Origin of the sequence: Desemzia sp. FAM 23990, from assembly GCF_045528485.1 — a bacterium.
In the GTDB taxonomy this organism is placed as follows: domain Bacteria; phylum Bacillota; class Bacilli; order Lactobacillales; family Carnobacteriaceae; genus Desemzia.
The window spans coordinates 1-57671 of the sequence record NZ_JBGQQW010000006.1 but is presented as its reverse complement, the minus strand read 5'-3'; the positions used below and the strand labels follow the sequence as shown (position 1 = coordinate 57671).

Annotated in this window: 54 protein-coding genes; 34 read left to right on the top strand and 20 right to left on the bottom strand. The window is 38.1% G+C overall.

Annotated elements, in window-relative coordinates:
- Window positions 1-50 precede the first annotated feature (50 nt).
- The 4 genes from nrdE to ACEN4I_RS03665 all read right to left on the bottom strand — a co-directional run bounded on the left by nrdE (window position 51) and on the right by ACEN4I_RS03665 (window position 3771).
- A complete protein-coding gene (gene nrdE / locus ACEN4I_RS03680; protein WP_407102167.1) occupies window positions 51-2228 on the bottom strand; it encodes a class 1b ribonucleoside-diphosphate reductase subunit alpha in 2178 nt (725 codons plus the stop codon).
- Entirely contained in the window at window positions 2215-2586 is a 372-nt protein-coding gene (locus ACEN4I_RS03675; RefSeq protein ID WP_407096886.1) for a ribonucleotide reductase stimulatory protein, read from the bottom strand. Before ACEN4I_RS03675 ends, nrdE begins: the two co-directional genes overlap by 14 nt.
- On the bottom strand, window positions 2583-2816 hold the full coding sequence (nrdH, locus tag ACEN4I_RS03670; protein ID WP_407096885.1) for a glutaredoxin-like protein NrdH: 234 nt from the start codon (window positions 2814-2816) through the stop codon (window positions 2583-2585). The genes ACEN4I_RS03675 and nrdH overlap by 4 nt, the downstream gene beginning before the upstream one ends.
- A gap of 211 nt (window positions 2817-3027) precedes the next feature.
- Complete coding sequence (locus ACEN4I_RS03665; protein WP_407096884.1) at window positions 3028-3771, bottom strand: gamma-glutamyl-gamma-aminobutyrate hydrolase family protein; 744 nt, start codon at window positions 3769-3771, stop codon at window positions 3028-3030.
- A 285-nt stretch (window positions 3772-4056) separates the two neighbouring features.
- Between ACEN4I_RS03665 and sufC the strand changes: the two genes are divergently transcribed.
- From sufC to ACEN4I_RS03595, 14 genes are all read left to right on the top strand, one after another.
- Window positions 4057-4830, top strand: a complete 774-nt coding sequence (sufC, locus tag ACEN4I_RS03660; protein ID WP_407096883.1) for a Fe-S cluster assembly ATPase SufC — start codon at window positions 4057-4059, stop codon at window positions 4828-4830.
- 11 nt (window positions 4831-4841) lie between these two features.
- Window positions 4842-6119 carry a Fe-S cluster assembly protein SufD gene (gene sufD, locus ACEN4I_RS03655; RefSeq protein ID WP_407102166.1) on the top strand — a complete coding sequence of 426 codons (1278 nt, stop codon included), beginning with the start codon at window positions 4842-4844 and terminating at the stop codon, window positions 6117-6119.
- Window positions 6119-7357, top strand: coding sequence for a cysteine desulfurase (locus ACEN4I_RS03650; RefSeq protein WP_407102165.1), 1239 nt, complete (start codon window positions 6119-6121; stop codon window positions 7355-7357). Before sufD ends, ACEN4I_RS03650 begins: the two co-directional genes overlap by 1 nt.
- Window positions 7344-7790 (top strand): Fe-S cluster assembly sulfur transfer protein SufU, encoded by a 447-nt coding sequence (gene sufU, locus ACEN4I_RS03645; RefSeq protein ID WP_407102164.1) that lies wholly within the window; start codon window positions 7344-7346, stop codon window positions 7788-7790. The genes ACEN4I_RS03650 and sufU overlap by 14 nt, the downstream gene beginning before the upstream one ends.
- Window positions 7791-7805: 15 nt before the next feature.
- Window positions 7806-9200 carry a Fe-S cluster assembly protein SufB gene (gene sufB / locus ACEN4I_RS03640; RefSeq protein ID WP_407096879.1) on the top strand — a complete coding sequence of 465 codons (1395 nt, stop codon included), beginning with the start codon at window positions 7806-7808 and terminating at the stop codon, window positions 9198-9200.
- A 316-nt stretch (window positions 9201-9516) separates the two neighbouring features.
- The gene (gene mazE / locus ACEN4I_RS03635) at window positions 9517-9741 is read left to right on the top strand and encodes a type II toxin-antitoxin system PemI/MazE family antitoxin (protein WP_407096878.1); all 225 of its coding nucleotides are present in this window, start codon (window positions 9517-9519) and stop codon (window positions 9739-9741) included.
- Window positions 9722-10117, top strand: coding sequence for a type II toxin-antitoxin system PemK/MazF family toxin (locus ACEN4I_RS03630; protein ID WP_407096877.1), 396 nt, complete (start codon window positions 9722-9724; stop codon window positions 10115-10117). The genes mazE and ACEN4I_RS03630 overlap by 20 nt, the downstream gene beginning before the upstream one ends.
- 674 nt (window positions 10118-10791) lie before the next feature.
- Window positions 10792-11625: an ABC transporter permease gene (locus ACEN4I_RS03625; RefSeq protein ID WP_407102163.1), complete on the top strand. Its 834-nt coding sequence runs from the start codon at window positions 10792-10794 to the stop codon at window positions 11623-11625.
- Window positions 11618-12397 carry an ABC transporter permease gene (locus tag ACEN4I_RS03620; RefSeq protein ID WP_407102162.1) on the top strand — a complete coding sequence of 260 codons (780 nt, stop codon included), beginning with the start codon at window positions 11618-11620 and terminating at the stop codon, window positions 12395-12397. Before ACEN4I_RS03625 ends, ACEN4I_RS03620 begins: the two co-directional genes overlap by 8 nt.
- A gap of 78 nt (window positions 12398-12475) precedes the next feature.
- Entirely contained in the window at window positions 12476-13516 is a 1041-nt protein-coding gene (locus ACEN4I_RS03615) for an ABC transporter ATP-binding protein (RefSeq protein ID WP_407102161.1), read from the top strand.
- A 28-nt stretch (window positions 13517-13544) separates the two neighbouring features.
- Window positions 13545-14591, top strand: a complete 1047-nt coding sequence (locus tag ACEN4I_RS03610; RefSeq protein WP_407102160.1) for an ABC transporter substrate-binding protein — start codon at window positions 13545-13547, stop codon at window positions 14589-14591.
- An 84-nt stretch (window positions 14592-14675) separates the two neighbouring features.
- Window positions 14676-16382, top strand: coding sequence for an adenine deaminase C-terminal domain-containing protein (locus ACEN4I_RS03605; protein WP_407102158.1), 1707 nt, complete (start codon window positions 14676-14678; stop codon window positions 16380-16382).
- A complete protein-coding gene (locus ACEN4I_RS03600; protein ID WP_407102156.1) occupies window positions 16379-17698 on the top strand; it encodes an amidohydrolase in 1320 nt (439 codons plus the stop codon). Before ACEN4I_RS03605 ends, ACEN4I_RS03600 begins: the two co-directional genes overlap by 4 nt.
- A gap of 92 nt (window positions 17699-17790) precedes the next feature.
- On the top strand, window positions 17791-17919 hold the full coding sequence (locus tag ACEN4I_RS03595) for a hypothetical protein (protein WP_407125865.1): 129 nt from the start codon (window positions 17791-17793) through the stop codon (window positions 17917-17919).
- A 177-nt stretch (window positions 17920-18096) separates the two neighbouring features.
- Here ACEN4I_RS03595 and ACEN4I_RS03590 read toward each other — a convergent pair whose 3' ends face one another.
- Both ACEN4I_RS03590 and tnpA read right to left on the bottom strand, forming a co-directional pair.
- Entirely contained in the window at window positions 18097-18312 is a 216-nt protein-coding gene (locus ACEN4I_RS03590; protein WP_407125866.1) for a hypothetical protein, read from the bottom strand.
- A 255-nt stretch (window positions 18313-18567) separates the two neighbouring features.
- Window positions 18568-19005: an IS200/IS605 family transposase gene (gene tnpA / locus ACEN4I_RS03585; RefSeq protein ID WP_407102154.1), complete on the bottom strand. Its 438-nt coding sequence runs from the start codon at window positions 19003-19005 to the stop codon at window positions 18568-18570.
- 101 nt (window positions 19006-19106) lie between these two features.
- Between tnpA and ACEN4I_RS03580 the strand changes: the two genes are divergently transcribed.
- On the top strand, window positions 19107-20270 hold the full coding sequence (locus ACEN4I_RS03580) for an RNA-guided endonuclease TnpB family protein (RefSeq protein WP_407102153.1): 1164 nt from the start codon (window positions 19107-19109) through the stop codon (window positions 20268-20270).
- Between the two features lie 341 nt (window positions 20271-20611).
- Here ACEN4I_RS03580 and ACEN4I_RS03575 read toward each other — a convergent pair whose 3' ends face one another.
- Window positions 20612-21184 (bottom strand): GNAT family N-acetyltransferase, encoded by a 573-nt coding sequence (locus ACEN4I_RS03575; RefSeq protein ID WP_407102152.1) that lies wholly within the window; start codon window positions 21182-21184, stop codon window positions 20612-20614.
- A 530-nt stretch (window positions 21185-21714) separates the two neighbouring features.
- On the opposite strand from ACEN4I_RS03575, the gene ACEN4I_RS03570 reads away from it, so the two are divergent.
- Window positions 21715-22077 (top strand): hypothetical protein, encoded by a 363-nt coding sequence (locus ACEN4I_RS03570; protein ID WP_407102151.1) that lies wholly within the window; start codon window positions 21715-21717, stop codon window positions 22075-22077.
- 72 nt (window positions 22078-22149) lie between these two features.
- On the top strand, window positions 22150-22956 hold the full coding sequence (locus tag ACEN4I_RS03565; protein ID WP_407102150.1) for an alpha/beta fold hydrolase: 807 nt from the start codon (window positions 22150-22152) through the stop codon (window positions 22954-22956).
- Between the two features lie 58 nt (window positions 22957-23014).
- Here the strand turns inward: ACEN4I_RS03565 and ACEN4I_RS03560 are convergent, their stop codons facing one another.
- Together ACEN4I_RS03560 and brnQ are read right to left on the bottom strand one after the other, a co-directional pair.
- The gene (locus ACEN4I_RS03560; protein WP_407102149.1) at window positions 23015-24487 is read right to left on the bottom strand and encodes a WD40/YVTN/BNR-like repeat-containing protein; all 1473 of its coding nucleotides are present in this window, start codon (window positions 24485-24487) and stop codon (window positions 23015-23017) included.
- A 347-nt stretch (window positions 24488-24834) separates the two neighbouring features.
- Complete coding sequence (gene brnQ, locus ACEN4I_RS03555) at window positions 24835-26145, bottom strand: branched-chain amino acid transport system II carrier protein (RefSeq protein ID WP_407102148.1); 1311 nt, start codon at window positions 26143-26145, stop codon at window positions 24835-24837.
- A 258-nt stretch (window positions 26146-26403) separates the two neighbouring features.
- Between brnQ and ACEN4I_RS03550 the strand changes: the two genes are divergently transcribed.
- The 5 genes from ACEN4I_RS03550 to ACEN4I_RS03530 all read left to right on the top strand — a co-directional run bounded on the left by ACEN4I_RS03550 (window position 26404) and on the right by ACEN4I_RS03530 (window position 33626).
- Window positions 26404-28185 (top strand): DUF2207 domain-containing protein, encoded by a 1782-nt coding sequence (locus tag ACEN4I_RS03550; protein ID WP_407102147.1) that lies wholly within the window; start codon window positions 26404-26406, stop codon window positions 28183-28185.
- Window positions 28186-28534: 349 nt separating this feature from the next.
- Window positions 28535-29572, top strand: coding sequence for a GtrA family protein (locus ACEN4I_RS03545; RefSeq protein ID WP_407096864.1), 1038 nt, complete (start codon window positions 28535-28537; stop codon window positions 29570-29572).
- A 4-nt stretch (window positions 29573-29576) separates the two neighbouring features.
- Window positions 29577-31826, top strand: coding sequence for a glycosyltransferase (locus ACEN4I_RS03540; protein WP_407102146.1), 2250 nt, complete (start codon window positions 29577-29579; stop codon window positions 31824-31826).
- Window positions 31810-33417, top strand: coding sequence for a lantibiotic ABC transporter permease (locus ACEN4I_RS03535; protein WP_407127521.1), 1608 nt, complete (start codon window positions 31810-31812; stop codon window positions 33415-33417). Before ACEN4I_RS03540 ends, ACEN4I_RS03535 begins: the two co-directional genes overlap by 17 nt.
- 59 nt (window positions 33418-33476) lie before the next feature.
- Window positions 33477-33626, top strand: coding sequence for a hypothetical protein (locus ACEN4I_RS03530; RefSeq protein WP_407096860.1), 150 nt, complete (start codon window positions 33477-33479; stop codon window positions 33624-33626).
- Between the two features lie 54 nt (window positions 33627-33680).
- On the opposite strand, the gene ACEN4I_RS03525 is transcribed toward ACEN4I_RS03530, so the two are convergent.
- Window positions 33681-33881, bottom strand: a complete 201-nt coding sequence (locus tag ACEN4I_RS03525) for a hypothetical protein (RefSeq protein ID WP_407096859.1) — start codon at window positions 33879-33881, stop codon at window positions 33681-33683.
- 235 nt (window positions 33882-34116) lie between these two features.
- On the opposite strand from ACEN4I_RS03525, the gene ACEN4I_RS03520 reads away from it, so the two are divergent.
- The 4 genes from ACEN4I_RS03520 to ACEN4I_RS03505 all read left to right on the top strand — a co-directional run bounded on the left by ACEN4I_RS03520 (window position 34117) and on the right by ACEN4I_RS03505 (window position 38580).
- Window positions 34117-35034: a metallophosphoesterase gene (locus ACEN4I_RS03520; RefSeq protein ID WP_407096858.1), complete on the top strand. Its 918-nt coding sequence runs from the start codon at window positions 34117-34119 to the stop codon at window positions 35032-35034.
- Window positions 35035-35160: 126 nt separating this feature from the next.
- Window positions 35161-35667 carry a DUF1456 family protein gene (locus ACEN4I_RS03515; RefSeq protein WP_407096857.1) on the top strand — a complete coding sequence of 169 codons (507 nt, stop codon included), beginning with the start codon at window positions 35161-35163 and terminating at the stop codon, window positions 35665-35667.
- Between the two features lie 222 nt (window positions 35668-35889).
- Entirely contained in the window at window positions 35890-37611 is a 1722-nt protein-coding gene (locus tag ACEN4I_RS03510; protein WP_407102144.1) for a Na/Pi cotransporter family protein, read from the top strand.
- A 195-nt stretch (window positions 37612-37806) separates the two neighbouring features.
- On the top strand, window positions 37807-38580 hold the full coding sequence (locus tag ACEN4I_RS03505) for a 5'-methylthioadenosine/S-adenosylhomocysteine nucleosidase (RefSeq protein WP_407096855.1): 774 nt from the start codon (window positions 37807-37809) through the stop codon (window positions 38578-38580).
- 120 nt (window positions 38581-38700) lie between these two features.
- On the opposite strand, the gene ACEN4I_RS03500 is transcribed toward ACEN4I_RS03505, so the two are convergent.
- Genes ACEN4I_RS03500 through ACEN4I_RS03490 form a run of 3 tightly spaced genes read right to left on the bottom strand, consistent with a single transcriptional unit; the run spans window position 38701 to window position 42896 of the window.
- Window positions 38701-40947, bottom strand: coding sequence for a transglutaminase family protein (locus ACEN4I_RS03500; RefSeq protein ID WP_407102143.1), 2247 nt, complete (start codon window positions 40945-40947; stop codon window positions 38701-38703).
- Window positions 40948-41985, bottom strand: coding sequence for a DUF58 domain-containing protein (locus ACEN4I_RS03495; RefSeq protein ID WP_407127519.1), 1038 nt, complete (start codon window positions 41983-41985; stop codon window positions 40948-40950).
- Complete coding sequence (locus tag ACEN4I_RS03490) at window positions 41985-42896, bottom strand: AAA family ATPase (protein ID WP_407096904.1); 912 nt, start codon at window positions 42894-42896, stop codon at window positions 41985-41987. Before ACEN4I_RS03490 ends, ACEN4I_RS03495 begins: the two co-directional genes overlap by 1 nt.
- Before the next feature lie 347 nt (window positions 42897-43243).
- Between ACEN4I_RS03490 and ACEN4I_RS03485 the strand changes: the two genes are divergently transcribed.
- A complete protein-coding gene (locus tag ACEN4I_RS03485) occupies window positions 43244-45088 on the top strand; it encodes a flagellar assembly protein A (protein ID WP_407102141.1) in 1845 nt (614 codons plus the stop codon).
- 96 nt (window positions 45089-45184) lie between these two features.
- Here the strand turns inward: ACEN4I_RS03485 and ACEN4I_RS03480 are convergent, their stop codons facing one another.
- From ACEN4I_RS03480 to ACEN4I_RS03465, 4 genes are read right to left on the bottom strand one after another with little or no spacing between them, the layout of a single operon-like run.
- Window positions 45185-45835: an amino acid ABC transporter permease gene (locus tag ACEN4I_RS03480; RefSeq protein ID WP_407096851.1), complete on the bottom strand. Its 651-nt coding sequence runs from the start codon at window positions 45833-45835 to the stop codon at window positions 45185-45187.
- Between the two features lie 12 nt (window positions 45836-45847).
- On the bottom strand, window positions 45848-46495 hold the full coding sequence (locus ACEN4I_RS03475; RefSeq protein ID WP_407102140.1) for an amino acid ABC transporter permease: 648 nt from the start codon (window positions 46493-46495) through the stop codon (window positions 45848-45850).
- 57 nt (window positions 46496-46552) lie between these two features.
- A complete protein-coding gene (locus ACEN4I_RS03470) occupies window positions 46553-47374 on the bottom strand; it encodes a transporter substrate-binding domain-containing protein (RefSeq protein ID WP_407102139.1) in 822 nt (273 codons plus the stop codon).
- Between the two features lie 15 nt (window positions 47375-47389).
- Entirely contained in the window at window positions 47390-48127 is a 738-nt protein-coding gene (locus ACEN4I_RS03465) for an amino acid ABC transporter ATP-binding protein (RefSeq protein WP_407102206.1), read from the bottom strand.
- 357 nt (window positions 48128-48484) lie between these two features.
- Here ACEN4I_RS03465 and ACEN4I_RS03460 point away from each other — a divergent pair, with 357 nt between their 5' ends.
- The 5 genes from ACEN4I_RS03460 (at window position 48485) to ACEN4I_RS03440 (ending at window position 53277) form a co-directional block, all read left to right on the top strand.
- Window positions 48485-49228: a hypothetical protein gene (locus ACEN4I_RS03460; protein WP_407096848.1), complete on the top strand. Its 744-nt coding sequence runs from the start codon at window positions 48485-48487 to the stop codon at window positions 49226-49228.
- 403 nt (window positions 49229-49631) lie between these two features.
- The gene (locus ACEN4I_RS03455; protein ID WP_407096847.1) at window positions 49632-51011 is read left to right on the top strand and encodes a bifunctional metallophosphatase/5'-nucleotidase; all 1380 of its coding nucleotides are present in this window, start codon (window positions 49632-49634) and stop codon (window positions 51009-51011) included.
- Between the two features lie 41 nt (window positions 51012-51052).
- On the top strand, window positions 51053-51871 hold the full coding sequence (locus ACEN4I_RS03450) for a YutD family protein (protein ID WP_407102136.1): 819 nt from the start codon (window positions 51053-51055) through the stop codon (window positions 51869-51871).
- Between the two features lie 12 nt (window positions 51872-51883).
- A complete protein-coding gene (locus tag ACEN4I_RS03445) occupies window positions 51884-52648 on the top strand; it encodes a TIGR01457 family HAD-type hydrolase (RefSeq protein ID WP_407096845.1) in 765 nt (254 codons plus the stop codon).
- On the top strand, window positions 52648-53277 hold the full coding sequence (locus tag ACEN4I_RS03440; protein ID WP_407102135.1) for a TIGR01906 family membrane protein: 630 nt from the start codon (window positions 52648-52650) through the stop codon (window positions 53275-53277). The genes ACEN4I_RS03445 and ACEN4I_RS03440 overlap by 1 nt, the downstream gene beginning before the upstream one ends.
- A 125-nt stretch (window positions 53278-53402) precedes the next feature.
- Here the strand turns inward: ACEN4I_RS03440 and ACEN4I_RS03435 are convergent, their stop codons facing one another.
- The 3 genes from ACEN4I_RS03435 to ACEN4I_RS03425 all read right to left on the bottom strand — a co-directional run bounded on the left by ACEN4I_RS03435 (window position 53403) and on the right by ACEN4I_RS03425 (window position 55607).
- Complete coding sequence (locus ACEN4I_RS03435; protein WP_407096843.1) at window positions 53403-53909, bottom strand: phosphatidylglycerophosphatase A; 507 nt, start codon at window positions 53907-53909, stop codon at window positions 53403-53405.
- 131 nt (window positions 53910-54040) lie between these two features.
- Window positions 54041-55036 carry an NAD(P)/FAD-dependent oxidoreductase gene (locus ACEN4I_RS03430; RefSeq protein WP_407125880.1) on the bottom strand — a complete coding sequence of 332 codons (996 nt, stop codon included), beginning with the start codon at window positions 55034-55036 and terminating at the stop codon, window positions 54041-54043.
- A gap of 79 nt (window positions 55037-55115) precedes the next feature.
- The gene (locus tag ACEN4I_RS03425) at window positions 55116-55607 is read right to left on the bottom strand and encodes a divergent PAP2 family protein (RefSeq protein ID WP_407096842.1); all 492 of its coding nucleotides are present in this window, start codon (window positions 55605-55607) and stop codon (window positions 55116-55118) included.
- 260 nt (window positions 55608-55867) lie between these two features.
- On the opposite strand from ACEN4I_RS03425, the gene ACEN4I_RS03420 reads away from it, so the two are divergent.
- Together ACEN4I_RS03420 and ACEN4I_RS03415 are read left to right on the top strand one after the other, a co-directional pair.
- Window positions 55868-56458, top strand: coding sequence for a peptidylprolyl isomerase (locus tag ACEN4I_RS03420; RefSeq protein ID WP_407102134.1), 591 nt, complete (start codon window positions 55868-55870; stop codon window positions 56456-56458).
- Between the two features lie 118 nt (window positions 56459-56576).
- Complete coding sequence (locus ACEN4I_RS03415) at window positions 56577-57443, top strand: ROK family protein (RefSeq protein WP_407102133.1); 867 nt, start codon at window positions 56577-56579, stop codon at window positions 57441-57443.
- The last annotated feature ends 228 nt before the right edge of the window (window positions 57444-57671 follow it).

Below are 57671 nucleotides of genomic sequence, written 5' to 3'. Positions count from 1 at the left end.
ATAATTTTCTATTTTTGCGTCATTGCTCCCAAGGCCTCTCCGCATCCTGTTTAAATAGTACAGCTTTCGCATTGGTTGGAGCCTATTTCTTCTGAGTTTTCTGTGAAGGTTCTGACATAGTAAATGGATTTGATGCCTTTTTTCCATGCATAGTGTCTTAAAATGTTTAAGTCACGCGTGGTTTGCTTGTTAGTACGTCCCATTTTCCATTCGTATAATCCAGCAGGAATTTCAGATCGCATAAAGAGTGTTAAACTCATTCCTTGGTCAATGTGTTTTTGAGCTGCTGCATAGACATCAATGACTTTACGCATATCAATATCGTAAGCAGAAGTGTAGTAAGACAACGTTTCATTTGATAGATAAGGAGCAGGGTAATAAGTTTTACCTGTTTTCTTCTCTTGACGTTCTTCAATCAAACGAGTGATTGGGTGCAGGCTGGAAGACGTTTCGTTTACATAACTGATCGAACCAGTCGGCGCTACAGCTAAACGGTTTTGGTGGTACAATCCGCCAGTCATAATAGAATCTTTTAAAACTTCCCAATCTGCGGCTGTTGGTACTTGCAAATCGTCAAATAAGTGTTGTACTTTTTCGCTTTCGAAGTTGAAATCTGCTGCAGTGTATTTGTCGAAATATTCTCCACTAGCGTATTTAGACTTCTCGAAGTTGTGGAAAGTTTCCTTACGTTCCATAGCGATTTGATTGCTGGCTTTCAATGTATAATAGTTCAACAACATGAAGTAAGCATCTGTAAATTCAACCGATTCCGATGAACCGTAAGTGATTTGGTTCAATGCTAAATAAGTGTGTAGGCCCATCGCACCTAAACCGATTGTATGGTAGCGGTCATTTCCATTTTTGATCGAAGGAACAGCTGAAATGCTGGATTGATCCGTAACAGTTGTCAACGCACGCACCATTGCATTCACTGATTTGCCAAAATCTGGAGATTTCATCAAGTTTACGATATTGGTCGAACCTAGGTTACAACTAATGTCAGTTCCTAAAGTTTCATAGGATTGATCATTATTGATCAGTGAAGGTTCTTGTATTTGCAAGATTTCACTACATAAGTTACTCATCGTGATCGTTCCATAAACCGGATTTTCACGGTTTGCTGTATCAATGTTGATGATATAAGGATAACCAGACTCTTGTTGCAATTTAGAGATTTCATTTTCCAAGTCACGTGCACGGATTTTTGATTTCCGTACTTCTTCATTATTTACCAAATTATCGTACTCAGCAGTAATGTCTACATAGGCAAAAGGTCTGCCATAAATGCGTTCCACATCATACGGGCTGAACAAGTACATCTGCTCATCATGGGCACACAATTCGTAGAATTTATCCGGTACAGTCAAACCAAGAGAGAGTGTTTTAACACGGACCTTTTCATCGGCATTTTCTTTCTTAGTCGATAAGAAAGAAACAATGTCCGGATGGAAGACGTTCAAATATACTGCTCCAGCACCATTGCGTTGTCCTAACTGATTTGAATAGCTGAAGCTGTCTTCCAATAATTTCATAACTGGGACAACACCGCTAGAGGCATTTTCAATTTTCTTGATTGGATCTCCTGCAGCACGCAAGTTGGACAAGTTCACTCCAACTCCGCCACCGATACGCGACAATTGCAATGCACTGTTGACGGTACGGCCGATGCTGTTCATGTCATCTGTTGCTTGGATCAAGAAACAAGACACTAATTCACCACGACGTTTACGTCCAGCGTTTAAGAAGGTAGGAGTAGCCGGTTGATAACGTTGATTGATGATTTCATCCGCAATCGTCCAAGCCAATTCTGTGTCGCCCTCTGCTAAATACAAAGCGTTAAACACAATACGGTCTTCATAACGTTCTAAGAAACGTTTGCCATCATTCGTTTTTAAAGCATATTGTGTGTAGAATTTGTAAGCCGACATAAACGAACGGAAGCGGAATTTACGGTTGTACATTTCATTAAACAAGTCTTTAACGAATTGTCTGTCGTATTGGTTCAAAAATTCTTCTTCGATATAATCGTTAGTAATCAAGTAGTTTAATTTTTCATCTAAAGTATAGAAGAAAACCGTGTTGGGATTCACATATTCCAAGAAGTAAGCACGCACGGCTTCACGATCTTTGTGCAATGGGATAGATCCATTGACTGGTCGATTCAATTCATTGTTCAGTTTAAAATAAGTGACCTCATTGGGTTTTGTAGCTAATTTAGGCTTTTCCAAGGTCGTTCACCGCTTTCTTTAATTTTTTTACATCTTCGTCATTCCCTTGAAATTCAAAGGTATGTAATAATGGTACATCATATTCAGCTGCCAAATCTTTTGCTGTAAAGACAAACAATTGAGCAAAATTCAAGTTCCCGCCGCCCGCGATGCCCTTAAAGTACTGTTTGTTATCAGCAGTTTCAAGAAAATCATTCAGAATTTCGGTAGCTTCTTTTTCATAGGTCGGCGTAACGATCACAAAAGGTTCGTTAATACTGATAAATGGATTTGTCGGAGTCAATTCCAACAAATCCATATCTAATTTTTGAACAAATTTTCTCGTTTGGCCGGTTAAAGAAATAAAAACTATTTTCATGCTAATTGGTCCAATAAATCTGGGCGGAATCCATTAAATGCATCTTGTCCATCAGCTAAGATGACAGGTACAGAGCTGAAACCTAATTCTTTGACTTCTGCTAATGCTTCTTCAGACTCAAATATATCTTTTATTTCGTAAAGAACACCTTTATCATCTAAGTATTTTTTGGTAAAATTACATTGCATGCAATTTGGTTTTGAGTAAATTACGATAGTTTTATCAGCCATTTTTCATTCTCCTTTGAACTTTTCTCTTAGTAGTTTTTATTCTACACTCCTTCAAAGAGAGTTGCAATCGAAATACTATATTTTGATAAATTATCCTATTCACAAGCTTCTAAACACAATATGTAGTGTTTTGCAAGCTTTTTTATTTTTGTCCGAAACAGCAAAAAAAGACTTCCATAACGCATTTTTACGGAAGTCTTTGATTTTTTTTTTATAAAGCAGGCGCATTATTTTTTTTTACTCGACTTACAAACTCAGTAAAGAGTTGTTGCATTTTTTTATCGGTTTTAATCATCAACTCTGGATGCCACTGAACGGCTACGATACTAGTTTCAGGATCTTTAGCTTCAAAAGCTTCAATCAATCGGTCCTTGCTCCAAGCAACTGCTTCAAATGGATCTGCTAATTCTTTGATGGCTTGATGATGATAAGAATTGACAACATAAGTCGTTCCGTAAATTCTAGCTAAACGACTGTCGGGATCAATAGTCACCGTATGAGCTCCATTGTCATACATCGTTTGTTGAATATGTTGCACGGTCAAATCTGAGTAAGAGCTAGCCAGATCTTGATACAAAGAACCTCCGAAAGCCACATTTAAGATCTGCATCCCACGGCATACTGCTAAGATTGGTTTCTTTTGCTGAATGGCTTCATTGATCAAAGCTATTTCAAAAGTATCTCGAATAGGACTAGTTGTTCCTAAAGCAGGAATCGGTTCTTCACCATACAATAGAGGGGAAACATCTTGACCACCAGCTAATAATAATCCATCGATTCGCGAAATGTATTCTTTCGCATCTTCTGGGTTTCCAAGCGGGAGGACAGAAGGCAGACCGTAAGCGGTCGTTATTCCCTCTACAAAACCTTGAGGAGTATACGTAATCGGCAATCCATCAAAATTAGGCGATTGTGGGGTTAAAATATTTCCCGGAATTCCAATAATCGGTTTCATCAATACACTTCCTTTCCAAAAGCAAACCAATCCATTATGGTTAGCCCTTATTTTACATGAATTAGGATGAAAAAGGTAGTGCGACTATAATGTGGATGAGGAAAACTTGTTTAAATTACATTGTGCTTAATTTAACATGCTTGTGCGTTTGAAAGTTTTTTTATGTCTTTAATGTTGTTTTAACAATGTGTAAATATTGTTCGTTTTTGTATAAAGTAGTGAAAATATACGATTATTCTGTTATTATTAGCCTATTAAAGGAAGCAGAGAAAAGAGGGATTCTTCATGTCAGTTTTAGAAATCAAAGATTTGCATGTTTTTATAGAAGAAAAGGAAATTTTAAAAGGGGTCAATTTGGTCATTAAAACAGGTGAGATCCATGCCATTATGGGACCAAATGGGACAGGGAAATCCACCTTATCAGCAGCTATCATGGGACATCCAAGCTATACTGTCACAAAAGGCAAGATTTTATTAGATGGAGAAAATGTGCTGGAAATGGAAGTGGATGAACGCGCTCGAGCGGGATTATTTTTAGCAGTCCAATACCCAAGTGAGATTGCTGGGGTCACGAACGCTGAGTTCATGCGAGCAGCTATCAATGCCAGAAGAGCAGAAGACGACAAAATCGGCGTCATGTCATTTATTAAAAAATTGGATGAAAAAATGGCAGTATTAGATATGCCGGAAGAAATGGCTGAACGTTATCTGAACGAAGGATTTTCCGGCGGGGAGAAGAAGCGAAATGAGATTTTGCAATTGATGATGATTGAGCCTACTTTTGCTATTTTAGATGAAATCGATTCAGGATTAGATATCGATGCCCTGCAAGTGGTGTCTAAAGGGGTCAACGCGATGCGTGGAGAGAACTTTGGTTCATTGATTATTACGCATTACCAACGTTTATTGAATTATATCGTGCCAGATGTAGTGCACATCATGATGAACGGTAAAGTGGTCTTGACTGGTGGAGCCGAATTGGCCAGACGTTTAGAAAGTGAAGGGTACAAAGGGATCAGCGAAGATTTAGGATTAGAAGTAGAAACCACTGAAGGTTAGGAGGAAATGAGATGAAAGTTACGAGTTCTTTGAACCACTTTGAAGCTGTAAAACAATTTTCTCAAAAACACCAAGAACCAGAGTGGATGTTGGAATTAAGATTAGAAGCTTATGATCAGATTGACCAACTGGAGCTTCCGGTTATTGAGAGGGCTCATTATGAACGTTGGCCGCTAATGGAAGTACCGGCAAGTACATTTGAAGACGACGAATCTTTTTCAGGTATTGTTTTATCTGAAGACAGCGCGCAACGTGTGGTGCAATTCGGGAAGAATACAGTAGAAGAAACTTTGCCGCAAAAATTGATCGATCAAGGCGTAATCTTCACGGATTTGTTCACAGCTGTTAAAGAACATGGGGATTTAGTCAAAGAAGTCTATATGCAGTTAGCCGTCAAGTTCAATGAAGACAAATTGACAGCTTTCCACACAGCGTTTATGAACAGTGGACTTTTTCTATATGTTCCTAAAAACGTCATTGTGGAAGAACCATTTGAGGCTGTCTTTGTTCAAAACAGCCAACTGCAAGAATTATTTGCCAAACACATCTTGATTTATGCAGACGAGAACAGTGAATTCACGTATGTAGAGCGTTTCGAAACGATTGGTGAGGAAAAGGCTGCTGCTTCGATTATTGCGGAAGTAATCACCAAATCAGGGGCCAAAGCGAAGTATTCAGCAGTGGATCAGCTTGGAGAAAACACGGTCTCGTACTTTAACCGCAGAGGGCATTTATTGCAAGACTCAAGATTGGAGTGGGCGATAGGGGTGATGAACGGCGGAAATGTGATCGCAGATTTTGATACTGATCTGATGGGAGAAGGTTCCCACAGTGAGATCAAAGTGGTAGCCATCAGCATGCATCAGCAGGTTCAAGCGATCGACACTCGAGTCACCAATTTTGGTCGTCATAGTGTAGGGCATATTTTACAACATGGCGTTATCAAAGACCGCGCTACGCTGACTTTTAACGGAATCGGACACATCATTAAAGGCGCAAAAGGGGCTGATGCTCAACAAGAAAGTCGAGTGTTGATGCTGTCGGATAAAGCCCGTGGCGATGCTAATCCCATTTTATTGATTGATGAAAATGATGTAACGGCAGGTCATGCGGCCAGTGTTGGTAGGGTAGATCCAGAAGAAATGTACTATTTGATGAGTCGCGGGATTCCAAAAGCTGAAGCAGAACGATTGGTGATCCGTGGTTTCTTAGGTTCGGTGATTGCAGCCATTCCATTGAAGAGCATTCGTGAGGATTTGGTCAGTACCATTGAAGGGAAGCTGTTGTAATGAAGTTGAACAGTCACCAGTTAAAAAAAGATTTCCCGATACTAAAACAACAAATCAATGATGAACCGTTAGTTTACCTAGACAATGCAGCGACTACACAAAAGCCTGTTGTTGTATTGAATGCTTTGCAAACTTATTACGAAACCTCCAATGCTAATGTACATCGCGGTGTTCATACATTAGCGGAACAAGCCACTGCTCAATATGAAGCCGTGAGAGAAAAAGTGCGTGAATTTATCCATGCTGAGGAAACAGCGGAGATTATTTTTACTCGCGGCACGACCACCTCATTGAACTGGGTTGCCAGAAGTTATGGAGAAGCCAATGTTTCTAAAGGAGACGAGATCGTGTTGTCTTATATGGAACATCATTCCAACTTGATTCCATGGCAACAACTGGCCAAGAAAACAGGAGCGGTGTTGAAATTCATTCCGCTATTGAATTCTGGAGAAGTGGATATGTCAGCAGCGGAAGAGTTGATTGGAGAGCAAACTAAAATTGTTGCTATCAGCCATTGTTCTAATGTGCTGGGGAGTATCAATCCTATAGCAGAATTGGCGGAACTGATTCACAAAACTGGTGCCGTTTTAGTAGTGGATGGCGCTCAGGCCGTGCCGCACATGCCGGTAGATGTTCAAGCATTAGGTGCCGACTTTTACGCATTTAGCGGACACAAGATGTTGGGACCGACTGGTATAGGCATCTTATACGGAAAAAGACACTTATTAGAACAAATGGAACCTGTTGAATTTGGCGGGGAAATGATCGAACTGGTGGAAGAGGAGGACAGTACTTGGAAAGAACTGCCTTGGAAGTTTGAAGCGGGAACCCCTAATGTTGCAGGCGTGATTGGACTGGGAGCAGCTATCGATTACTTATCCATAATTGGGATGGAAAATATACACGCTATGGAGCAAGGGCTGATTGCTTATTTATGGCCGCAACTGGAGAAAATAGATGGTGTGACCGTGTATGGCCCAACAGATCCATCTGTTCGCACAGGAGTGGTGGCCTTCAATTTAGAGGGCATCCATCCGCACGATGTCGCTACCGCTTTAGATATGGAAGGGATAGCGGTTCGGGCTGGGACTCATTGCGCTCAACCGTTGATGCGTCAATTGAACGTGCATTCTACTGTTCGAGCGAGTTTTTATGTGTACAATACCACAGAAGATGTGGACAAATTTGTGGAAGCTATTCAAGCAGTAAAGGAGTTTTTCCAACATGGCATTATCTAAATTAGACCAGCTTTATCGACAAGTGATCCTTGATCATTCTCAATACCCGCATCACGAGGGGGGATTGGCAGAATCGACCCATCAAATTGAACTGACTAATCCAACTTGTGGAGATGTGATTCAATTGCATTTGAGAATCGAAGATAACCTGATTAAAGACATTCGTTTTTCTGGACACGGTTGTACCATCAGTCGTGCCAGTGCAAGTATGATGACGGATGTGATGATAGGGAAAACAGCAAAGGAAGCCTTTGAACTGACCCATCTGTTTTCAGAATTGGTCCAAGGCAAAGAAGTTTCTAAAGTAGAGGCTTTAGGCGATGCAGCGCTGTTGAATGGTGTAGCGAAATTTCCTGCGCGGATCAAATGTGCCACCTTATCGTGGAAAGCACTGGAAAAAGCACTGGCTGCTGCGGAACAGGACCAGAATTAAAGGAGGCAAAAATGAATGATATCTGAATTACAATTTGAAGATTACAAATTTGGTTTCCATGATGATGTGGAGTCAGTTTATTCTACGGGAAAAGGTGTTTCAGAATCTGTGGTGAGGGAAATTTCTGCCCGCAAACAAGAGCCGCACTGGATGTTGGATTATCGATTGAAAGCCTACCAGCACTTTTTGAGTCGACCCATGCCTGAATGGGGAGCAGATTTATCTGAGATTCATTTTGATGAAATCACGTATTACCGCAAACCCAGTGATAAACCCGAGCGCAGTTGGGATGATGTGCCGGAGAAAATCAAGGAAACCTTTGAAAGAATCGGTATTCCGGAAGCCGAACGTAAATATCTGGCTGGAGCGGGAGCACAATATGAATCCGAAGTGGTTTACCACAACATGAAAGAAGAATATGAAAAACTAGGAATCGTTTTTTTAGACACCGATACAGCTTTGAAAGAATACCCTGAAATTTTTAAAGAACATTTTGGAACTGTCGTACCGCTAACCGATAACAAGCTGGCTGCACTGAATTCAGCCGTCTGGTCTGGCGGAACCTTCATTTATGTCCCGAAAGGCGTCCGCATTGATGTTCCTTTGCAAATGTATTTTCGGATCAATGATGAAGGCATGGGTCAATTTGAACGGACATTGATCGTGGTGGATGAAGGAGCTAGTGTACATTATGTCGAAGGCTGTACAGCACCAACTTTTTCGTCCAGCAGTCTGCACGCTGCAATTGTAGAGATCATCGTCAAGAAAGACGCCTATTGTCGCTATACGACGATCCAAAATTGGTCGGACAATGTGTATAACTTGGTGACGAAACGGGCGACAGCTGCTGAAGGAGCCACGATGGAATGGATCGATGGCAATCTTGGGGCGCGTACAACTATGAAGTACCCGAGCATCTTGTTGAATGGTCGAGGGGCAACGGGAACGATGCTGTCTATTGCGATGGCAGGAAAAGGTCAGAACCAAGATACCGGAGCTAAAATGATTCACAACGCACCCAATACATCTAGTTCTATAATTTCAAAGTCTATTGCTAAAGACGGCGGAGAAGTCAATTATCGCGGACAAGTGACCTTTGGAAAAAATTCTGGTGGATCCATCTCACATATCGAATGCGATACGATTATCATGGATGATTTATCGAAATCTGATACGATTCCTTTCAATGAAATTCACAATGGGAACGTTTCGTTGGAGCATGAAGCGAAAGTATCCAAAATCTCTGAAGAACAACTGTATTATTTGATGAGTCGCGGATTGACGGAGCAGCAAGCGACTGAAATGATTATTATGGGATTTGTAGAGCCATTTTCGAAGGAGTTACCGATGGAATACGCGGTGGAATTGAACCGGCTAATTGCTTATGAGATGGAAGGGTCAGTGGGATAACGAATTCTAAGAGCATTAACATAGTACAACATCAATTTTTTGAATATTTTTTACTGAAGCGAGCCAGACTAATTGCTCTTGCTAAATCAAAAGGTGATAAATTTTTAATAGGTGAAAGATGGAATTCACACTCATTTTTTTAGTAGGAGAATCAGGGAATGGCGATTAATTTTATCAGAGATAGAGGGTAAGACTTAAAAACCTGAAAATAATTAGTGTACAAATGCTATAGAGAATACTAATAAGTATTCACGTTGTATTTACTTTTTGCATTTGGTATTATATAAGCAAAGGAATAGAAAGGTGCTGACAGAGGATGAAGACTAGAAAACAAGGTAATGCAATTGTTTTAACGGTGCCGACTAAATTTAATATTAAACCTGATCAAGAATATGTAGCTGTAAAAGGAGAATTGGGAAGTATCACATATATCCCTAAAATAGAAAATATATTTGAAAATGCACAAAAAAAAGGTGTTGACTTGCGTTTTGAGGATGCATTCGAGGAAGATAGACATTTAATTGGAAGAGAAGAAATATAAGATGGTCTATTCTATCGAAGGTTATACCCCAAAACAAGGAGATATTATTTGGTTAAATTTTAATCCAAGTGCTGGTAGAGAAATACAAAAGAAACGGCCGGCGTTAGTCATTAGTTCGAATGCCTACAATGGTAGTACAGGATTTATACTGGTTTGTCCAATTAGTACTTCAAAAAAAGAAAGACCTGGTTTTGTTCCATTGACTCAGGAACATTCCATTCGTGGGAAAGTCAATGCTATGCAAATCAAAGGATTTGATTTCTTAGCCAAAGAAAGAGAAGTACGGTTTGTAGAGAAGGCAACTGCAACTGAAGTAGGGATGGTTGCTCAAATTGTAGGACATATCTTTAGTTTCGATAGTTTACTGAGCGAATAAAAAAATAATACAGTGAGACGACAGACCCTCTATAAGAACCACCACCAGACAAATACCTCAGTATGATGCTGGACTAAACAAATAAAAAAATCTAAAGACCATCAAGGATTAGAGTAAATCTAATTTTTGAGGGTCTTTTTTCTAGGACAAGATACGGAGTTGAGTTTAAGCTACAGGCTATTAATGAATAGTTAAATATTTCTGATCTACAAAGAGTCAACAACGAAATAGGCTAGTTCTAATAAAGGTAAAATTTAATCAGTTATGAAGAACTGGAGGCAAGAGTAAATAGTTTAATCAAATAGGGATTATCCTGTTTGATTAAAAGGAACATTAGCTGACGGGAGCATTTTTGAATCACCCATTTATTCTAGTTAATCAATTGAATAATAAATAGGGTATTAATCAACTAATTACCTTTATTGTTCAGCATATGTTATTTATTCAGTAAAAACAGATTTTTCATGATTTTTAATCGTTAAAAATAAAATATTTAATTGAAACACGAATATTAATCGTTATTTTTTGAACTTTATTTGCTAAAACGGTTGTCCATTACTTTTTTTACGGTTATACTGACTTGTGTAGAAATACGAACATTAACCATTATCGAAAAGGATACAAGGTTTTTTTGAAATTTTGTATCTTTTCATTTTTTGAGGAGGATTTATCTTATGTCGAAAAAAATCCCGTATCTGATATTAGCACCGGGATTCATTTTGTTGGTTTTCTTTTTGTTGATACCACTAGTATCCATTATTTGGCCAACTTTTTATAATGGAGCATTGTCGTTTGATTCATACATTTCTTTTTTTAAAGATACATATAATGTAGGGATTTTCATTCGTACCATTCGGGTTTCTGTAGTTGTGACGATCCTCTGTATCATTCTTGGGGTTCCTACTGCTTACTTTATAGCCGGAACTTCTACAAAATGGCGAGGATTGTTAATGGCACTTACTTTATTTCCAATGTTGACCAATTCGGTTATTCGAAGTTTTGCATGGATCAATTTACTAGGACAAAACGGGGTAATCAATAAGTTGCTCACAACTATAGGTGTCATTTCTGAGCCTTTGACTTTATTGTATACAGAGTTTTCCATTATTATTGGATCCATTTATTTATTTTTGCCTATTTTGATTATCACATTAGTAGGTGTGATGGAAAATATCAATCCAGAAATCATGGAAGCGGCAGAAACTCTAGGAGCGAGTCGCATAAAAGCGTTCCTCAAAGTTGTTTTACCGTTAAGCATTCCAGGAATCATCGTAGGAAGTATTCTGGTATTTACTGGCACATTGACAGCTTATACCACTCCTCAGCTACTTGGAGGCAACCGTAATATGATGCTGTCAACGTTTCTGTATCAAAATGCTATGACTTTAGGGAATTGGGAAGATGCCAGTGTCATTGCATTGATCATGATTGTGACTACTTTGGTCGTTATGAAAGGTTTTAACTTGATTGCTAATAGAATCGACAAGCGAGGTGAACAGGATGCGTAAACAAAGAGGGTTGTCGATATTCGCCGGAGCTGTATTTGCTTTCTTGTTTATTCCTTTAATCATTATCACGATAACAGCTTTTGGAGAAAATGCGACCATTCAATTTCCCATTAGTGGATTTACATTTCAATGGTTTACAGCTGTTTTTGAAAATCAGTCTTTTATGGACAGCTTTTTATTGAGTTTAGAGGTTTCGTTACTGGCAACTTTGTTGGCGTTGATTATTGGTATTCCTGCTGCATATGCTTTAACTAGGCATGGTGTGAAAGGGAAAAGCTGGATCAAAAGTTTTTTCTTATCCCCAACGATTATTCCAGGTGTCGTAGTAGGATATTCGCTGTTTCAATTTATCGTTATTCGTTTGCAAATTCCTCTATTCCAGGGCTTACTGTTAGGGCATTTTTTAATCAGTCTGCCTTACATTATTCGTGTAGTAGGTTCGAGTTTAGAACAATTGGATTTTTCGATCGAAGAAGTGGCTTGGACTTTAGGAAGTACTAAGATCAAAGCGTTTGTCAGTATTGTATTGCCAAATATTTCTTCCAGTATATTTGCTTCTTTTATGCTGGCCTTTATCAATTCGTTTAACAATATTCCTGTGTCGCAATTTTTATCTGGTCCTGGTATTTCAACATTGCCGACCACTTTAATGAATTACATTGAATACAATTATGATCCAGTAGTTTCTGCATTGTCTGTGCTTTTAATGCTGGGAACGATCACTTTGATGTTTTTAATTGAAAAAACGCTTGGGCTAGCAAAAGTAGTCTAGTCAGTCAATCGAAGAAGAAAGATTTTCTCGCTTTATCAGTCGATTGGTTAAATATCCTTAAGGAGGACATGTGCTGTTATGTCATTTGTTGACTTAGAAAATATCCGTGTGAGTTATGACGGGAAAAATAATATCTTGAAAGAACTGAATCTATCTATGGAAAAAGGGGAACTGATCTCATTATTAGGACCATCGGGTTGTGGCAAAACAACCACTTTACGGGTTATTGCAGGTCTGATTGAGCCGAATGATGGCACCTTTACTGTAGGGGAGACTGATTTGACAAAAGTTCCTGTCCACAAACGTAACTTTGGGATGGTTTTCCAAAGCTATGCATTGTTTCCGCATTTAACTGTGAAAGAAAATATGGGTTTTGGATTGAAACTGAGAAAAGAAAAAAAAGAAGTCATCGAGAGAAAAGTGCAAGCAATTTTGGAAGCTACTGATTTATCTGATTATGCTGAGCGTTATCCTAAACAACTGTCTGGAGGGCAACGTCAGCGTGTGGCTCTTGCTCGGGCTTTAGTGATTGAACCACAATTATTATTGTTGGATGAACCTTTAAGCAATTTGGATGCTAAGTTACGCATCAGCATGCGGATTGAGATCAAACGGATCCAACGTAGTTTAGGGATAACGACAGTCTTTGTGACGCATGATCAAGAAGAATGTTTTTCGATTTCAGACAAAGTAGCGGTTATGAATAATGGAGTCATTGAACAATACGATTCTCCGGAAGAAATTTATAAGAAACCTAAAACAGAGTTCGTGGCTCGTTTTATTGGATTTGAAAATTTCTTTCAGTTGACCAAACAAGGCACACATTCCTATGTGACTTCAGATGGAACACTAATTGAAACAGAGCACACAGCAGATAGACAACAAGCCACCGGAACGATTCGCCCAGATGATATTTTACTTGCTGCACAGGATCAGGAGCTGCCGTCGAATGGTTTAGCCGGTACAATCAGAGTCCGTACGTTTTTAGGGAAAAGTTATCAATACGAAATAGAAACTGCTATTGGGAAATTGTTAGTCAATGATGTACAGGTACCTGGCTACCAAGTCGGAGAGAACGTTTTTGTGGTTATTCCAAAAGAAAAATTGATTTTAGTTTAGCCAATTATAAAAGGGGGATTTTTGAGTCATGAAAAAGAAAGTTGTTTTAGCAAGTTTAACGGTGATGAGTGGGTTGGTATTAGCGGCATGTGGACAAGAAGCAAGTGGAGAGAATAAAGAACTAGTTATATCCACATTTGGCTTAAGTGAAGATATTATGCAAGAAGATATTTTTGCACCATTTGAAGAAGAACACGGTGTGGATATTGTAGTAGAGACAGGCACGAGCTCTGAACGGTACACTAAATTTGAAAATAACCCTAACTCAACGGTGGATATTATTGACTTGCCGCAATCAAATTCCTCTCAAGGAGCGACAGCAGGATTATTTGAAGAAATCGATACAGAAAAAATCCCGAATTTAGCTGAATTGATCGATAGTGCAAAAGAATTGAGTGAAAATGGGTCTGGAGCAGCGTATACCGTGAACAGTATTGGTATCATTTATGATGAAGAAGCTGCTGGTATGAAAATTGATGAATTCTCTGATTTATGGGATCCATCACTTCAAGGGAAAATCTCTATTCCAGATATTGCTACGACTTTTGGACCTTCGATGATGTATGTAGCTAGTGATTATAAAGGAGTAGACATTACAACGGATAACGGAGAAGCAGCTTTTGCAGCGTTGGAAGAACTTTCTCCTAATATCGTCAAAACATACACTAAGTCTTCAGATCTGGCGAATATGTTCCAATCAGGTGAAATCGTTGCGGCAGTTGTGGGAGATTTTGCGATTCCAATGATTTCAGAAGCTCATCCAGTGGTGCAATATATTGTTCCGGCTTCTGGAACGTATGCTAATTTTAATACCGTAAACATCAATGCAAATTCAGAAAACAAAGAAATGGCTTATCATTTTGTGAATTGGAGACTAAGCGAAGAATTGCAAACCATCACAGCAGCGTCATTAAACGAAGCTCCAACAAATAAACAAGTTGAACTAAGCGGAGAAGTAGCTGAAAACAAAACCTATGGAGAGATTGCAGAGTTAACTAAACCAGTAGATTTCGAATTTGTGAATCCACAAATGGATGATTGGATCAGCACATGGAATAGAACACTAAACCAATAAATTAAAGCTTAGAAAATTTAAAAAATAACCTCTTTTCAGTTAGAGGTTATTTTTTATGTAAGAACCAGCAGAGAGGTGAGTGGCATGAAAATAGATACACTTATAACAAATGTACAAGTATTCAATAGTTTTTTAAAAATATTTGAGTGGAAAGATGTTGCGATTCTTAACGGTAAATTCTTTTCAATTGGAATAAATAAATCGATGGAGCTGCAGCCTGAAGCTACGATTGATGCGAAGGGGAGATACATGATTCCAGGGTTGATCGATATCCACATGCATATTGAAAGTTCCATGATTCCTCCTTCTATTTTTTCAAAAGCGGGTCTGTCTCATGGAGTAACCACAGTCGTGGCTGATGCTCATGAAATCGTAAATGTATTTGGTGTAGAAGGAATGGATGCCTTTATGAATGAAGAAACAGAAATGGATATTTTTTATGCGATTCCTTCTTCTGTTCCGTCAACGATTCCGGAAATAGAAACAACAGGTGGTTTCATAGGAGTAGAAGAGGTTCAGCGGTTATTAAACCATCCTAAAGTGATTGCTCTTGGAGAAGCGATGAATTTTGATGGCATTGTGAATGATCCAGATTCTTTGATCCGTCAAATTTTGCATACCGTACAAGAAAAGAAACCGTTTATGCCTATTGAAGGGCATGTGCCGCTAGTCTCTGGACTAGATTTGGCTAAGTTTATGTACCAAGGGATAACAGCGGATCACACACAGCAAACGCCAGAATCTATTTACGAGAAAGTCAGCAGTGGGATGTTCATTGAGTTGCAGAAAAAGTCGCTAACCAAAGAAAATATGCAGGCCATAGTAAAAAATCAATTTTATGAATATTGTGCCATTGTGACAGACGATATTATGGCAGATGATTTGCTGAAGGGGCATTTAAATGAAAATGTTCGCTTGGCGATTGATGCAGGTATTCCCGTTGAACAAGCTATTTACATGAGTACCTATACACCAGCGAGAAGGATGGGATTTCAAGATCGAGGGGCGATCGTTTCCGGTTTTAAAGCCGATTTTATTTTGCTGGAAGATCTAGCTGGAATAGAAATTTCATCAGTGTATAATGCAGGGGAATTAGTGCATACAAATGGGGATGAGATAGGCTACCCCGAAACTAAGACGGTTTTCCCTAGTGCCTTTTATTCTTCTGTTCATTGTAAAAAAGCTGAGAGAAGCGACTTTCAGATTGGTGCTGAAGGAAAATCTGCTCTTTGTAATGTGATTCGCATTGCTGAAGTCGGTACCTTTACTGAATGTGTCCAAAGAGAAATACCGATAAAAGACGGTTACCTAGATTGGGAATCAAGTGGTTTAGCATTAATTGTAGTGATGGAGCGTTATGGAAAGACTGGAAACAAAGCGTATGGATTAGTCGAAAATGCACTGACCAAAAAAGGAGCAGTGGGAACAACTTGGTCACACGATCACCACAACTTAATGGTGATGGGAACATCGATTGAAGATTTAGTAGTGGCACAAAATAAATTGATTGAGATTCAAGGGGGCTATTTGACCGTTCGAAACAAACAAGTAGCCAGTTGTTGTCCTCTGTTGATTGGTGGCATTATCAGCGATGCACCAATCCAAGTTATTGGTCAGCAGTTAGGAGAGGTCAGACAAGGAATGATTGATTTAGGTTACCGAAACTCTAATGAGATTATGTCTTTTTCGACGTTATCTTTACCTGTTTCTCCAGCCATAAAAATTACGGATAAAGGGATGTTTGATGTGCGAACTCAACGCCCAATTCCATTAATGGAGGTAATTAGATGAAGACGTTGATTAAAAATAGTCATATCTTAACGATGGATGCAAAATTCACTGAATATTCTGATGGTTACTTAATTATAAAAGATACTAAAATTATAGAAATTGGTCCGTATAATCAGTTTTTACAATCAGAAAGTAACTTTGATGAAGTGATTGACGCTCGTCAAGCAATCATGATTCCTGGAATGGTAAATACGCATACTCATATCGGGATGATTCCTTTTCGCTCATTAGGAGATGATTATCCTGATCGATTGCGTCGTTTTTTATTTCCATTAGAAATTGCTTGTATGACCGAACAGTTGGCATATCACAGTGGGAAATATGCTATTGCTGAAATGCAGATGGCTGGTATTACTACTTTTACAGATATGTATTATTTTGAAGATACTCTAGCACAAGCTACGGATGAAATGAAATCCCGAGCCATTTTAGGAGAAACGGTTGTGGACTTTCCAACTTGTGATGCACCAACAGCTCATGGCGGGATTGAGTACGCCAAAAAGTTTATTCCAAAATGGCTCGACCATGAATTGATTACCCCAGCGATTGCACCGCATGCGCCAAACACTAATGACCCAAAAGCTTTAAAAGCAGCTGCTGAACTAGCAGAGGAGTATGGAGTACCCATGACCATGCACGTAGCAGAAATGAATTATGAAATGGACCATTTTAGAGAAAAGTATAATGCTACACCAGTAGAGTTCTTACAATCTCTTGGTGTTCTCAGTCCTCGTTTTATCGCGGCTCATTGCATTCATTTGTCTGACCAAGATTTGCAGATATTGAAGCAAGAAGGTGTGAGTGTGGCACATTGCATTGGAGCCAACACCAAGTCTGCTAAAGGGGTGGCTCGAGTAAAAGACATGTTGGAATTGGGAATTCCTGTAGGACTAGGCACAGACGGGCCAAGCAGCGGCAACACACTAGATTTGTTTACGCAAATGAAATTAGTGGCTAATTTTCATAAGACAACCTTACAGGATAGAACAGCTTTTCCAGCTAAAGATATTGTGGCGATGGCTACTATTGAAGGAGCAAAAGTATTGAATATGTCCAATGAGATCGGCTCTTTGGAGGTGGGGAAAAGGGCTGATGTAGTCTTAGTTGAAACAACTTCAGTAAACATGTTTCCTATCTTTGACCCTTATGCAGATTTGGTTTATTCTGCGAATGCATCAAATGTACAAGATGTCTTTATCAATGGGACAGCATTGGTTCGAAATAAGCAGCTTGTTTATCATGAATTAACGGTTTTGCGTTCAAATCTAGCCTCTGAAATGGTGTACTTTTCAAAAAAAGCGAAAGAGTTAGCTTAAAAAATCATGGTAGTAGAGTTTGCTCTCTACATCATCGGTTCTTTTGCTTTTGGAAATATATAAGTAAAAGAGCAGAAAGGTGTTGATAGGGAATGAGGAGAAGTATCACATTTATGCCTAAAGTAGGAAATATAGTTGAAAATGCATTAAGAAATGGAAAATTGTGGTGTGAGAATGAAGTTGAAAGAGATAATCATCTAATGGGAAGAGAAAAAATTTAAAGTGGTATATTCAATTAAAGTCTATATCCAAAATAAATTAAAAACAGCACCAGACTAAGTTGAGTCGGTGCTGTTTTTAATTTATTTCATTTCAAAGTTTTTTACTGCTTTTGGCGTTCATTTTTAAAATGCATATCATTCTCCATGGTGCATTAATAGATAATGCTTACCTAGGTATCACAATTCTTTCCCCAACAAATCTTGATAAACACACAGCGCAGCTCCTGCAACAGCACCGGTATATTGAGAATAGGGTTCGACAATAATTTGCGGATGTCGTGGTAAGGTTAATAACTTAGGGTCATAATCGAGCAATTCAGAAAGCAAATCAACAATTTTGGGTTCTGAAAGCAGTTTGCTGTGCAGATAGACTTTATTGGCATCAATCATCATGTTAATTTTGAAGCACCGATTGAACGAAAAGAAGAATTATCCAAGATTTGCTATCGGCTACATGAAGTAAGAGTTTATGAATTGGAACTATAAATAATTGCAAAAATGTGAAGAATAAATTTTTGAAGGCATGAAAAATCAAATGCGCTTTTATAATTAAAGTGTTGTATTTGGAACAGAAGGCAAATTTTCAGAAAAATTAGTGTTCTCAGATAAACCAATTTATAAGGGGCCTCAGTGAGAAAACCTCCGGTTTCAACCGGGGGATGAATCACGTCTCGGACGCCCGTTGTTGTATTCCTTTAATTGATTTTGGACATATTGCAAGACCACTTCTTTCGATACGTCCCCTACCGTGCTGGCAAAATAGCTTCCAGACCACAAAGAGCCTTTCCAGAGTTCTTGTTTGGTTTCCGGAAATTGCTTAAACCACTCGCGAGCAGATGCGCCTTTTAAAGCCTTCATTATGGAACTAATCGAATGATGCGGCGGAAACGATACCACTAAGTGAATGTGGTCATCGACCACTTCGCCTTCAATAATAGTGATTTCATTGCGTTCGGCAATCATCTGTAAGATGTCTTTCATTTTTTGGCGTCTTTCAGGTGTGGGAAATAAGTTTTTTCGATACTTCGTTACCCACACCAAATGATAGGTTGCTCGGTAGACATTCGTTCTCGTTTTTGTGTACATATGTATCCCCCTTTTTAATCAATGTAACCATATAGTAGCGTTGCTTTTTAAATATCATACGTGTTAAAATCAGTGTACACATAAAAGGAGGTGAAATCAACATGTTGTATGGAATAAAAGGACAATTAACGCTCAAATCCCAACAAAAACAACTCGTTGCACAAAGCGTGGGCAATACACGGTTTGTATGGAATCAGTTTTTGGCAATGTGGAATGAACGGTATCAAAATAACGCATCGCTTCCTCCCCTAACAGAGTATGATTTAAGCAATTTACTGCCTACGTTGAAGCGGGAATATCCATTCTTAAAGGAATCCGACTCGACCAGTCTGCAACAAGTCTCTAAAGAATTAACACAAAGCTTTAAGGATTTTTTCCAGAACCGGAGCCACTTCAAACACCCCAAATTTAAAAGCAAGCAACATGCCCGTCAATCGTATACTTCCAAAAACATCAACAACAGTATCCGTTTAGAAGGCAACTACTTACGATTGCCTAAATTGGGTTGGGTACAGTTCCGTTCGGGACAACCGTTTACCGGAAAAATCAAACGAGCAACCGTTACCTTTACCTCAGCTGGCACCTATGAATGTAGTTTACTTGTAGACGACGAAAGCCAAGTCGCTACGACTAAAACGCACCAGATGGTGGGGATTGATATGGGGGTATCAGATCTAATGGTCTTATCTACCGGCGAAAAAATCAAAACCATTCGCTTCCACCAACAGCTAACCACAAAACGCTTGTACTGGGAAAGACGGGTGGCACGTCGTGCGCTTAAAGCCAAACAAAAAGGGATCGCTTTGTCGGAAGCCAAAAACTATCAACGAGCCAAACAACAACGAGCGCGTATTTACCGAAAAGAAAAGAACCAACGTCAAGACCGTCTACATAAGCTGACGACTGAGTTGGTTCAACGATTTGATGTGATTGTGTTGGAGGATTTACAGACGTCCAATTTAATAAAAAACCATTCTTTAGCTCGGAACATTGCGGCACAATCGTGGCGTGAAATCCGCCGGATGTTGGAGTACAAATGTGCACGATACGACAAAGAATTGGTTATTGTTAATCCGTACAAGACATCACAAATCTGTTCGGCTTGTGGTTTTGATGATGGCAAACACGCCTTGGATATCCGCGAGTGGGACTGTCCGAACTGTCATGCCCATCACGACCGCGACGTAAACGCTGCAAAAAATATTCTTTCTATTGGCTTGGGACAAGCCTTGGTTAAACAGCCTAAACCGCTGTCTGTAAGCTGAAATGCTTATCAGACAAGTTATGGGTATTCCCAGAAGCTCGGTACTTCAGTGCCGATGTAGTTCACAAATAATTCCTTAAAAGTTATGGCTTAGAATAAACTTAATTCATTTTGAAGATGCTAGGACGAAAGTATCTTTTTGGAAAAGTTAGACACACTTTCGGTAATTTTAATAAACAAATAGAAAAATACACTCCCAAAACTAATGAACTATTTGTTCAAGTAGTTTTGGGAGTGTATTTTTTTAGAGACTTTTTGTCCCAGCCTCTTGGTATCAGTAGCTCTCTGTCTCGACGACAACTTTATCGAAGGCCTCTTTGCATTAGTAACCTATTGTTCTATTTAGTTAACTTTTTTTTTCGTGAAATAGGATTCTCTAGTCATTTGGTAGTGAAAAGTATCTACAAGGTTACCGTTTAACTCGTACGCGTCTTTATCAATATATTCAAGTGACATACCTATTTTGTTCAATACTCTGGCGGAAGATTCATTTCCCGTATCATGTCCGGAAGTAATACGTTCTAGTGAGAGAGTATCAAAACTAAGAGAGAGGATTCGTAAGCAGGCTTCTGTTGTTAGTCCTTGTCCCCAATAGTCTCTGTTCATCATATACCCGATCTCACCTGCACGCTTTTTATCATCCACTCTAAACTCTATTACACCAATCATTTTTCTATCTTTCTTATGTTCTAAGGCGTAGAAACCTAGAGGGTTTTTTAAATAATAATTGGCGATAAATTCTTTTGTCTGGAGAAGTGAAGTATGGGGCGTGAAAATAAATGCCATCGTTTCTTCATCGCTGACATAGTCAAAAATATCCTCTGTATCTCCTAAGGTAATAGGTCTTAATAATAAGCGATCGGTTTCTAAAAAATGATTTTCTGCTAACAATAACGTATAGCTTTTTTCAGTCATAAAGCGCTCCTTATCTATAAATTAAGTGATTATTATAAATCATAGCATATTTTTTTAATGTATATACAAAAAATAAGATAAATTAAGTTGAATAATGAGAGACACTTTTTTTAAAAAAAAACTAAAGGCTAAAAGTACGAAAAGTAACTGTATTTAAAATCTATGCTGAGATATATTTGTACAGAGAATATTTTATAAGGCTATTTAAATTCTTTTGTTCTTTAATGGTAAAATAGAATCATTGATATCAAACACAAGGAATATAGAAATTGGAAGCATACATAGATGACAATTGATTCAACTAAAATTTTTTTGTAGATACTTTTATTGAAGATACCGATTACTTAGAAACTTTTATGAAAGAAAAGAATTGACAGCTTTCACTAGAAAATCAATGTGAAAAAACTATATTATAGAATAAGAAAGGATCTAAATCCATGACTGAATATGTGTACATTGCCGCCGACGCTCCTTTAAGGGTAGGATTAATTGATGGCAGAAGAGGCGATTAACAACCAAATGAATTTCCGATGGCTATTCAAAATTATTTTTATTTCGAAGAAAATGTAGATGAAGACACTGGGAATTTGTTTAACTTTAGCATCCATTTTCCCTTCAAAATCGCCAACTATCAAGTAGCATCTATGGCTTTAAACGTGCCTTTATTTAATCAACGAAGTAGCTCAGCTCCCAAATTTAAAAATACGCTAAAAGCGCTAGAAAGCTATATTTATGAGCAATTTGAAAATGGGAGCAATCAGATAGTGATTTTATACAGCTTAAATAGTTATGAAGATGAACCTTTAAAATCAAATGCAATACTCTCTTTATCTGAGTTGAAACACCAAGATTTATACTATGCTGAAAATAGGCTAGTGACGATAACGAAATAGTTTAGGATGAGCATTATTTCTTTGAAAAAAGAGTCTTTTATTATACTGAAGAAGGGAATAGGGGGACTCCAGATGAAAAAAATAATCAAAGGGAAACATGCAGCAACTATCGCAGTTGAAGATTTAGGCGAAGGGAAGCCGATTGTTTTCTTACATGGATGGCCGTTCAACCAACAAATGTTTGAATACCAGTACAACTATTTTTTACCACGAGGTTACCGAATAGTAGGGATTGATTTCCGCGGCTTTGGGATTTCTGATCTGGTGATAGAGGATTATAACTACAATACATTGGCTGATGATGTCAGAGTTGTCTTAGAAGAACTTCATATTGAGAAGGTTATCTTGGTTGGATTCTCAATGGGTGGTGCAGTTGCAGCTCGCTATATGGCTCATCATGATGGATTTGGTGTGGAAAAAGTGATCTTGATTAGTGCAGCAGCTCCTCAATTTGCAAAAAAGTCGTATTATCTGACCGGTATAAAAAAAGCCGAGGTTACCGACTGGATCGAGCAAATGCAAACGGATCGACCTAGGATGATCCAAGACTACATTAAACAGTTATTTCATGAGAAGCCTTATGCCGCTTACAAAGATTGGCTCAGTAGTTTGGCTTGGTCAGCGTCTTCTTATGCACTGATTTTGTCAGCTTTGGCTTTGCGTGATGAAGAGGTAAGCGTTGACCTTGAAAAAATCGCTGTCTCTACATTGATTTGTCATGGAGAAAAAGATCGAGTGTGTTCTTATGAAATGGTGGAAGAAATGGCAGCGTTGATCCCGCAACATTTTGTGGTTCCCTTTAGAAAGAGCGGACATGCGATTTTTCATGATGAAACAGACAAATTGAATCGTGCAATGCTGCGGTTTATACAGAAATAAAAAGAACGATAACCATTTCGATGGTTATCGTTCTTTTCTAAAGGCTCTGATTCATTCTCTACCAAACCTCTTCTGCAAACTCCCAAGTCTCTCCATTATCCACAGAGAGGAGCAGCAGTTTGTTGTTGCCATTGTAATCCCCATCTTGACCCTGATTGACCAATAGATAAAGTGTTCCGTTTTCTTCGTAAGGCATTTCTGGAAAATCAAAAGCTGCATATTTTTCCTCATCCGTGAGCGGAACTTCAACGAGAGGCAATGTCACTTGTTCAAATGTCACCCCGCCATCCATCGTCCGATACAGATCTGCATAAGTGCTTCCGCTATGAGAAAGACCGATAAATCCAATTTGTTCGTTAATAAAGGTAATACCTGTGGAAACGCCGATACTGCCTAAGAATGGGTCTGAGTTGAAGATTTCCCATGTTTCTCCACCATCCAAGGTCTGCTGAAGAACGTAAAAGCGACTGCTCGCAGCTGAATCTACAACTGCTAACTGATAGCCGAATTGTTCATTGAAATAGAAAAACTCGTCATCAGGCGTGTACGTTTCTTGATCTGCTATCTGGAACTGTTCTTCTGCACTCAGAGCAGGAGCAGCTATAGAAGGATCAATGAATCGGACCGGTATATTAGCTTCATTATCAGGAGTATACACGGAAACGGTGTAACCGGCTATTTCTCCTTCTGCTCGGTTTAATATATTGGTGTCGCCTTTCTCGTTAAAGTAGGTAATGCCTTCCAGATTGTATCCCCAGCTGCGGTAACCAGCATAATAGATGCCAAAAGATTCTTCATTCCAGTCACTGATCGTTTCTTGTATAGGCAGCACTTTGAGAGCGTTGATCAATGGCTGCAATTGCTGTTCTTCCTCAAAATTCGGATCCGCAAATCCGTTTAAATAAATCGTCAGGTCCTTGCTTTTTGAATTGTCGTAATCGATCAAAAAACTTTCCGTCTCGTTATTTTTATTTAAACCATACAAAAAGGCATAGACATCCGTGATCTGTCCGGTTTGATCAAATGTAATCTCCACTTCATCGCTTACATACAACTCATTTGGTAAAGAAACTTCTCGCTGGATATCCCCTAATAAGCCGTCTAATCCGTTTTCGTATAGATTATTATGTGAAAATTCAACTGTACGGGTATTCACCCAATCATCAATTATAAAAGCTAGTTTGCCCTGAAAATTGGTGGCACTCTGGTAGATATTAAACCCCGTTACTAGAGTGATCAATACGAGCAGTACTGCAGCGAATCGAACCCACCATTTGCTGATATTTTTCAGTGCAGGAGAAACGATCTTTCCAAAAGGGACGGAGCCTTTTTTGACTGAGGATCTGTATTTGATCAAACAACCAATCAACCAGCCTGCCAATATCAAAGCTCCAACTAAAATAATGGGTGCTCTTCTAGACACACCACCATATTGTGCCAAAAAATAGAGATAGTAACAAACTACTCCATAAATGATCACAACAAATGGATTCCATACCAAAGCACGCCAAATCGTATTCTTTTTCTTCACGTCATCATCTTCCTTATTGGTTTGATTTTAAACTTCTATCCGTTAGTTTATCATTTCAATGGCTGATTTTTGACCAGAAGTTAAAAAAAATTTATTTTCTTCACAAATAATGAGCTGTAGCAAATTTGCGTTCTCTTTTTGAGAATAGTTGCTTTATAAAGGGATGCAAAACTTAGTTGCGTTCCTTTTTTTTTTACGAAATGACGTCTAAAAGGAACGAAAACTACTTTTATGTTCCCTTTTCTATCACTAAAACACTTTTAGGGAACGTAAATGCGAACCAGCTTCGTTAAGCTCATAAAAAAACTAAGAATCTGCAATAAATGAAGTTCTTAGCTTAATTACAATTAATACTGAACTCTAGATTGCTTCCAACCTGCTAAATAACCAGCGACGGAGCCAATCACTAACAGAGGAATCCATTCTAATTGATATTCGTAAAGGGGTAAATGTTCCATCCAGTCCAAAGCTATCCAACCGCTTTTATGTGCTACGGAAAACAGACTCTCTATTGTAATCAAGATCAGAGGAAGCTGCAAACTAATTCTCGGAGAAGAAACAAAGAACGTAAATGCAATCAATAAAACTGTTGAGATAGAAATAGGATAAATAATACTCAAAACCGGCACGCTGGTTTCAATGACTTGATCCAATCCTTGATTTGCGAGAACGAGAGAGAGAACTGTAAAGATGATCGCAAAGCTCTTATAAGAGATGGATGGAATCAGGCTGTTAAAGTATTCGCTGACGGCAGCGATCAATCCGGTAGCAGTGGTCAAACAAGCTAAAAATACAATGACTCCCAGTAAAACAATACCCAAAGAACCAAAGGCATCATTCGAGATGTACTGCAATAAAAACGTGCCGGCATTTTGATTATCGGGAACAACCGTATCAAGAGCTACACGGTTACTAATCCAGCCTAATCCTCCGTAAATCAACCCAAGTAGGATGGCTGCTAACACTGCAGATTTTATCGTACCTGCCAACAACTCTTTTTTATTAGTGATTCCAAGGCTCCGAATCGAATTGAGTACAATGATGGAAAAGGCAATCGCACCAATGGCATCCATTGTCAGGTAACCTTCTGTGAACCCTTTGATAAAGGGAACTTCCATAGTAAACTCTGTCGATGCAGTTTGCGGATCATTGGTAAAATACATGAACAAAGCTCGAAAAAACAACAATAGAATCACAAACAACAATGTGGGGGTTAAATATTTCCCAATGCGGTCGCTCAAATCAGCAGGATTTAAGGCAATCCATAAGACCAAAAAAAAGAACAAGACAGAGAAGATAAACAAACTTAATCCGTTCGATTCGTTTAAGAATGGGACAACCCCCATTTCGTAGGCAGTCGTTGCCGTTCTTGGGATAGCAAAAAATGGACCGATTGTTAAATAAATCACCGCTAAAAAAGTGACGGAATAGGCAGGGTGAATTTTATTTAGTGATTCTTTATACCCATGTTCTGAAATTGAACCAATGATCACGCTTAATAAGGGTAAACCGACACCTGTTAAAATAAATCCTAAAATAGCCGGCCAAAAAAATTCACCGCTCTGAAAACCTAATGCTGGTGGGAAAATTAAATTTCCTGCTCCAAAAAACATGGCAAACAGCATAAAACCAACAATAAAAATATCTTTCGTACGCATTCAAAACCTCCTAAAAAACTCTTTAAAACAAAGTCCTGTTAAGAATAGCATAAATTTAGATATAAGCGTATGAAGATTAAAAAAATTCCATCTATTTGGAACATTTGAAATAAAAGCTTTTTTTGCTCAAAAAAGCACAAAAATCTGCAAAAAGATGGGTTCTAATTAATTGTCGGTCATACTTTTGGTATACTGAAAATAATCAATGGTACGTGTATTGGACTTCAAAAAATAAAAGGAGAAAGAGGGTAGGTATGGATGGGAAAAGCAGGGAAAACAGCTTGGACAATCGGTCTAGGTTTGTTGCTCAATGTAGCATTAGCAGAGACGGTATCGGCTGAAAATCAATTGACGGATATTGATATCAGGGTAGATTTACAAGAAGACGGATCGGGTACCGTAACGGAGCATCGTGAAATGTCGATGGATGATGGAACAGAATTATTTATTGTATTGGAAGCAATGCAGGATTCGGAACTATTGGATTTCTCAGTAGCCGGGTATGAAGAGGTGACAGATTGGGATTCAGATGATTCACGAGAAGAAAAAGCGGGCAAATACGGAGTTATTGATACCGGTGATGGGTTGGAATTGGTTTGGGGAATTGGAGAATACGGGGATAATACTTATGAAGTGACTTACAGCCTCTCTAATCTGGTGCGAGAACTGGAAGATGGACAAGCTTTATTGTGGAACTTTGATACATTTTCTGATATTCCAGCTGAGAATTTGACAATGGAGATAGCTGGTCCGGCACCTTTTACAGAAGAAGATGTCAGGTTTTGGGGTTTTGGATTTGACGGAGACATTCAATTAGTAAATGGGAATATCATTTGGGAAGCTGCGGAAGAAGTAGGCGACAGCAATGATGTGATCGTGTTGGCGCAATTTCAGTCTGGATTTTTCCAAACGCAAGCCAGTGTCAATATGACGTTAGATGAACAACGCGAGATGGCGATGGATGGTTCGACGTACAACAAAGAAGCTACTTCGGATACGATTCCGATAATATTGGTTTTAGGAATCGGAACGCTAGCTTTCGGAGGAGGATCTGCGGCAGTTGCTTATTCACTAAAAGTTAAAAATGCTAAAGAAGCGGCTGGTCAAATGCGTAACGGTACAACTCGACTTTCAGACAATAAGAAAATAGTGTATGAGGAAATTCCATTTCATGAAGACGATTTAGCGGGAATCGCTTATTTCCTACATGAAATAGGAAAAGGGTACTTTGAAGATTACTTCTCTGCGTATCTATTGAAGTGGGCAAATGAAAAAAGAATCCAAGTCGTTACGACAAAGAAAGAAGCGGTCTTTAACGAGAAATTTGATACAGTGATCCAGATTGCTGATTATGAAACAGTGAGACAACGGTATCGGATTTCATTTGCGGAGATTGCAGAAAATCTGCCATTGGATCAAGAAGTGACCTATGAAATGGGCTTGTGGGTAATGCTGTTGGATGCTGCGGATACGACGGGCAGGGTCACAGATGACAGTATGAAAAAATGGGCTAAAGAACATGCCAAAGAAGTGGAAGAGTATGCGAATTATTTGATTGACTATTCAAAGGATTACTTGGAAGAAAAAGGATTGCTCCGATTTGATGAGGTAACTGTGTGGGGACAAGATCATGAAGTTGCCATTGCAAATGAGGAGGGCGATCAGTTGTATGATCGTTTAGTCCAGTTTGATAATTATTTAGAACAGATAGATTTAAAAGATGTACAACATCAAGCTGCCCGTATAACAGTGGAAGAATTTATGTTGTGGAGCACGTTGTATTATCGAAGTGCAGAAATTACAGAGCAGTTTAAGGAATTGATGCCTGAACCAACGGATCATTACGAAGAAAGCCAGTTTGTCTATTACTATTGGTATTGGAATGGAGCATACGGATTTAGACAAAATTGGTCAAGCGGCTTAGACAGCGGTGGCTTCCATTCGTCTATGTCTATCGGAGCAGCAGGCGGTACAGGCGGCGCTACCTCATTTGGAGGCGGAGCCGGTGCTGGTGGTGGCGGCGGTGGCGGAGCGCGCTAAGCCTGTCATGGAAATGAAATAGAATGAAGAAGCTGGGGTCTTAATTTAGATTCCTGCTTTTTTATCTTGTTTGAAATAAAGATTTATTAAGGAGTAGGCATTTTTCAGACACCATAAGGATCTAGTTGTGTCAAAATTGTTAGCACAACGCATCTTTTTTTATTCTACTTATATTAAAAGATTGCTTTTAAATCAACCCATAGGTAGAATAAAAAAGATTTTTCCAAAAGTATAAAACAAGTTATTTTTAAATCAAAAAAAGCCTTTATCAAGAGAGAAATGGAGCAGTAAATAACAGATTTTGTTCGATGTACAGAGTAATCTTGATTAAGGGAAAGGAAAGAAGTACATGAGGGACACGGTGATTGTGATTCCGTCTTTAGATCCGGATGTAAAATTATTGAATTTATTAGCGTCTATTCGTAAAAAAGAAACGAAATTGCCGATCTTGCTCATCAATGATGGGAGCAGTTCGGAATATGACGCCATTTTTAAAAGAGCTGAGAAGTATGTTGATCAGTTGTTGATACATAAAGAAAATAAAGGAAAAGGAGCTGTCTTGAAAACAGCTATGCAGTTTATTTTGAAGGAGATGCCAGAAGCCGAACATATGGTGACTATTGATTCAGATGGACAGCACAGTTATGCCGATATGGTAAGTTGTATTCAGTTGGCTAAAGAGTATCCTGATGCTTTGATATTAGGGACTAGAAAGTTTGATAAGAAAGTTCCTTTTCGCAGCAAATTCGGGAATGTTTTGACCCGAAATGTATTGCGTCTCTCTATTGGTCTCGATATTGAAGATACTCAAACAGGTCTGCGGGTGATTCCCAAGTCTTTTATGCCTCAATTAATAGAAGTAGCTGGGGAGCGTTTTGAGTATGAGACAAACATGTTGATTGAAACGAAAAAGCAGCAGCGAACTATTCTCTGTCAGCCTATCGAGACTATCTATATTGCTGAAAATGCCTCCTCGCATTTTAGAGTTGTAGCAGATTCTGTAGCCATTTATGGAGTGTTTATCAAGTATCTTTTGTCTTCTGTGTCATCTTTTATCGTAGATGTAGTGGTCTATGCGGTGTTGATTCATTTGCTGGATCAAGTTGACCTGTCATCGATTTTCATCGCTTCGATAGCAGCCCGTTTGGTTTCAGCAGTGTTCAATTATTATGTGAACCGAGAGTATGTCTTTTCACAACAGAATAAAAATAGTTTTTACCATTATTTTGGACTGGTTTGTGCACAAATCATAGTGTCTGCCTTACTAGTCTATATGGTCCACTCACTCTTTATAGTGGGAGACACAGTATACTTTAAAATCATGATAGATAGTTTGTTGTTCTTTTTGAGCTACTACATTCAAAAGAACTACATTTTTAAGAGGTGAACAGATGAAAAAAATAAGCCGTTCTAAAAAAGTCGTGTATGCATTGACTGTATTGTTTTCTGTGGTGTATCTAGTTTGGAGAGGTATGTACACTCTTCCATTTCACGGATCTTTATTTGCGCTCCTGTTTGGTATTCTGCTCTGGATCAGTGAGATCGTGTCCAATTTTACAGGATTGATTTTGGTATGGAGTAAAAGCAAGTCCAAAGAGATCGCCAAACCGGAAGTTCCTTTAGAAGACTATCCGGATATCGATGTCTTAATCGCAACACACAATGAGGAAGTCGATTTATTGTTGAAGACGGTGAACGCTGCTGTAAATATAGATTATCCAGACAAGAGCAAAGTACATATTTATTTAGCAGATGATACGAATCGTCTAGAAGTGAAAGAGCTTGCTGCTAAATTTCATATTGGCCATATCGGGCTGGAAAACAATCGACATGCCAAATCTGGAAATCTCAACCATGCATTAGCGCAAACGAGTTCTCCTTTGGTGGCTACATTTGATGCCGATATGATTCCCTATTCTGACTTTTTGATGGAGACAGTGCCTTATTTTGTGGAAAACCGTCAGCAACTAGCTGCCGGAGAAAATGTTAAACCATTAGGGTTATTGCAAACTCCTCAAAGTTTTTACAATGCTGATCTGTTCCAATACAATTTGTTTTCCGAAGCTTCGATGACCAATGAACAAGACTTTTTTTCTAGAGAAGTCAATGTCTTGAATAATGCCCATGATGCAGCAATTTATACAGGTTCAAATACCGTCATTACCCGACAGGCGATAGTGGATGCGGGAGGTTTTCCTACGGACACGATCACAGAGGATTTTGAATTGGGTGCTTTAATTAATAGTCAAGGATACAAAAACATTTCTACCTTGGAACCGATGGCTAGCGGATTGACTCCGACAGATATCCCAAGTACGTTGAAACAACGTATTCGCTGGGGCAGGGGGGTTGTCCAAAGTGTCCATAACTTGCACTTATTAACAAATAAACGCTTATCTTTGCAGCAAAAACTGATTTTTTTAAACAGCTATTTATACTGGTGGTCTTTCATTAGACGGTTATTGTATATTTTAGCGCCTATTTTATTTACTGTTTTTGGGATTCAAGTAGTGGATACTAATTTCTGGACTTTGTTGCTGCTTTGGCTACCTAGTTACTTCTTTTTACATTTATCGATGCAAGATCTTGCAAGTGACATTCGAACGCAACGTTGGGGAGAGGTTCAAGAAACGATTTTTGCTCCCTATCTGGTTATGCCGGTCCTGATGCAAGCAATTGGAATCAAAGAAACTAAATTTAAAGTGACTAATAAAGCAGCTACTCAATCTAAAAAAGATTTGCTGTATGTTTTGCCCCATTTGATTTTATGGATCTTGACCGTCATTGGGCTAGTGACCTTCAATTATGGGAAGTTTGGTTCGGAGATCTTTTATGGCAGTGTGATTTCTTTTTGGCTGTTGAATCATTTGTTCAATTTGACGTTTGCTGTGTTGTTCTTTTTAGGACGTCCACTCTATCGAAAAAATGAGCGCTTTTTAGCTGAAATTCCTTTAAAAATATCTTATGGAGGAAAAGAATTTGACGTGATGACCAAGAATATCTCTGAAAACGGACTATCATTTGCTGCATCGACGCCGTATTATTTTCCTGATGACGCTGTCTTGGATTTTGAAATAACCAAAGGAGAGTACACCGCTCAGTTAAAAGGAAAAATCGTAAGAGTATTCTCAGGAGAAAATGAGTGGGACTATGGTGTAGCTTTAGACGAAATGCCGGAGCAAGTATATTTGAATTATTTGCAAATTATTTACGATGGTTTCAACCGTAGTTTGCCGAAATTCTTCGATCCATGGGTGACTCCATTTGATCGTTTCTTTGACAATATCCACAAGCGATTGCTGCTGAAGAAAACTGCTTCCAATAAGGTAAGCAAGTACGCACAATTACAATTAAATGAAGCAGTTCAGCTAGGAGATTTTACAGTAATCCTAGAAAAATTTGATTACCAAACGATGACTTTTTTATCAACAGAAAATAGGGCTCAACAGCAGATTGATGTGATAGAAATAGAGGGAGTAACATTTCAGCTACGATTTGCTGAAGAGACAGGAGATGGGCGTTACCTTTATACGGTCCAAAACTCTTCAGAATGGGTCAACACAACAGCATTTCAGCAGTTATTAGCAAAATGGGTTTCAAAAGGGGATGAAGATGTTGCTGTTGATGATTTTGCGTATTAGTTTATTTCTCTTTTCTTTATTTGGCTATAGAGTTGTGTTTAAGCAACTGATCAAATTAAATGAGAGAGTTAGTTGGGTAGCGAGCTGTGCTTTAATTACATTAGTTTTGTATTTTAGTGCTTATCTAGGACAACTCTCTATAGTCGGAATCAGTTTATTTGCAATAGGATGTTTATTAGGTGCTGGGTATCTTGTTAAGCAACTAAAAGAGAAAACATTGCGGCCGCCAACCTTGAATCTGTTGACAATTTGGTTATTGTTTTATTTTTTGTTGTTCGCTGCGACATTATTAACTACTCATTTGGAACATTATGACAACTATTCCCACTGGGCGATAATCGTAAAATTTCTTTATACAGAAGGAAGACTTCCGGCAGCTGGAGATGCTATCATCAGCTTTTCATCTTATCCAATAGGGAGCTCTTTGTTTATTTATTATGCAACTTTGATTGGCGGATACAGTGATTCAGTAATGTTATTTGGTCAATTTGTGTTTATTTTCAGCTGTATCTATGCCTTTTTTGCTGTTGTTAAAGATGAATCAAGAGCACTGGTGATCACAATGCTGTTTAGTTTTATTGCTGTGTTCAACCATTTTAATATTGCTATTCGGATGAACAATTTATTGGTCGACTTTTTACTGCCTATGTTGACATTGGCTGGAATTGCAGGCCTTTACAGAATGCAACTAAAGTATAGACAAATGTCGGTCTTTTTAGTTCTGATTGCAGGTTCTCTGAGTATCGTAAAAAACAGTGCACTGTTTTTTACAGCTGTTTTGATAGTATATTACATCTCTCGAATCATTGTGAATTGGAAGTTTTATCAAAAGAAAGGGACTGTAGTGAGCATCGCTTTGTGTTCAATAGCGAGCTCGTTTATCCCTTATATTTTATGGAGCCAACACGTCAAAAACAATTTAGAGTCTTCGAAACATGAAGTGAACTTAGCAGCTTACCAGCAAACATTTGGTGAAAAAGATCAAGCCGTGATTCAGCAGATTTCGGATAAATTTATTTCGACGATCACAAATCTAGGAACACCTTCCACAGAGGGGATCTTATTAGCCAATTTAATCTTGGTGACAGCTTTTATTGTGATTCGATTTGTCTTGAAACGAAAAAGCAGCATAGTCCGATACTGGGTGATTATAGATGGTGTTACCGGAATTTACTATGCTGGAATCTATTTCATGTTCTTATATTCTATGCCGACTGAAGAGGCGTTATACTTAGCTGGATTTGAACGGTACGCTGCCAGTATAGTTATTTTAGCCTTAGGAATCGTCATGATGGTCTTAGCCAGAGAAGTAGATGCCTCTTTTTATGAACAAGATATGACTGCACGAAATTACCGCAGTTTTAAAAGTTTAACAACGAAAAAATGGTATCAGTATGCTACTTTGTTCTGTTTGTTTTTTGCTACTTTATTGCTTCTCTCGGAAAATAATGGAATGCGGTATAATCAATTTCATTTTGCAGATTCCACGCCAGCTCAGTTTATGAAAATTGGAGAAGAGCAGATGATCTTGAATCAAACCCGTTACTTAGTCGTAAGTCCTGATAAGAACAAGTTGATAGTTATTCAGTAGGATACGTAGGAAAGTATTACCTTTATTCACAGAATGTGGATGGCAGGGAAGATTTTCTGATGGAAGATGAGACATTTATGGAATTGTTGAATGATTACGATAAAGTAGTCATATTGGATGAACATTTTACTTTCAATGCAATGACAGACAAATTATTTGGTGAAGTCTATGAGCCTGGAATCTATGATGTAAAAGACATAGTAGGTTAAACTACTTACCAAAAAAGCCTTGCAGAAATTATCTGTAAGGCTTTTTATTCTGCATTAAAAAGCTTCTAAAATCTCCAGCACGATATCGAACCAGGTCAACCAGAAGTCTCTAAACCATTTTTTTCTTTTTTTCGATACAGGTAAATGAGCATTATGTTTAAACAAGTTCCATGTCGCATGAACGAGTCCCATCAGAATACCTAAAACACTCAAAATGAAAAGAGCCATTAAAATAACTTCAATTCCATTCTCCAAATGCAAAGCCTCCTAAAAGAATCTTCTATATCATTTATTAGCCAATACAAACAGATTTGTCGATTTATTATACCATTTGGATGATAAGAAAAGGAGCGAATTCTACCTATAAGCTGTTCTCTTTCATTAAATGATCGGAATAAAGTATACTAATTAGTGAAGAAATAGGGAGAAATAGAGCAAACTGTAAACGATATTCAACGAAAATAAAGATGTAATAGAAGAGGTGAAAGACATGTTTACCGATCGACGATTGACTGATGCTTATGAAAATGCAAGAGTCGAAGAATTTGATGACCATTCGAAATATGTGTTCATGAGTGATGTTCATAGAGGAGACGGAAGCTTATCGGATGAGTTTACTAGAAATCGAGATATTTATTTATACGCTTTGCAACATTATTACCGCAATGATTATACTTATGTTGAAGCGGGTGATGGAGATGAGATGTTAGAATATTCGAATTTCGAGCATACCAAAAACGCTCATCCAGCTGTATATGATACAATCAAGAAATTTTTTGATGAAGATCGATTAGTGAAGATTTATGGGAATCATGATATCTTTTTAAAATATCCTTCTTTTGTGAAAAAAAATTATTATACGAATTATGATGAATACAATGAAGTGTTTTTTGATTTTTTAAAAGGTCTGGAGCCAGTAGAAGCTTTGGTCTTGAAACACAAACAGACTGGGCAAGAAATTTTAACTGTCCATGGGCATCAAGGAGATGCGCCTAATGATCAATTTTGGAGATTGACGATGCTGTCATTGAAATACTTTTGGCGATTTTTACATGCATTCGGTATCCGGAATCCTTCCAGTCCGGTCAAAAATGTTAATAAACGGCATAAAGTAGAAAAAAACTACAACAAATGGATTGAAAAACACAACATGATGTTGATTTGCGGACATACGCATCGATTTAAATACCCTAAGAAAAAAGACCATCCTTATTTCAACACGGGTTGCTGTATTTATCCGACAATCATCACAGCTATTGAAATCAAGAATGGAATGGTGCAATTGGTACGCTGGAAAGTCAAAGCAACCCGAAATGGTGTATTAAACATTGAAAGAGAAATCATGAGAGGACCTGAGCCTATATCTGATTTTGATATTCGTGAAGGTTACGCGGGAGCAGAAAATTAGTTTTAAGCAAGCAAATAAACTGCATCTTAGAAGAATTCATACCCTAAGATGCAGTTTGTTTTTTATTCTCTCAGAAAAATAAGGTATACTGGGTAATGAATAAACTACAGGATGTTGGAGGAAATTATGAATAATAATGATCGTTTGATCCGTTTGCGCTATGCATTGGATATGAAAGAAACAGATATGATTGAGATGTTTAAACTGGGCGGCATGAATGTTACTAAAGAAGAAGTGAAAAAAATGCTGGTCACTCCTGAAAGAAATGATGAAGATGAAATCATTAATTCAGATGAATTTATGGAAATAAAAAATTCTACGCTAATCGCCTTTTTAAATGGTTTGATTACTTTCAAACGTGGGAAAAAAGATACCGATAAAAACGAACCTCAAAAAGCAGAAGCATCGTTAAAAAATTCATTGAGTATCAATAATGAAATGTTGAAAAAAGTTAAAATTGCACTGAAATTGACTAGTGAAGATATCTTGGATATTTTTTATGATGTGGATGTCGACATCAGTAAAAGTGAACTGAGTGCTTTATTGAGAAAAGAAGGTCACCGCAACTATAAGGTGTGTTTAGACCGTTATGCGCGTAATTTTCTTAAAGGATTAGCTTTACGTTACCGTTAAACAAAAATAAATGACATCCTCATCCTATACCAGTTTTTTGTATAGGACGGTGGTGTCATTTGTTTTTTGTAAAGTTGTTGTAAAATTGTAAATTTCAAGTTAAAAAAACTCTCATAAAAACTAAAAAAGAGTTTTTATTTCCTTTCTAAAACCCTATTATAAGAAATAGAGGCAATTTTTTATTGTTGATTGATTTAGGACATACATATGGAGGGTTTATCATTGGATATTCAAGAAATGCTGTTTCAGTTTTTCGGAGGTTTAGGTATTTTCCTTTTTGGTTTAAAGTATATGGGAGATGGACTGCAACGATCCGCTGGAGATAACTTAAGAGAGATATTAAACAAATTTACGTCAACACCACTAAGAGCTATATTAGCTGGGATTATTGTAACCGTATTGATTCAAAGCAGTTCAGGAACCACAGTGCTTGCTGTTGGTCTGGTTAGCGCAGGGTTTATGACTTTGAAGCAAGCCATCGGAGTTATCATGGGAGCAAATGTTGGGACAACAGTTACGGCATTTATTATAGGAATTGATATAGGAGCCTATGCGTTACCCATTTTAGCTATTGGAGCATTGCTGCTGTTCTTCTTTAAAAAACCTTTTATCAACAGTATTGGCCAAATTATTTTTGGATTTGGAGCTTTATTTTATGGATTGGAATTAATGGGGTCAGGTATGGCTCCGTTGGAAAATCTGCCTGAGTTTAGGACCTTGATGATCCAACTATCAGAGAGCCCTATTTTAGGCGTTTTTGCGGGTACAGGTTTAACATTGGTGCTGCAAAGTTCAAGTGCAACGATCGGAATATTACAAGAATTGTATGCTCATGGGAGCATTGCTTTAGAAGGTGCACTTCCTGTTTTATTTGGAAATAATATTGGAACGACTATCACAGCTATACTGGCAGCTATTGGAACAAGTGTAGCTGCAAAGAGAACTGCAGCATCACACGTAATCTTCAACGCTGTAGGGACTATTTTGGTCATGCTTGTTCTATACCCCTTTACGCATGTTGTTATTTATCTGGGGAATATGCTTCATTTAAATCCTGAAATGCAGATTGCTTTTGCTCATGGGATATTTAATATTACGAATGTTCTGATTCAAATGTGGTTTATCAATCAAATAGCCGCTATTGTATGTAAAATAATTCCAAATGATGATTCAGAATTGAGTTATGACAATTCACATCTAGATCAAACACTGATACAAAGCTCTCCAGCTATGGCTCTCAATCAAGCTAAAATTGAAGTAGGTCAAATGGGAAAATTTGTCATTGATGAATTCCAAGCAATGTTCTCCTACTACAGACAGCAAGATGAAAAAAGTAAAGAAAATACATTGAGATTAGAGGAAATCATCAATCAATCTGATGTTCAAATCACTGAATATTTAATGTTGTTATCTAATGTTGATTTACCTCTTCAAAATACAAGTGAACACGTAGTAATGATGGAAGTAACGAAGTACCTAGAACGTATCGGCGACCATTGTGAAAGCATCTTGAAAAATATACGAGAAGCTTCACACGCTGCTAAAAAGAACAAAAAGAATTTAGGCAGTTCTGAGATAGAAAAGGTATTTTACGATCCTGATTTAGTGGCGCTATTTAAATTAGTGCAGCTGAATATTGAAGATACCGTTAATGCGTATCAATTAGACAGCTTTTCACTAGCCGGAAAAGTTATCCAACGCGAAAAAGATGTAAACAAATTAGAACATGCCATACGTAAAAAGTATATAGAGCGATTGAATAAAGGCATCGGTGTTCCTTCAGACGGTATTCTTTTTGTAGATATTGTTTCTAATTTAGAACGCATCAGTGACCACTCAGTGAAAATCGCCAAACATACTCTTGGGATACGTTATCCGCATCAACAAGCGCAAAAAGTTTTACGCAAAACAGCTGATGAAACAGCAGAGTTTGAAACGGTGTAATGCAGATTATATAAGAAGAACTTACTGCACTTAGTTTGCGGTCAGTTCTTTTTTTTGTTCTAATCAGCATAGTTCGTATTTATTAGGGATATTAAGGTTGATTATCCTCTTTCTTTTGGTTATAGTGATTAAAGGCAAACAAAAAAGCGTTTATTTGATAAAAAAATTCGTTTATTGAAAAGGGGATAATACTTGATGCAACCAAAACCACTTATTGCTATTCAAGGAGCTATGGACGGAGAAATACTGGCTCTTTTAGAAGCAATGCAGTCTTATACAGAAGAACGATTTGGGACCTATTCTTTTTTTGTTGGAAAAATTGAAGATATGCCCTTAGTTGTATCTAGAACAGAAATAGGGATGGTCAATGCAGCAGCTGCTACTGCGATTTTAATCGATAAATACCAACCTAGTATAATCATCAATCAAGGAACTGCAGGTGGACACCATCCTGATTTACATGTTTTTGATACCGTCATTGGTACAGAAGTGATACATATCAATAGCTTTGTTTCAAAACATTTAGATAAAGGAGAGGGCATCTCACCAGAAACCTGGGTCCCAATGGAGACTGCTGTACGAGACAAAAGTGGGTATTTGGTGAATCTTTCTGTATTTAAAAGCGATATTTTATTGTCAAGTATAGCTTTGAAACATGCTGAGGATTATCCATATGGAAAAGTGGTTGAAGGAAGAATAGGTAGTGCAGATTTTTGGAATCGAGAAATTGACCGTATTCAGTGGTTCCGCGAAAAATTTCGAACAAGCGCTGAAGAAATGGAAGCTTATGCAGTTGCTCAAATTGCTCAAGCATTTAACATTCCGTTTCTGTCTATACGAACGATTTCCAATTCGGAAGTTACCGATGATGGGATAGAAGACTTAGATACAGCTGGCAGGTATTGCGCTGAATTTAGTCTGCAAGTAGCTAAAGCTATTTACCATCAGCAAACTGTTCCAGTTATTTAGAATAAATTTATCTACAAACTGCATTAAAGCCCCTATCGGTAAGATACCGATAGGGGCTTTAATGCAACTAGAACATGCAGATTGTTTTTCTTACATGGTGTCTATTAAAAATAATGTTATTTATTCAAATTTGTCTATTGAGAGTTGTTGGGAACTCTCTAAAATAGAAACCATATCAAGTAGATAGGCTTTTTGTTGGGGAGAAGCAGCTTTCGTGTCTTCAGATAGTGCATAAGTTGCTTCTTCCATCATCTGAATAAAGATTAAGACAATGCCAGCTTTTTCAGGGATCATTTGCATCCATTGTTCATAATATTGCCGAATCGTTTGGTTGAAGCGAGGTTTCTTTTTCAACTGAAACAATTTATCCACTACCATCAACTGTTGTGGATAGGACAATAGATCAGTCGAAAGGACTTTTTTTACCAGCCAAATAGAGATAGTCCAACGTCTAAAAACCCCAGTCAAACTGACAGCAATGAATACTACCAAAGCAACAATTTTTCCAGTATTCTTACTGAACCAACTTTCTTTTTCTGTAACCTCAGCATTCTCTTCATCAGGAGAAATTGATTCGGATACTGTATCTTGAGAGGATTCAGTACTTTCTTCGTTGGATTCTACAGCTTCTACAGCTTCTTCTTGCTCTTGTTCTTCAGGAACGAGTGTGTCCTCCAAATCCTCTTCTAAAGCTGTTTCATCTGTTAGCGGCTGATCAAAAGGAGGGGTCGGTTCAAATGGGACCCAGCCATAATCTGCAAAGTAAACTTCCGGCCAAGAATGAGCATTGGCATTGGTCACTTCATAGTAAGTTTCTTCTTCAGAAGTTATTTTTTCACCACTATTAAAACCTTTTGCCCAGCGAGTTGGAATGCCCAAAGCCCGGCACAATACGACCATTGCCGTCGAATAATTATCGCAGTATCCAACTTTTGAGTCAAAAAGGAAATGATCTACATAGTCACGACCTTTTGGAATATAAGCCGCTTCTGATGTGCTGTAACGAAATCCGCCATCTTCTTTTAAATACTGCTCTATAGCACGAATCTGCTCATACGGAGTGGCAGCATTTACTGTAATAGAATGAGCCAGTTCGCTCACTCGTTCTGGTAAATCAACTGGTAATTGAGTATACGTATTGTAAAAATTGTCACCTAAATTTTCGTTAACAAAAGTTGCTTCTGTTAAATCAGGATTAAATTCTCTTGAAGGGGTCAGAATCAAGGTATAAGCATCTACAATATTTTCTGGATCTTCTAAAATGTATTGCTGGGTAGGCCTTTCCAGCAACAATTCAATCTCACCATTGTACTCCGCGAAATCTAAGAAAATAGTATCATGCGTATAGGGGATATAGGAAAATGACTCGCTCAATTCAATATCGATTTCTCGCATATCAGTGGGGCTGTTTTCTGCATCAAATGATTCATAAATTGACAAATCAACAGGAGAGTAGTTCTGATATGGAGTTTCCCAACCTTTGCCAGTATAGACTTCTTTCGATTCAATCAGCCAATAGTGAGGCTCAGAAGTATGAGCAGTAAAAACTGTGTTGTATCGTTGAGTCAGTGGACCGCCTAAGTTGGCGTCATTTTCACTAAAACCGCTTCTGGAAGAAACGCCGCCAGGGCTGTAGCGGTCGATCCATTTGTAGAAATCATGCGCTTCTAAAGTTTCGTGATAGACATCTGCTTGGGAAACTGTCCATTCTTGCTGCTTTGTTAGATGATCCACCCCCCATAACGATACTCTAGTGAATAAAAGTCCTCCACCTGAGAGCAAGAGTAAAGATAAAAAAGTATTTCTCCAACTGCCGGTTACAGTGATACGTGCAATCCCTATCAAAAGGAAGCCAAACAACAAGGTTGAAATGACAATATCAAATAAGTCAGTAGTCGTAAATACCTGCAGTATCAACAAATAGCCTAGACCCGTAAAAAAGGACAGGTAAGGATTGAATCGCTTCAATAAAGCATAGCTGGTCACTGAAAGCAGACTCATGATCAATAGCAGGCTTAATAGATTGGGTAAAATAGTGATTTCTCCAGAGACCATTTGGAAAATAGGCCGTAGAAATTCAGACAAAAAGAGTTGGAACCAGGATCGGTCAAAGGATCGTTGGAAAGGAAAATAGAGATAAATAAGGTAAAGACTGGAAGCGAGTTGGACAGGCAGCCAGAGGTACCATTTAGGTAAGAAGACCAGAATCAGTTGTAAAAAGATGACATACATCAAAAGCGGTCTTGAGAAAGAAAAATCATTTAGTTGGATAAAAAGCTGCAGGATAGGAATAAATAAAGCCGTATTCACAGCAGCTAAGCACATTTTTTTGAAAAGAGTCAGCAAATATTCTTTTGTGAGGCTCAATTAATTCCCTCCTACGTCTAAAATTGTCAGCGTTTCTTCACTTAAAAAGAAACTTGTTTTTAGATGAGTTTTTTTAATAAAAGAGACAACTTCAGCAGGAGCTATAATAACTTTCTTGCCATTTTTTGGTATTTGATTATCCCAAATCGACAGTAAGGCCTCTAATTGCAGTGTGGGTTGAACCGACAAAAAGTTTTTGACTCCTTCTTGAAGAAGCAAATCTTCATCAAATTCACCGATGATGAAAAGTTGTACAGTTTGAAAACGATTTAGTTCTAAATAAAGACTGTATGTCAAACTAATCAGCTCTTCAAACTGAGCTGATTGATACCCTAAAAAAAACAATTTTAAAGGGGTATTGATTTCTTTGTCATAGTCTTTTACCATCAATGTCTGCTTCTTGAAACTGGTTTTCCAATCAATATCTTTTAAAGCATCTTGCTGCTGATGTTCTCGCAATTGCCGAAAATTTGCTGCATCTTGTGCCGAAAATGACTTCAAATCCAATTTCGCATCTAGTTTCTTTATCGTTCCATATAGAAGAGCGGATGAGATCACAGGAGGATAAATCTCTAACTCTACTGGAATCTGCTTTTTTTCACGGTGAGTAAAAAATCCCAAGAGGTCTTTTCCTGAAGTATGCGCCCAGAGTTTTTTGTGGTGCCCTCTAGGGAAACGAATATCAGAAAAGGAAACTGTTACCTGATATTTAAACAAACTTGGCACTACAGTTGTGAGTGTGGTTTCTTTCACGCCAACAGCTATCGTCAAATAGGGAATCAGGACCGGTAGAAAGCCTTTCGTTCTCAACTTCAATTGGCTATTCAGTTCATGTCGCGGATTTTCTGAAGCATCAAAATCAGCTTTTCCCCATAGAATTAAGGTGCTCAAAAAAGAACCCAGCAGAATGAAAGTGAAGAAATAAAAAACAGCCCAAGAAACAGGAGTAGGAAAGGTAAGCGTGTAAAGAAAGAGTGCAATATACAATAAACTCCACAAAACTTTTTTCAGGACGAGAAAGAAGCTGCTGGGATTCATTATGTTCGACCTCGTTTGACAGGAACTGGTACTTGTTGAATCAAAGAAAGAATAGCATCCGCTTTTTGTTTAGGGGAGAGATAGTCTTTGAACAACAAGCGATGCTGATAAACAGCTGGAAGAATGGCTAGTATATCGTCAGGAGTAATATAATCTCGCATATCCAATAAAGCATATGCTCTAGCTGCAGCCAAGCAATATTGGTTCCCTCTCGGACTGACACCTAGACGAACCTTTTGATTGGTACGAGTATTTTCACCTAGTTTAACGATATAAGTAAGCAAATCAGGTTGAACATAAATCGTTGGAACGAGTTGTTTCAGCTCTTGGAATTCAGCTAAACTCAATAAAGGCTGAATCCGTGATAAGGATTCAGTTTGATCAGGATTGGATAACATTCGCACTTCTTGTTCTACTGTGGGATAACCTAAAGAAAGCTGCATCAAAAAGCGGTCTAACTGTGCTTCAGGCAAAGGATAAGTTCCTTCGTGTTCGATAGGATTTTGAGTAGCTAAGACAAAGAATGGTTCTGGCAAATTATACGTCTTGCCATCCATCGTTACTTGACCTTCAGACATAGCTTCCAGCATAGCTGCTTGCGTACGTGGAGAAGTCCGGTTGATCTCATCTGCTAAAATCAAAGAAGAAAAAATCGGTCCTTTCCGAAATTCAAACTGGGCTTTTTCGGTCAAAGGAATCGAAAAACCAATAATATCGCTGGGAACGAGGTCTGGTGTAAATTGAATTCGGGAAAAAGGAGCATTCAACGTTTTAGCGATCGTCTTTACAAGCAATGTTTTTCCTACCCCTGGAATATCTTCAAATAGAACGTGACCACCAGCTAACATAGCTGTAAGGGTCAATTTGGTAACGTCTTCTTTTCCAATAACGATTTGATTTACAGTATTCATTAACTGATGCAGATGGCAAATCGACTGCTGGTGCTGTTCTGATAAAGCCAATAAAATCCCTCCAGTTTTAAAACGTACATTTTTTATTATTTTAACCAGAATATAGCCTAAATACAACTATACTTCTCATTTAATGAAGACAAAATTGCATATGTAATAACAAGATAAGTGTTAAAAGAAGGAAGAGTGGTGTTAAGTAACCCTACTTTGAATGAAAGCTGCTCTTTATTTCAAATGCAATCTTGTGTTTAAGCTGATTAAGGATATAATAATAAAAAGGGGTTCGAACGGTGTATGCATTAATAAATGTAAGCGGATTTACACATGGAGAATGGAGGTAGAATAGGGTGAACAATACTACAGAAAAAGGAGCAACACCAGATAATAGCGAAAAAAATCATTTTCATCAGCAATACCTTAATCGAAAAAACAATGTGTTGAAAGGAAAAGTCTGGTCCGTCAATGGGAGGATATTTGTAAAAGATGGGCCTCAGGCTATCCCGACGATTACACTTCATGAAAATGCTGAAGAAGTGATCATTGTTAAAAATGGAGAGGTCATAGCAGAGTCTATTGTTGAAGTGACTGAAAGTGACCAAATATCGATTGAAACAAAAGAGATACTTGTACCTCCTAAATGCATGGTCATAACGGATGGAGAACAGTTGACTGCTTTTATTGAAGTTGAGCCTGGATATCGGTTGATTCGAAATCTGAATAACTTTTCTCCTACTCATCAAGCAGTATTAACCATTCAGGAACAGAGAGTAATCAATGAGCCATTGAGTGTAGAAGAAATAAACAATCAATTGAGAAAAGCAGATATTACTTATGGTCTAAATGAAGAGAACATCAAACTTGCAGCTCAATCTAAACAGCATGCAGTGATAGAGGTGGCTAAAGGAATTCCAGCACAAGAAGGAAGCGATGGATTTTTAGAGATGCAAGTTGAGTCGACTATTAAACGCGTCTTGACCGCAGATGAAAAGGGGAATATCGATTTCCGAGAAACTCGTCAGATTCCTACTATCGAACCTGGAGATATTTTAGCTGTTATTCACCTGTCAACGCCAGGAAAATCTGGAAGAAGTGTGAAGAATAAAGAAATCCAACCGCCTCCAGTCATGAACATTCATTTTCATGCTGAAAAAGGAGTGAAATTAGAAGAAAACAGCATTACAGCCACTAAAGTTGGTCGTCCTTACATTCAGCAAAAAAATCATGTTGTCAAAGCTTCCGTAATCCCTAAATTTTTACAGCAAGAGAATGTTAATATTGCTACAGGCAATATTCGGTTCTATGGAGATGTGGAAGTAGTAGGAGAAGTGGAAGAAAACATGACAGTTGAGGCGGGAAACGATATTATTTTACACGCTTCTGTCAACAGTTCAGTTATTACGGCTACTCATTCTATTACTTGCAGCGGCAATATTTCCAATTCGGTTTTGTCTGCCGGTGAAAAGAATACGGTATTGGTAAAACTCGGTAAATCTATGGAAATGATAGCAGAGCAATTGGAAACGCTGGTAGCAGTTATTGAACAAATCACACATTCTCCTAATTACTTGATCAGTGAACAGAAGCAAAGCATTCGTTCTATACTAGATTTTTTATTGAAAAAACGGTTCGCTGAATTTAAATCCATTGTCAAAGATTACATTATCAGTGCCGGTCAGAACAAGGAATTTTTATCTGTAGAATGGAAGGTTCTTGCAAAAGAACTCCAAGAAATCTTTTTTACACACTCTTATCTAGAAACTACTGTTTATCAATTACAAGGTGTCTTGAGCGCTATCCAAGAAATCCAAGAAAAGAATGTCTTGGATTTTGAAGAAGATTCCAGTATCACTGTAGCCAGTACGCTCAATAGTACATTAAGGTGTAATGGGGATGTCCATATTATGGGGCATGGAAGTTTAAATACGACGATCGAAGCTCAAGGAAAAGTGATGATCAGCGGATTGTTACGCGGCAGTAGTGTATTTGCTAAAGAGGGTGTGGAGATTAAAGAAGCCGGCTCAACTGGCGGAGTCAGGGCTAGTGTAGCAGTGCCGGAAGATAAAATGATTCGAATTGATCTTGCTCATGAAGGCACAGAATTGAAAGTTGGGCCAGCTAGATTGGTTTTAAATCAACAGCAGCAGAATATTACGGCCCTTTTGAATACTGAGGGACAAATTGTATTCAAATGACTGGATACAGCGAAATAATTATACTTAAAAAGAGTAAAGAAAAAGGCCTTTATCATCAACTATTGATGATAAAGGCCTTTTTCTTACTTAATTCGTTTATCCAGCACTTTGTTCTAAGCGTTTGGATAGTTTAGATAGTGTATAACACACTACCCAGTAAAGGAATCCCATAGCGATAAACATGGGGATAACGTAAGTCGTATTTTGTCCGTAGACGATTCGTGCATTATGTGTTAGTTCAGGTAAAGTAATGATCGTCGCTAAAGACGTATCTTTGACTAATGCAACAAATTGACTGACGATTGGCGGCACCATTGCTCGCAATGCTTGCGGAATAATGATGTACCAAATCGTTTGGAAATACGTTAAACCAGTTGATCGACCGGCTTCCATTTGACCAGAAGAAATGGAAGTTAACCCTCCACGAATGATTTCTGAAAGCATCGCAGATTCAAAAATAGTCATGGCAGCGACTGCTGACCAGAAAATACTTAATCGAACACCGACTTGCGGTAGTGCGAAGTAAGTAAAGAAAATAATCAACAACAATGGCAGATTACGGATAATGTCAACGACAGCTCCAACAATTAATGAAAGAGCAGGAATTTTCATGTAGCGCAATAAGCCAAGAACAGCTCCGATGATAAAGCTCAAAATAATTGAAACAGCAGCTACTTCAAGTGTAACTAGGAGTCCATCCAATAAAAAGCGGATGTTCACCCAGGAATAAGCTCCAGTAAAATCCAAGTGAATCTCCTCCTAATCGTTTGCAGCTAAGCGGCGTTCCACATACTGCATAGTATAAGTTAATGGTAAAGTAATAATCAGATAAAATAGGGCAACGATAATATACGTATCAAATGTATTAAAGGTTTCACTTGCGATCAAATCTCCGTAATACATTAAATCTAAACCAGCCACCATAGCTAACACCGAAGAATTCTTCACTAAGTTGATAAATTGATTACCTAGTGGCGGAATCACGATTTTAATGGCTTGTGGTAAAATAATGTAGCGCATTGTTTCGCCGTAAGTCAAGCCTGTGGATAATCCAGCTTCCATTTGACCTTTTGGAACTCCCAAGATACCGGCACGCACGGTTTCAGCAATAAATGCTGATGTGTAGATCGTTAAACCAATGATCCCTGCTGTAAATCCGTTTACGCCTACAAAAAACATAGGGAATACAACGTAGAAGAACAATACGATAATCAATAATGGTATGTTTAAAAATAATTGAACATAAAAATTAGCTAATCCGGATAACAGTCTATTGGTAGATACTTGGAAGATACCGAGCAGGGTACCAATAATTAAACTGATGACTAAAGCAATCAAACTAGCAATCAATGTATTGATAAAACCTTCTACTAATAAATCACCATAAGTGGTTAAGATTTCAATCATTTCATGCACCTCATTTCTTTCGTTTCAGTGTAGTTCTTTTGGAAAAAGAATCTTGATCTAATTAAGGTCAGGGACTTCCTCTTCAGGGAACCATTTGCTGAAGATTTCAGCGTACGTGCCATTTTCAATGATGGTATCTAAGGCTTCATTGACTTGACCTAAAAAGTTTTCTTGTCCATGATTGATGGCAATTCCGTAAGGTTCATCCGTAAAAGGAGCACCTGCTAAGCGGTAACCAGGATTGTCGGCGATGATTCCTAATAGAATGGCGTTATCGGTTGTCATAGCGTCTCCTTGACCAGATTGCAAAGCAGTAAAGGCTTCAGAGTAGTTTTCTAGTTCCAAAATATTTGCTTCTGGTGCATGTTCGCGTATATTTTGTGCGGATGTAGAACCTTTTACCGCTAAAACAGTTGTATCAGCATTCAAGTCTGTTACACTTTGGATCGAACTGTCGTTAGGTACTAATAAAGATTGCCCCGCTGCAAAGTAAACATCTGAAAAGTTAACTTGTTTCAGTCTTTCTTCTGAAATCGTCATAGTAGCTATGATGGCATCAATATTTCCGTTTTTAATTAACGGGATTCTTGTTTTAGAAGTGACTTCGATAAATTCAGCATTTTCGGCATCACCAGTGATTTCTTCCGTTAATGCTTTAGCGATATCAATATCGAAGCCTTCAATTTCGCCTTTTGCGATATTGTAAAGACCAAATAAATTAGTGTCCGCTTTTACTCCCCAATTGATAGTAGGAGTATTGCTTTCTGCTAAACGTTCTGTGATATCTTGAGTGGCTACCGTACTAGAAGTACAAGCCGCAAGGAACATTAGGGGAAGCAGCAATAGAAAAAGCAGACTTTGTTTTTTTGATTGTTTCATTCTTACACCTCCAAATTAAACGTGGTGGATAATCTTGCCTAAGAATTGTTGGGCTCTAGGATCTTGAGGATTTTCATAAAATTCTTGAGCGTTTTTATCTTCAATTACTTCTCCGTCTGCCATGAAAATAACTCTGTCGCCAACTTCACGAGCAAATCCCATTTCATGAGTGACCACGATCATCGTCATTCCTTCTTTGGCTAGTTTTTTCATAACGTCCAGCACATCATCGATCGTTTCAGGATCAAGTGCACTAGTTGGTTCATCGAACAGCAATACTTCGGGGTTCATAGCCAATCCGCGGGCAATCGCAATACGTTGTTTTTGTCCACCAGATAATTGAGTAGGGTACGAATCTTTTTTGTCCAACAGATTTACTTTATCCAATAATTTTTCAGCTGTTTTTTTGGCTTCTTTTGGATCTTGCTTGAGGACTTTGATGGGAGCTAGTGTGACATTCTCCAAGACAGTCATATGTGGATATAAATTGAAGTGTTGGAAAACCATCCCAACATGTTTGCGTATATTGTTGATGTTCGTTTCTTTAGCATGCAGATCAACATCATTGACCAATAATTGGCCTTCGTTGATATCTTCCAGTCCATTGATGCAACGAAGCATCGTGCTTTTTCCGGAACCAGATGGTCCGATAACAACAGCGACCTCTCCTTTTTTAAAAGACAGATTGATGTTTTTTAACGCATGAAATTCACCGTAGTATTTATTGACATCTTTAAACTCAATCATTAAAATTCCTCCTTAGTTGGTTGAGTAGCTCTATATACATAAGAATGAGGAAGTACACAAAGGCGGTCGATAAGCTTTGCGTGCTTCCTACTATGTATTCGTGCTATACGATTATTAAAATACTTTTAGTTACTTTACCATTTTATCATTCTACTATAATCACTTGGTATTTTCAAGCATGCCTATTCTAGATGTGATGAACTTGAAAAGGCTTTAATTCAAGGTGTAAAGGAAAGACAGCGGTTGCTATTTTTTTATTCCATTCTCCTTCTAAGAGATAATTTTTGCTTTTGACTCTAAAAGTTTTTAAGCTAAGTAGAAGGAGTTTTTTTACATGATTTTAATACAGAAAGGAAGAAAGCTATGTACTTTATTCTGACATTCTTTTGTGCATTTGGCTTTTCTTTAATTCATTATTTTTCTAAATATATGAAGTTTGCTGGTAAAACACCGCGCAGTCGTTTTTTGTCGTTGTCAGCCGGTGTGGCAGTGGCGTATGTTTTTATACATTTGCTGCCTGAACTGAATGAATATCAGGAAGTTGTTTCCCAGCACCTAGAGAACAGCTATTTAGGTTATATTGAAAATCATATTTATATTATTGCGATGTCTGGATTAGTCTTGTTTTATGCTTTAGAACGAATGGTAAAAGTAAAATTAGATAAAGTCCAGAGTGATTCACACTATGCGTTAAAAAGCAACCAAGCTGGTGTCTTTTGGCTACATATCAGTGTGTTTTTTATTTATAATGCGGTTATCGGATATTTGCTGATAAATGAGGATTTTAAACATCCTAGTAGTTTGCTGTTTTACTTTCTGGCTTTATCCGTTCATTTTGTTACTAATGACTGGGGACTGCGGCGAAATTACCAGCAAGCTTATGACCGCTATGGTCGGATACTCTTGTCTGGTGCTCCACTTTTAGGTTGGTTTATGGGGATATTCATTGAAATCAACCATTTTGGTGTCTCAGTATTGCAAGCTTTTATAGCCGGGAGTGTTATATTGAATGTTATGAAAGAGGAATTACCGGAAGAACAAAAAAGCAGTATCCTCAGTTTCTTGTGTGGTGTAGTGGGGTATACGTGTCTGTTGCTGCTCGTTTAAAAAGACAAGACGGTGATTAGGAGAACGTAGAACAGCAGTACTGAGCTTACACGGCACAGTGCTGCTGTTTTTGTTTGAAACAGTGATTATTTTCTGTATATTGGTTTAGTAAGAAAATGAAATGCTTACTATATAACTCATGGGATGAAAAACATCTCTAGAATCAAACTGTTGTAAAGCTGAACTCTGTAGAAAGTTTTTCTACATTCTTTTTCTGAAATGGAAGAAAAATGTGGTAATAATTGATACAATGTAAGTGTGCTGCTTTTAGTTCACGCTAGTAGGCAGCCAGGCAATCAACTTAGAGTTAAAGGATAAAGAATACTGAGCTCAACCAATGAACAAAATGAGAAGAAACTTTAGACTAGTGGAAGATTCACTTTATGGGACGAAGGGGAATGTTATGGAACGGATTCATTTATATCATACGAACGATATTCACTCGCATTTAAGCAAATGGCCTCGTATATCTCAATTCTTACGTGATGAGCGAAAGCGAGTGGAAAACAACGGAGATTCATTTTATTCATTTGATATAGGTGATGCTTGTGATCGGGTACACCCCTTGATCGAGGCTACAAATGGAACTGCAATGGTCCATTTAATGAATGAAGCTCACTACGATGCTGCCACGATTGGAAATAATGAAGGAATAGGCAGCTCCAAGGAACAATTGAACCACCTATATGATTCCGCAAATTTTAAAACTGTGATTTCAAACATGTTTGATACTAAGACTGGTGAAACTCCAGAAGGGACTGTCCCCTTTCAGTTGTTAAAGACAAAAGAAGGACATCGGTTAGGAGTGTTTGGCTTGACTGCCCAATTTCCTACAAGCTATGTACCTCTAGGGTGGACTATTAAAGATCCTTTTGATGCCATTTCAGATATGCTGGAAATATTAGCACCGCTGACAGATTCGATAATCCTTCTGTCTCATTTAGGAATAGGCGCCGACCGGAAAATCGGGGAGATGTACCCGATGATTGATGTTATTCTCGGTGCACATACGCATCATGTACTTCCTAAGGGGGAAAAAGTAAGGAATTCTTTGTTAGGAGCAGCTGGAAGATATGGGGAATATATCGGGCATATTGTGTTAGAATTAGACAATACAACCATTGTACATTCCACAGCAACGGTCATTCCTATCGAAGAGGTACCAGCTCTCAGTAAGGAAGAAGAATTGATTGAAAGCTATGAAATAAAGGGTCATGAACTGTTGAAACAACAGCAGATTGCTGACTTGCCAGTGTCATTACCTGTAAGCTGGTACCAAGATTCTGAATTGGTACAAATCAGCTTAGAGGCTGTTAAGTATTATGCTAAAACAGAGGCTGCTGTATTGAATGCCGGATTATTTATGACTTCTTTAGATAAGGGAATCGTCACAAATGATGAATTGCATAAAATGCTGCCTCATCCAATGCGTATTTTAAGAGTCACTCTGAGTGGTGCAGATCTGGTTCGAGTAGTCCAGGAAATGGAAAAAAATCGTGGCTATTTAAGAAAATTTCCTATTAAAGGCATGGGCTTCAGAGGAAAATACTTTGGAGAAATTTTATACAACGGGTTGAGTTTGGAGCCTCTGACAGGAGAAGTGTTGTGGCAAGGAAAAGAAGTTGTCTTAAATGAGCGATATACATTTGCGACGGTAGATCATTTTATGTATATCCCTTTCTTTCCAACGATTGAATTACAAGGAAAAAATGAATTGATTTTTCCGCTTTTTATCCGCAATGTTGTTGGACAGTACTTGAAAAAAATCTATCCGATCGTATAAAATAACTTTTGAACAGTAAACAGAAACGAAGGTGAATTAAGATGGCAAATCCAAATGAAAAAAAAGATACCACCTCTCAAAAGAATTCGCATACTAGAGAAAAGAAAAATTCAAAACCAAAACAATCTTACAAACAATCTTCTGCAAAAAAAATCTCTCATAAAAAAGAAGAGCCGATAGTAAACACAGATCAATTAGGGAAAAGTATTGAAGAAACAGTAATTCCAGAAAAAGATCTGATTGTTCAAAGAGTGGATCAATCCATGATCACAATAAATGGCGATCAATATGAAATTGTCAAAGATTACCGTGAGGCATTTGATGCGAGACGTTTGAGTGAACGTTACAGTCCTATATTAGATAAATATGATTATATCGTGGCAGATTGGGGATTTGAACAATTAAGGTTAAAAGGGTTCTATGACAATCAGAATCGCAAAGTTCCCCAAGATAAAAAAATCAGTCAACTAGAAGATTATTTGTATGAGTATTGCAACTTTGGTGCTCCTTATTTTGTGTTGAAACGATTAGAAACGAAAAAGAATTCTTCCAATACGACTAAACCGAATCGTCGGAAAAAGCAGAAGAGAAAAAATATTACTAATCGCAAACCAACTCATACTCAAGACTATACTGAACACACCAACTCAAGCCAAGCTGCTTCTGGAAATACTGGAAATAAACGCGGAAATAGACCCGTCAAAAAGCAGAATTTCGTGCAAAAAGAAGTGACGCCTAAAGAAAAAATGGTTAAACCGGAAAAAGAGACTGTAGTGGTTAAGACAGTCAAAGATGAAAAAGGTTCAAGAAGATTTAACATTCGTCGGAATGATGTAGACAGAGCCAAAAATAAATCATAAAGGTTGGGTAATGTGAACTATAAAGGCTATTTGATTGACTTAGATGGAACAATGTATAAAGGAAAAGAGCCAATACCGGAAGCACCGTTGTTTATTCAACAATTACGAGATAAAAAGATTCCTTTTTTATTTTTGACGAATAATTCAACGAAGACACCTGAATCCGCAGCAAAAAATTTGCAAGAGAATTTCGGGATTAAGGCATTTCCAAACGAAGTCTACACGAGTTCTTTAGCAACAGCTGATTATTTGAAATCTTTAGACAATGGGAACAAAGTATTCGTTATTGGCGAAGAAGGGTTAAAACAAGCATTGAGAAACAAAGGATTTGTGGAAGACCTAAATGACCCAGATTACGTTGTCTTAGGGTTGGATGAAACAGCAACTTATGAGAAATTCAAAATCGCAACTTTAGCGATACGGAAAGGTGCTCAGTACATCGTTACAAATAAAGACACTAATCTGCCTACAGAAAAGGGACTTGTTCCAGGGGCTGGTTCATTAGCGGCATTACTGACAACAGCCACAAGAGTTGAGCCGACTTTTGTTGGAAAACCGGAAACGATTATTATGGAAGAAGCATTGAAACTATTGGATCTTCCTGCTCAAGATGTGCTGATGGTTGGAGACAACTATGAGACAGATATTCTGGCTGGAATCAATAGTGATATTGATACATTGCTGGTCCTAACGGGTTTTACTAATCGTGAAGATTTGGCTGATGTCTCTGTGCAACCCACATATACTCTCAACTCTTTAAGAGAGTGGGATATTTGATGAAAACCAGACCACTTGATTTTTTAGGGATCGCGACTATTTTTTTATGGATTATCTCTTTTGCTATTATGGTTACAATCAATTTTACACCGCTGTATTCATTTGATGTCGACTACTTCAATATTCCTGAGCGGGTTGGTTTGTCTAAAGACATTATCATGGAGAACTACCGTATGTTGCTAGATTATTTGAATAAACCATGGATAAATGAATTGAATATGCCTGATTTTCCAAGTTCTGAAAGCGGGCTTTTTCATTTTTATGAAGTAAAACGATTGTTTTTGCTGGATTATGGTATTTTGATTGTGACAACTATTGCTTCATTTTTCTATTTGCGTTATTTGAAACACAGTAAAAGAAATTGGGTATTGCTGAGACCATTTATGTGGGGAATAGTTGCACCGCTGATCATTCTGTTTTTGATTGCTGCAAATTTCGACCAGTTGTTTGTGCTGTTCCATCAATTGTTTTTTAACAATGATGCCTGGATCTTTAATCCCTCTACCGATCCCATCATTATGGCACTGCCGGAAGCCTTTTTTATGCACTGTTTTATCTTGGCATTTGTCCTGATAGAACTGTTGATTACAAGTGTATACTTTTATGCGAAGAAAACGGCGTTTAAATAAAAAAATTGAAAAAGAACGAATCCAGAATTTATGTCTCCTGGATTCGTTCTTTTTGGTTAAAGTAAAAAAGCTTCACTGCTATTGTTACGAGCAGTGAAGCTTCCGCTTGGTAAAGCAACAGAATTTTATTTCGTGATCTCAGATTTAGAGGGATTATCATGGGCTAAGCGACTAGCTGCTGAAGCTGCTATGGCTCCAACAATGTCATCTAAGAAAGTATGAACCTCATTGCCTTCATGACTATTCAGTTTTTCTAAGATTCCTGGTTTTACTTTATCAATGTAACCATAGTTGGTGAAACCAATCGATCCATATACATTTACAATGGACAACGCCAATATCTCATCAATACCGAATAACCCTTCATCATCTGTGATGATCTCTTGAAGTGGATGCATCAATTGTTTTTTCTCTGCTAGTATGTCTAATTGGATACCGGTTAAAATCGTATTTTGAACTTCGCGCTTTTTCAATACCGATTTAACATGTATCAAGCATTCCTCTAAACTCAAATCTTCAATATATTTATTTTGTAAAAATAGAACAAGCTCAGCAATATCCTCTTCGCGGACACCACGTTCATGCAGCAAATCTACCGCAGTTTTGTGCATTAAATTTTCATCTTTTACCATACTTATCCCTCCATTTGAAATAACTCTATTCCTATTATACCTATAAAAAAGGAAAATGATAAAACGATAAGCAAAAAGAGCTTTAAAAGTTTTCGGCTTCTAAAGCTCTTTCAAGATAAATAGATAAACGATTAAAACAAACTTGTGCTGTGCATCGGTTGTACGCGTTCATCTGGATTGATATAACTCATAGCGTTATTGATGGCTGTCGGACCTTCGCCAAATCCAGTAGCGATCAATTTGATTTTACCCTCATAGGTACAAATATCACCGATAGCGTAAATACCAGGAATGGTCGTTTCCATTTTTGTATTTACCGGAATTTCATTACGGGAAACTTCAAACCCCCACTTTTTCATCGGGCCGATAGAAGAGGTGAAACCATAATTGACTAAAAAGTCATCCACTTCGATTTCTTTTTCGTTATCGCTGCGTACTTCCTTGAGGGTGACAGCGTCTAGTTGGTGATGATTTCCAGAAAGTGCAACCGGTACAAATGGCGTAAGAAGCTCAACACTAGATTTCTCCAATAAAGAAATGCTGTGCTCAAGAGCTCGGAACTTATTTCGACGATGGACCAAATAAACTTTTTTAGCAATCGGCTCAAGCGTTAATGCCCAATCTACCGCAGAATCTCCGCCACCGCAAATGACTACATTTCGGTCTTTAAATTGCTCGATGTTGTTGACATAGTAATGTAGTGTTTTGCGCTCGTATTTCTCTGCATCATCGATCTCTAGTTTTCTAGGTTGAAAAGCCCCGTTCCCAGCAGCTATAATAACGGCTTTAGAATAGTGTTTTCCCTTGTTAGTAGTCAGTTTAAAAATCTCGTCATCATTTTTCACGACATCCAACACTTCTTCATCTAAACAAACGGTTTGATCGAAGCGGGAGTTTTGGACAGTCAAATTTGAGATCAGTTCTTCACCTGTGATGACCGGCAGTACTGGGATGTCATAGATATCTTTTTCAGGATACAACATCGAAACTTGACCGCCGAGTTGAGGCAGACTATCGATAATTTTTACTTTAGCATTTCTCATACCACCGTAAAAAGCCGCAAACATACCCACAGGCCCACCGCCAATAATGGTAATATCATATATTTCATTCATTGATTCCAACATTAACCCTCCAACAATTCATTGCTGTACTTTCCGAATAAGTATAACACAAAGTGTATGGTACTCCAGGTGTTCAATTCAATTAATGATTAAACAGGGCTTGAGTGACATACGCTACACCAATACCTGTTAAGATTCCAAAGAATACTTCGATCGGTTTATGCCCTAAATATTCTTTCAAGTGACGCTCTTTCTGTTCTTTGTTAAACTTTTCAGTCGTTGCATCTTGTGATAAGTTCCAAACTTTTTCACGCAAACGAGTAAATTCAATAATCAGTTCATTTAATAAGATACCTTGTTCACCGCTTTGTCTACGAACTCCCATAGAATCAAACATAACAATGACTCCAAATGTACTAGCAATGGCAACTAAAGGAGAGTCGATACCGTGTTCCAAAGCAAGAGCTGTAATCAATGAGGAAACAGCAGCTGAATGAGAACTAGGCATTCCACCTGTAGAAGTAGCTAAAGCTAGCGAGGTTTTTCTCTTTAGCAGATAAGCCACAGGTATTTTAATAATTTGTGCAAATACAATAGCAGTAAATGCTGCTATAAGTGGATAATTTGAGAACATGATGGTTGTTCCTTCCTTTAGAAAATAAAATATAAAGCTGTTTTTATCATACCATGAACTATACGAAAGCTGCTTAAAAAAGTTTTGTTTTTCCACTGTTCTCTAAAGATGCTTAATAGAATATTGCAGACGGTTTTGAAGAATAAGATGGATGTAAGGAAAATAATAGTGGCAATCATAAAAAAGATTCGTTATCATGAAAACTGTGTAAAGAAAGAAAAGACTTATGCAGCTAGTAGCGCAATATAGGAGGATGAAAAATGAGCACATATACTCAATTGTCAAAAGAAGTGGCAGAAAACGAAAAGAAAGCCGTTATTCGTACAAATATGGGAGACATTACGATTAAATTATTTCCGGAAATCGCTCCAAAAACAGTTGAAAACTTTGTAGGCTTAGCAGAAAAAGGCTATTACAACGGAATTGTTTTCCACCGTGTTATTCCTGATTTCATGATTCAAGGTGGAGACCCAACTGGAAGCGGTATGGGCGGAGAAAGTTTATGGGGAGATTCATTTGAAGATGAATTTTCTACTGAAGCTTTCAACATCAACGGAGCGTTGTCCATGGCAAATGCTGGTCCAAATACGAATGGAAGTCAATTCTTCATCGTAACGGCATCAAGCACACCTGCAAATATGGTGGCTCAACTAGAAGCAGCCGGCTATCCAGCAGAAATTGTTGAAGAATACAAAAATAACGGTGGAACACCCTGGTTAGACCAACGTCATACGGTTTTTGGTCAAGTTATTGATGGTATGGATGTAGCGAATGATATCCAAGGGGTTCAACGTGGATTCCAAGACAAACCTGTAAACGATGTTGTTATTGAAGCTATTGAATTTGTTTAATCCGAAAAACTTCCGTCTATAACCTAGGCGGAGTTTTTTTTGTCCGATTTATTATGAAAACGAATTCTTTTTTTAGATAGAGTTTGTTATAATGAGGAGGTAATTCGATTTTGAAAGGATGAAGAATATGTTTGGAGCAATTGAAGCTGGCGGGACTAAATTTGTCTGTGCAGTGAGCGACTCAGAATTTACTATCAAAGATAGAGTCAGTATACCGACTACAACACCTGAAGAAACTCTGACCAAAGTATTTGCTTTTTTTGATCAATACGAAGTAAGTGCTATCGGTATCGGTTCATTTGGACCGATCGATGTCAACCGTAATTCAGATACATATGGTTATATTACATCTACACCAAAAACTGCTTGGAAGTACTACGATTTCCTAGGCGTTGTGAAAAAAAGATATCCTATACCGATAGGCTGGACAACAGATGTCAATGCTGCTGCTTTAGGAGAAATAAAAATGGGAGCAGCCAAAGGACTAACTAGTTGTATCTATCTAACGGTCGGTACGGGAATCGGCGGCGGAGCTGTAATCAACGGAGAACTATTAGAAGGTTATGGTCACCCTGAAATGGGGCATATTCCCGTACGTTTACATCCTGATGAGAATTATAAAGGGACTTGTCCATATCATGGAGATTGTCTTGAAGGAATCGCTGCAGGACCGGCCATTGAAGGTAGATTTGGTAAAAAGGGACATTTGCTTGCAGATCAAGAAGAAGTGTGGGAGATGGAAGCTTATTATTTAGCACAGGCTTTGATGAATTATACGTTAATTCTTTCTCCAGAACGTATCGTGCTAGGCGGAGGGGTCATGAAACAAGAGCAGCTGTACCCATTAGTTCGTCAAAAGTTTACTGAATTGATGAATGGTTACGTCCAAGTTCCAGATTTGGAAGAATACATTGTTGCTCCTGGATTAGGTGATAATGCAGGGATTACAGGAAGCTTGCTGCTGGCAGCAGGACAAATGAATTGATTTCATAACAATAAGGGGGCCTACTGAATAAAGCGGAGGCCTTTTTTCGTTCGCCCAGCATGGGCGAACTCTAACGGGTGCAAGTCCCGAATGCGACCTGACAGTGGTAAGCATATAGCTGACGGCAAGGGTGTCCACCGTGAGGTGGAATCTGAAGGAAGCCCAAGGCAAAACTCTGGTCTGACGAACAGAAACCATATAAGAGGTGAGTCGAGTGGATAAGGCTGC

What these genes read in the sequence shown, in the direction of transcription:
- ACEN4I_RS03495 (WP_407127519.1), bottom strand. Translation starts at nt 41,985, where the DNA reads ATGAATCCCAGCAGCTTCTTTCTCGTCCTGAAAAAAGTTTTGTGGAGT.
- sufC (WP_407096883.1), top strand. Translation starts at nt 4,057, where the DNA reads ATGTCAGTTTTAGAAATCAAAGATTTGCATGTTTTTATAGAAGAAAAG.
- ACEN4I_RS03620 (WP_407102162.1), top strand. Translation starts at nt 11,618, where the DNA reads ATGCGTAAACAAAGAGGGTTGTCGATATTCGCCGGAGCTGTATTTGCT.
- ACEN4I_RS03545 (WP_407096864.1), top strand. Translation starts at nt 28,535, where the DNA reads ATGAGGGACACGGTGATTGTGATTCCGTCTTTAGATCCGGATGTAAAA.
- ACEN4I_RS03605 (WP_407102158.1), top strand. Translation starts at nt 14,676, where the DNA reads ATGAAAATAGATACACTTATAACAAATGTACAAGTATTCAATAGTTTT.
- ACEN4I_RS03580 (WP_407102153.1), top strand. Translation starts at nt 19,107, where the DNA reads ATGTTGTATGGAATAAAAGGACAATTAACGCTCAAATCCCAACAAAAA.
- nrdH (WP_407096885.1), bottom strand. Translation starts at nt 2,816, where the DNA reads ATGGCTGATAAAACTATCGTAATTTACTCAAAACCAAATTGCATGCAA.
- ACEN4I_RS03460 (WP_407096848.1), top strand. Translation starts at nt 48,485, where the DNA reads ATGTACTTTATTCTGACATTCTTTTGTGCATTTGGCTTTTCTTTAATT.
- ACEN4I_RS03470 (WP_407102139.1), bottom strand. Translation starts at nt 47,374, where the DNA reads ATGAAACAATCAAAAAAACAAAGTCTGCTTTTTCTATTGCTGCTTCCC.
- ACEN4I_RS03650 (WP_407102165.1), top strand. Translation starts at nt 6,119, where the DNA reads ATGAAGTTGAACAGTCACCAGTTAAAAAAAGATTTCCCGATACTAAAA.
- ACEN4I_RS03420 (WP_407102134.1), top strand. Translation starts at nt 55,868, where the DNA reads ATGAGCACATATACTCAATTGTCAAAAGAAGTGGCAGAAAACGAAAAG.
- ACEN4I_RS03540 (WP_407102146.1), top strand. Translation starts at nt 29,577, where the DNA reads ATGAAAAAAATAAGCCGTTCTAAAAAAGTCGTGTATGCATTGACTGTA.
- ACEN4I_RS03625 (WP_407102163.1), top strand. Translation starts at nt 10,792, where the DNA reads ATGTCGAAAAAAATCCCGTATCTGATATTAGCACCGGGATTCATTTTG.
- sufB (WP_407096879.1), top strand. Translation starts at nt 7,806, where the DNA reads ATGATATCTGAATTACAATTTGAAGATTACAAATTTGGTTTCCATGAT.
- ACEN4I_RS03615 (WP_407102161.1), top strand. Translation starts at nt 12,476, where the DNA reads ATGTCATTTGTTGACTTAGAAAATATCCGTGTGAGTTATGACGGGAAA.
- ACEN4I_RS03600 (WP_407102156.1), top strand. Translation starts at nt 16,379, where the DNA reads ATGAAGACGTTGATTAAAAATAGTCATATCTTAACGATGGATGCAAAA.
- ACEN4I_RS03520 (WP_407096858.1), top strand. Translation starts at nt 34,117, where the DNA reads ATGTTTACCGATCGACGATTGACTGATGCTTATGAAAATGCAAGAGTC.
- ACEN4I_RS03550 (WP_407102147.1), top strand. Translation starts at nt 26,404, where the DNA reads ATGGGAAAAGCAGGGAAAACAGCTTGGACAATCGGTCTAGGTTTGTTG.
- ACEN4I_RS03590 (WP_407125866.1), bottom strand. Translation starts at nt 18,312, where the DNA reads ATGATGATTGATGCCAATAAAGTCTATCTGCACAGCAAACTGCTTTCA.
- ACEN4I_RS03455 (WP_407096847.1), top strand. Translation starts at nt 49,632, where the DNA reads ATGGAACGGATTCATTTATATCATACGAACGATATTCACTCGCATTTA.
- ACEN4I_RS03450 (WP_407102136.1), top strand. Translation starts at nt 51,053, where the DNA reads ATGGCAAATCCAAATGAAAAAAAAGATACCACCTCTCAAAAGAATTCG.
- ACEN4I_RS03425 (WP_407096842.1), bottom strand. Translation starts at nt 55,607, where the DNA reads ATGTTCTCAAATTATCCACTTATAGCAGCATTTACTGCTATTGTATTT.
- ACEN4I_RS03675 (WP_407096886.1), bottom strand. Translation starts at nt 2,586, where the DNA reads ATGAAAATAGTTTTTATTTCTTTAACCGGCCAAACGAGAAAATTTGTT.
- ACEN4I_RS03430 (WP_407125880.1), bottom strand. Translation starts at nt 55,036, where the DNA reads ATGTTGGAATCAATGAATGAAATATATGATATTACCATTATTGGCGGT.
- ACEN4I_RS03475 (WP_407102140.1), bottom strand. Translation starts at nt 46,495, where the DNA reads ATGATTGAAATCTTAACCACTTATGGTGATTTATTAGTAGAAGGTTTT.
- ACEN4I_RS03440 (WP_407102135.1), top strand. Translation starts at nt 52,648, where the DNA reads ATGAAAACCAGACCACTTGATTTTTTAGGGATCGCGACTATTTTTTTA.
- sufD (WP_407102166.1), top strand. Translation starts at nt 4,842, where the DNA reads ATGAAAGTTACGAGTTCTTTGAACCACTTTGAAGCTGTAAAACAATTT.
- ACEN4I_RS03535 (WP_407127521.1), top strand. Translation starts at nt 31,810, where the DNA reads ATGATTTTGCGTATTAGTTTATTTCTCTTTTCTTTATTTGGCTATAGA.
- brnQ (WP_407102148.1), bottom strand. Translation starts at nt 26,145, where the DNA reads ATGCGTACGAAAGATATTTTTATTGTTGGTTTTATGCTGTTTGCCATG.
- ACEN4I_RS03515 (WP_407096857.1), top strand. Translation starts at nt 35,161, where the DNA reads ATGAATAATAATGATCGTTTGATCCGTTTGCGCTATGCATTGGATATG.
- ACEN4I_RS03595 (WP_407125865.1), top strand. Translation starts at nt 17,791, where the DNA reads ATGAGGAGAAGTATCACATTTATGCCTAAAGTAGGAAATATAGTTGAA.
- ACEN4I_RS03435 (WP_407096843.1), bottom strand. Translation starts at nt 53,909, where the DNA reads ATGGTAAAAGATGAAAATTTAATGCACAAAACTGCGGTAGATTTGCTG.
- ACEN4I_RS03415 (WP_407102133.1), top strand. Translation starts at nt 56,577, where the DNA reads ATGAAGAATATGTTTGGAGCAATTGAAGCTGGCGGGACTAAATTTGTC.
- tnpA (WP_407102154.1), bottom strand. Translation starts at nt 19,005, where the DNA reads ATGTACACAAAAACGAGAACGAATGTCTACCGAGCAACCTATCATTTG.
- ACEN4I_RS03570 (WP_407102151.1), top strand. Translation starts at nt 21,715, where the DNA reads ATGGCTATTCAAAATTATTTTTATTTCGAAGAAAATGTAGATGAAGAC.
- sufU (WP_407102164.1), top strand. Translation starts at nt 7,344, where the DNA reads ATGGCATTATCTAAATTAGACCAGCTTTATCGACAAGTGATCCTTGAT.
- ACEN4I_RS03610 (WP_407102160.1), top strand. Translation starts at nt 13,545, where the DNA reads ATGAAAAAGAAAGTTGTTTTAGCAAGTTTAACGGTGATGAGTGGGTTG.
- mazE (WP_407096878.1), top strand. Translation starts at nt 9,517, where the DNA reads ATGAAGACTAGAAAACAAGGTAATGCAATTGTTTTAACGGTGCCGACT.
- ACEN4I_RS03575 (WP_407102152.1), bottom strand. Translation starts at nt 21,184, where the DNA reads ATGACTGAAAAAAGCTATACGTTATTGTTAGCAGAAAATCATTTTTTA.
- ACEN4I_RS03530 (WP_407096860.1), top strand. Translation starts at nt 33,477, where the DNA reads ATGGAAGATGAGACATTTATGGAATTGTTGAATGATTACGATAAAGTA.
- ACEN4I_RS03505 (WP_407096855.1), top strand. Translation starts at nt 37,807, where the DNA reads ATGCAACCAAAACCACTTATTGCTATTCAAGGAGCTATGGACGGAGAA.
- ACEN4I_RS03490 (WP_407096904.1), bottom strand. Translation starts at nt 42,896, where the DNA reads ATGAATACTGTAAATCAAATCGTTATTGGAAAAGAAGACGTTACCAAA.
- ACEN4I_RS03665 (WP_407096884.1), bottom strand. Translation starts at nt 3,771, where the DNA reads ATGAAACCGATTATTGGAATTCCGGGAAATATTTTAACCCCACAATCG.
- ACEN4I_RS03565 (WP_407102150.1), top strand. Translation starts at nt 22,150, where the DNA reads ATGAAAAAAATAATCAAAGGGAAACATGCAGCAACTATCGCAGTTGAA.